Origin of the sequence: Hydrogenophaga sp. OTU3427 (genome assembly GCF_038440225.1) — a bacterium.
Lineage (GTDB): Bacteria > Pseudomonadota > Gammaproteobacteria > Burkholderiales > Burkholderiaceae_C > Hydrogenophaga.
Genome location: NZ_JASATI010000044.1, coordinates 1 through 40,482 on the forward strand (window position 1 = coordinate 1; position 40,482 = coordinate 40,482).

At 60.5% G+C, this 40,482-nt stretch carries 41 protein-coding genes and 1 pseudogene; 18 read left to right on the forward strand and 24 right to left on the reverse strand.

All coding sequences use genetic code 11. The features are described from left to right. From AAHB17_RS19745 to AAHB17_RS19760, 4 genes are all read right to left on the reverse strand, one after another. A partial coding sequence (locus AAHB17_RS19745) for a transposase (RefSeq protein WP_342132565.1) occupies positions 1 to 375 on the reverse strand: 375 nt, incomplete at its 3' end. Positions 376 to 487: 112 nt separating this feature from the next. After that, the gene (locus tag AAHB17_RS19750; RefSeq protein ID WP_342132567.1) at positions 488 to 1,450 is read right to left on the reverse strand and encodes a bile acid:sodium symporter family protein; all 963 of its coding nucleotides are present in this window, start codon (positions 1,448 to 1,450) and stop codon (positions 488 to 490) included. Between the two features lie 3 nt (positions 1,451 to 1,453). Continuing rightward, positions 1,454 to 2,644, reverse strand: a complete 1,191-nt coding sequence (locus AAHB17_RS19755) for a molybdopterin dinucleotide binding domain-containing protein (protein ID WP_342132569.1) — start codon at positions 2,642 to 2,644, stop codon at positions 1,454 to 1,456. 2 nt (positions 2,645 to 2,646) lie between these two features. Further along, positions 2,647 to 3,708 (reverse strand): porin, encoded by a 1,062-nt coding sequence (locus AAHB17_RS19760; RefSeq protein WP_342132571.1) that lies wholly within the window; start codon positions 3,706 to 3,708, stop codon positions 2,647 to 2,649. A gap of 307 nt (positions 3,709 to 4,015) precedes the next feature. Here AAHB17_RS19760 and AAHB17_RS19765 point away from each other — a divergent pair, with 307 nt between their 5' ends. The 9 genes and pseudogenes from AAHB17_RS19765 to AAHB17_RS19805 form a co-directional block, all read left to right on the forward strand. Further along, entirely contained in the window at positions 4,016 to 4,972 is a 957-nt protein-coding gene (locus AAHB17_RS19765) for a Bug family tripartite tricarboxylate transporter substrate binding protein (protein WP_342132572.1), read from the forward strand. A gap of 134 nt (positions 4,973 to 5,106) precedes the next feature. Further along, positions 5,107 to 6,078: a LysR family transcriptional regulator gene (locus AAHB17_RS19770; protein ID WP_342132573.1), complete on the forward strand. Its 972-nt coding sequence runs from the start codon at positions 5,107 to 5,109 to the stop codon at positions 6,076 to 6,078. Between the two features lie 130 nt (positions 6,079 to 6,208). Continuing rightward, positions 6,209 to 6,604 (forward strand): RidA family protein, encoded by a 396-nt coding sequence (locus AAHB17_RS19775; RefSeq protein ID WP_342132574.1) that lies wholly within the window; start codon positions 6,209 to 6,211, stop codon positions 6,602 to 6,604. After that, complete coding sequence (locus AAHB17_RS19780; protein ID WP_342132575.1) at positions 6,601 to 7,179, forward strand: cysteine dioxygenase family protein; 579 nt, start codon at positions 6,601 to 6,603, stop codon at positions 7,177 to 7,179. Before AAHB17_RS19775 ends, AAHB17_RS19780 begins: the two co-directional genes overlap by 4 nt. Further along, positions 7,176 to 8,051, forward strand: a complete 876-nt coding sequence (locus AAHB17_RS19785) for an alpha/beta fold hydrolase (protein ID WP_342132576.1) — start codon at positions 7,176 to 7,178, stop codon at positions 8,049 to 8,051. The genes AAHB17_RS19780 and AAHB17_RS19785 overlap by 4 nt, the downstream gene beginning before the upstream one ends. Continuing rightward, positions 8,048 to 9,277 carry a cystathionine beta-lyase gene (gene metC / locus AAHB17_RS19790; protein WP_342132577.1) on the forward strand — a complete coding sequence of 410 codons (1,230 nt, stop codon included), beginning with the start codon at positions 8,048 to 8,050 and terminating at the stop codon, positions 9,275 to 9,277. The genes AAHB17_RS19785 and metC overlap by 4 nt, the downstream gene beginning before the upstream one ends. 9 nt (positions 9,278 to 9,286) lie before the next feature. Further along, a complete protein-coding gene (locus AAHB17_RS19795; protein ID WP_342132578.1) occupies positions 9,287 to 9,748 on the forward strand; it encodes a tripartite tricarboxylate transporter TctB family protein in 462 nt (153 codons plus the stop codon). Positions 9,749 to 9,761: 13 nt separating this feature from the next. After that, a complete protein-coding gene (locus AAHB17_RS19800) occupies positions 9,762 to 11,267 on the forward strand; it encodes a tripartite tricarboxylate transporter permease (RefSeq protein ID WP_342132580.1) in 1,506 nt (501 codons plus the stop codon). A gap of 450 nt (positions 11,268 to 11,717) precedes the next feature. Next, positions 11,718 to 11,834: pseudogene (locus AAHB17_RS19805) on the forward strand (DDE-type integrase/transposase/recombinase); the annotation flags it as partial. Positions 11,835 to 12,349: 515 nt separating this feature from the next. On the opposite strand, the gene AAHB17_RS19810 reads toward AAHB17_RS19805, so the two are convergent. From AAHB17_RS19810 to AAHB17_RS19875, 14 genes are read right to left on the reverse strand one after another with little or no spacing between them, the layout of a single operon-like run. Next, a complete protein-coding gene (locus AAHB17_RS19810) occupies positions 12,350 to 12,991 on the reverse strand; it encodes a 3-oxoacid CoA-transferase subunit B (RefSeq protein WP_342132581.1) in 642 nt (213 codons plus the stop codon). Between the two features lie 2 nt (positions 12,992 to 12,993). After that, entirely contained in the window at positions 12,994 to 13,695 is a 702-nt protein-coding gene (locus AAHB17_RS19815) for a 3-oxoacid CoA-transferase subunit A (RefSeq protein ID WP_342132582.1), read from the reverse strand. A 36-nt stretch (positions 13,696 to 13,731) separates the two neighbouring features. Continuing rightward, entirely contained in the window at positions 13,732 to 14,805 is a 1,074-nt protein-coding gene (locus tag AAHB17_RS19820; protein WP_342132583.1) for a YeiH family protein, read from the reverse strand. Continuing rightward, a complete protein-coding gene (locus AAHB17_RS19825) occupies positions 14,802 to 16,154 on the reverse strand; it encodes an MmgE/PrpD family protein (protein ID WP_342132584.1) in 1,353 nt (450 codons plus the stop codon). Before AAHB17_RS19825 ends, AAHB17_RS19820 begins: the two co-directional genes overlap by 4 nt. After that, positions 16,141 to 16,890, reverse strand: a complete 750-nt coding sequence (locus tag AAHB17_RS19830) for an SDR family NAD(P)-dependent oxidoreductase (protein ID WP_342132585.1) — start codon at positions 16,888 to 16,890, stop codon at positions 16,141 to 16,143. Before AAHB17_RS19830 ends, AAHB17_RS19825 begins: the two co-directional genes overlap by 14 nt. Then, complete coding sequence (locus AAHB17_RS19835; RefSeq protein ID WP_342132586.1) at positions 16,887 to 17,876, reverse strand: Bug family tripartite tricarboxylate transporter substrate binding protein; 990 nt, start codon at positions 17,874 to 17,876, stop codon at positions 16,887 to 16,889. Before AAHB17_RS19835 ends, AAHB17_RS19830 begins: the two co-directional genes overlap by 4 nt. 39 nt (positions 17,877 to 17,915) lie before the next feature. Further along, positions 17,916 to 20,132, reverse strand: coding sequence for a rhodanese-like domain-containing protein (locus AAHB17_RS19840; protein WP_342132587.1), 2,217 nt, complete (start codon positions 20,130 to 20,132; stop codon positions 17,916 to 17,918). Further along, complete coding sequence (locus AAHB17_RS19845) at positions 20,129 to 20,665, reverse strand: flavin reductase family protein (protein WP_342132588.1); 537 nt, start codon at positions 20,663 to 20,665, stop codon at positions 20,129 to 20,131. The genes AAHB17_RS19840 and AAHB17_RS19845 overlap by 4 nt, the downstream gene beginning before the upstream one ends. 11 nt (positions 20,666 to 20,676) lie before the next feature. Next, the gene (locus tag AAHB17_RS19850; RefSeq protein ID WP_342132589.1) at positions 20,677 to 21,606 is read right to left on the reverse strand and encodes a fumarylacetoacetate hydrolase family protein; all 930 of its coding nucleotides are present in this window, start codon (positions 21,604 to 21,606) and stop codon (positions 20,677 to 20,679) included. Between the two features lie 6 nt (positions 21,607 to 21,612). Further along, positions 21,613 to 22,167 carry a VOC family protein gene (locus AAHB17_RS19855; RefSeq protein ID WP_342132590.1) on the reverse strand — a complete coding sequence of 185 codons (555 nt, stop codon included), beginning with the start codon at positions 22,165 to 22,167 and terminating at the stop codon, positions 21,613 to 21,615. Positions 22,168 to 22,169: 2 nt separating this feature from the next. Then, positions 22,170 to 22,619, reverse strand: a complete 450-nt coding sequence (locus AAHB17_RS19860; protein WP_342132591.1) for a hypothetical protein — start codon at positions 22,617 to 22,619, stop codon at positions 22,170 to 22,172. Beyond that, positions 22,616 to 23,809: an aromatic ring-hydroxylating oxygenase subunit alpha gene (locus tag AAHB17_RS19865; RefSeq protein ID WP_342132593.1), complete on the reverse strand. Its 1,194-nt coding sequence runs from the start codon at positions 23,807 to 23,809 to the stop codon at positions 22,616 to 22,618. Before AAHB17_RS19865 ends, AAHB17_RS19860 begins: the two co-directional genes overlap by 4 nt. Beyond that, on the reverse strand, positions 23,806 to 24,636 hold the full coding sequence (locus tag AAHB17_RS19870) for a peroxiredoxin family protein (RefSeq protein WP_342132594.1): 831 nt from the start codon (positions 24,634 to 24,636) through the stop codon (positions 23,806 to 23,808). The genes AAHB17_RS19865 and AAHB17_RS19870 overlap by 4 nt, the downstream gene beginning before the upstream one ends. After that, entirely contained in the window at positions 24,617 to 25,753 is a 1,137-nt protein-coding gene (locus tag AAHB17_RS19875; RefSeq protein WP_342132596.1) for an acyl-CoA dehydrogenase family protein, read from the reverse strand. Before AAHB17_RS19875 ends, AAHB17_RS19870 begins: the two co-directional genes overlap by 20 nt. A 149-nt stretch (positions 25,754 to 25,902) precedes the next feature. Between AAHB17_RS19875 and AAHB17_RS19880 the strand changes: the two genes are divergently transcribed. Beyond that, a complete protein-coding gene (locus tag AAHB17_RS19880) occupies positions 25,903 to 26,694 on the forward strand; it encodes an IclR family transcriptional regulator domain-containing protein (RefSeq protein WP_342132597.1) in 792 nt (263 codons plus the stop codon). Between the two features lie 344 nt (positions 26,695 to 27,038). Here the strand turns inward: AAHB17_RS19880 and AAHB17_RS19885 are convergent, their stop codons facing one another. After that, positions 27,039 to 27,878: an IclR family transcriptional regulator domain-containing protein gene (locus AAHB17_RS19885; RefSeq protein WP_342132598.1), complete on the reverse strand. Its 840-nt coding sequence runs from the start codon at positions 27,876 to 27,878 to the stop codon at positions 27,039 to 27,041. 844 nt (positions 27,879 to 28,722) lie between these two features. Here AAHB17_RS19885 and AAHB17_RS19890 point away from each other — a divergent pair. Then, on the forward strand, positions 28,723 to 29,727 hold the full coding sequence (locus AAHB17_RS19890; protein ID WP_342132599.1) for a Bug family tripartite tricarboxylate transporter substrate binding protein: 1,005 nt from the start codon (positions 28,723 to 28,725) through the stop codon (positions 29,725 to 29,727). Between the two features lies 1 nt (position 29,728). Here AAHB17_RS19890 and AAHB17_RS19895 read toward each other — a convergent pair whose 3' ends face one another. The 4 genes from AAHB17_RS19895 to AAHB17_RS24780 form a co-directional block, all read right to left on the reverse strand. Then, positions 29,729 to 29,866 carry a hypothetical protein gene (locus tag AAHB17_RS19895; protein WP_342132600.1) on the reverse strand — a complete coding sequence of 46 codons (138 nt, stop codon included), beginning with the start codon at positions 29,864 to 29,866 and terminating at the stop codon, positions 29,729 to 29,731. A gap of 276 nt (positions 29,867 to 30,142) precedes the next feature. Further along, on the reverse strand, positions 30,143 to 30,685 hold the full coding sequence (locus tag AAHB17_RS19900) for a nuclear transport factor 2 family protein (RefSeq protein WP_342132601.1): 543 nt from the start codon (positions 30,683 to 30,685) through the stop codon (positions 30,143 to 30,145). A 127-nt stretch (positions 30,686 to 30,812) separates the two neighbouring features. Further along, positions 30,813 to 31,778: a Bug family tripartite tricarboxylate transporter substrate binding protein gene (locus tag AAHB17_RS19905; protein WP_342132602.1), complete on the reverse strand. Its 966-nt coding sequence runs from the start codon at positions 31,776 to 31,778 to the stop codon at positions 30,813 to 30,815. A 568-nt stretch (positions 31,779 to 32,346) separates the two neighbouring features. Beyond that, on the reverse strand, positions 32,347 to 32,661 hold the full coding sequence (locus AAHB17_RS24780; protein WP_446719627.1) for an MmgE/PrpD family protein: 315 nt from the start codon (positions 32,659 to 32,661) through the stop codon (positions 32,347 to 32,349). A 456-nt stretch (positions 32,662 to 33,117) separates the two neighbouring features. Here AAHB17_RS24780 and AAHB17_RS19910 point away from each other — a divergent pair, with 456 nt between their 5' ends. From AAHB17_RS19910 to AAHB17_RS19935, 6 genes are all read left to right on the forward strand, one after another. After that, positions 33,118 to 34,092, forward strand: coding sequence for a Bug family tripartite tricarboxylate transporter substrate binding protein (locus AAHB17_RS19910; RefSeq protein WP_342132603.1), 975 nt, complete (start codon positions 33,118 to 33,120; stop codon positions 34,090 to 34,092). A 62-nt stretch (positions 34,093 to 34,154) separates the two neighbouring features. Beyond that, positions 34,155 to 34,601: a type II 3-dehydroquinate dehydratase gene (locus AAHB17_RS19915; RefSeq protein ID WP_342132604.1), complete on the forward strand. Its 447-nt coding sequence runs from the start codon at positions 34,155 to 34,157 to the stop codon at positions 34,599 to 34,601. Positions 34,602 to 34,613: 12 nt separating this feature from the next. Then, a complete protein-coding gene (locus AAHB17_RS19920; protein WP_342132606.1) occupies positions 34,614 to 35,060 on the forward strand; it encodes a type II 3-dehydroquinate dehydratase in 447 nt (148 codons plus the stop codon). A gap of 33 nt (positions 35,061 to 35,093) precedes the next feature. Next, positions 35,094 to 35,549: a nuclear transport factor 2 family protein gene (locus AAHB17_RS19925; RefSeq protein ID WP_342132607.1), complete on the forward strand. Its 456-nt coding sequence runs from the start codon at positions 35,094 to 35,096 to the stop codon at positions 35,547 to 35,549. An 11-nt stretch (positions 35,550 to 35,560) separates the two neighbouring features. Next, the gene (locus AAHB17_RS19930; protein ID WP_342132608.1) at positions 35,561 to 36,409 is read left to right on the forward strand and encodes a sugar phosphate isomerase/epimerase family protein; all 849 of its coding nucleotides are present in this window, start codon (positions 35,561 to 35,563) and stop codon (positions 36,407 to 36,409) included. 26 nt (positions 36,410 to 36,435) lie between these two features. Continuing rightward, positions 36,436 to 37,413 carry a Bug family tripartite tricarboxylate transporter substrate binding protein gene (locus AAHB17_RS19935; protein WP_342132609.1) on the forward strand — a complete coding sequence of 326 codons (978 nt, stop codon included), beginning with the start codon at positions 36,436 to 36,438 and terminating at the stop codon, positions 37,411 to 37,413. Between the two features lie 65 nt (positions 37,414 to 37,478). Here the strand turns inward: AAHB17_RS19935 and AAHB17_RS19940 are convergent, their stop codons facing one another. Next, positions 37,479 to 39,314 (reverse strand): tannase/feruloyl esterase family alpha/beta hydrolase, encoded by a 1,836-nt coding sequence (locus tag AAHB17_RS19940; RefSeq protein WP_342132610.1) that lies wholly within the window; start codon positions 39,312 to 39,314, stop codon positions 37,479 to 37,481. Positions 39,315 to 40,283: 969 nt separating this feature from the next. Here AAHB17_RS19940 and AAHB17_RS19945 point away from each other — a divergent pair. After that, a partial coding sequence (locus AAHB17_RS19945) for a type II toxin-antitoxin system RelE/ParE family toxin (RefSeq protein ID WP_446719628.1) occupies positions 40,284 to 40,482 on the forward strand: 199 nt, incomplete at its 3' end.

Genomic DNA, 40,482 nt, shown 5'->3' on the forward strand with positions numbered 1-40,482 from the left:
GTCTTGTTTGCCGAGAACGCTGCAATACTGACAAGCGGCGCCCACGGAGTGATTCCCTTTCTTGGGAAAGCCCGTGTCATCGATCACCCAGTAGCCGCCGGCGCTGAAATCCATGTGGGGCACCACCCACTGTGCCACGCTGCGAAGCAGCAACCGATTATCCCAATCCGCCTTGGCAACGATATGTTGCAGCACTTGATGCCGAGCACTGACGTGCTCGACATCCACCGCCGCCGCCATTGGCTCCACGCTCTTGCACTGCAAAGGCAGCATCAAACCAGTGCAATAGCACCTCAATCTCGCACGACGGTCAGCATGCCCCAGCGGCTGACTGAGGCGAGCCATATACCGATCAAAGTGGACCGAAGCATCCATCGCCACCCAATAGCAGAGATGCCGACGACTATTACACTTTATGACACAGTAAGACTAGGCAAACTTTGCGTCCAATCAGCCTCCTCGCGACGACGTGGACGTAACTCCACACTCATCCCCCACCCGGATACCGCCTAGCCAGCACCGCGCCCACCATCAGCTGGATCTGATGGAACAGCATGATTGGCAGCACCATCATACCCATCACCGACGCGCTGAACAGAACGCTGGCGATGGCGATGCCGCTGGCTAGGCCTTTGGTAGAAGCGCAAAACACGATCGCGATCTCGTCGGCCTTGTTGAAGCGCAGACGGCGCGCCAGCCAGGTGGTGCACAGCAGTGCCAGCGCCAGCAGCACCAAGCACACCAGCACGAGGCCACCCAGCGCAGTGGTCGGAATGCGTCCCCAGAGCCCGCCTACCACGGCGGCGCTGAAGGCGGTGAACACCACCAGCAGGATGGAGCCCTGGTCCACCAGCTTCAGCGTCTTTTCGTGACGGCTCGCCCAGCCACCGATCCACGGCAGCAGCAGATGTCCGACCACGAATGGCACCATGAGCTGAATGAGGATGCGGCCGATTGAATCGAAGGATGACGCGGCCGCTGCGCCCGGCACCACGATGAAACCAACCAGAAGCGGCGTGATAAACACCCCGAGCATCGTGGACGCCGAGGTGTTGCAAATGGCCGCCGGCACATTGCCGCGCGCCATCGACACGAACGTGATCGCAGACTGCACGGTGCCAGGCAGCACACACAGGTAAAGCACGCCTTTGTACAGCGCAGGGGTGACCAGGGGCAACAACACCGGCCGCAGGGCCAGGCCGAGCAATGTGTACAGCACGAACCCGCAGGCGAACACCAAAAGGTGCAGCCGCCAGTGCAACAGCCCGTCGAGGATGGCATGCCGCGACAGGCGCGCGCCATGCAGCAAGAACAGCAGCCCCACCGCCAGCGTGGTGGCCACACCAAGGACATCGGCCACCACGCCGCGCGCGGGCAAAGTGCTCGCGAGTCCCACGGCCGCAACCAGAGACAAGGTGAATTTGTCAGGAAGAAAAACCGAACGCGGCATGTATCAGACCATCGCGGGTGGGTCGAAGACGTGGATGGCAGGCACTGGGGCATCGTAGCCCTGCAGAAGAACCGCCGTGAGCTGACCGACGCACCCCTGCGCGAGGGACAGAGTCCCTTTGTCGCGTGTCACTGCGTTCGGATTGCCCTGCACACAGACGGTCCAGCCATCGCTGTCGACGTGAGGGTCGAACCAGGCACCGTTGGGCAGCTGGACCACACTGCGCAACACCGCGTCGGAGAGGGTCGCACTGGCCAGGCATGCACCGCGGCAGTTGTGCAGCAACACGGTGTCGCTCTCTGCGCTGCTGCGCGCCGTGGCATCGTCCGGGTGCACCATGCACACCTGACGGCCGCCGCGCTTGGTCGACACGCTCTGCGCACCGAAGTCGAGCTGGCTGTGCCGGCGCGATGCGGGCTGGTTGGCGAGCAGCAGCAGCGGGCAGTGCGGGGTCGGTGCATCCTCGGGTTTGGGACAGGTCGGTTGGCCAGGGCAATCGACGTAGCCGAACGCGGTGGCGTGGGCCGTGGTGATCTGGATCTTGCCGGTCGGTGTCGGCTGCGGGTGCTGGACCGGATCGTTCCGGAACGCCTGCATGATGCCGCCATCTTCCGCCTGATGTGGCAGGCGGGTCCCGCCGCATTGCCAGTACGGGTCGACGTCTGACATGGCGTGACCCATGGCACTCGCCTTCTCGCAGTTAGTGCCGTACAGATGCCGCAACCATTGCGCGCGCGCCCGACCTTCGGTGAACTCCTCGCGCGCGGCCAGGTCGGCAAAGATGTTGTAGTCGCCCCGCGCGCTGGCCAGGAAGCAGTGGATCTGGCTGCTAGCGTAGTGAAAACTTCCCGCACCGGACCAGCCGTTAGAGCCGCCGAACACAGCCACTGGGCCATGCGCCTGCTGCACGCAGCGCAGTTCGCCGGCCACCAGGTCCAGCGCTTCGTCGCACGACACGCGAACATAGGCATCGCTGCGTCGGCCTGCATCCGCATCGGGCACATCACGCAACCAGTCCGCGCGCACGTACGGGTGGCACACCCGCTCCTTGCGGTGCAAGGCTGCTGGCTGGTTTTCGATCAGTGCGTTGGGGTACGGATCGTTGCGATGCGGACGTACGTGCATATGTCCATCCACACATGCGCCCGAAAAATCACCCCAGTGCGCGCTGTGCGGCTGCCAGTCGGGTGCCACGCTCAGAAGAAGTGAGTGATACCAACCGACATGGTCGACGGGTCGTCACCCGCCGCGAGCAAGGCGTTGCCGTTGAGCGTGATGCGCGACGCGCCTTTGTTCTTGAGCGTGGCGTAACGCGCGTAGACCACGGTGCGCTTGGAGAGCGCATAGTCGTAGCCAAGTTGCAGGCCTTCGGCTTTGATGGTGGAGTTGCTCACCGAACGGCGGGCGTACTGTGCCAGCACGGCGTGCGGTCCGCTGACCACCCAGCGCACCGAAGTGCTGAAGTTCTTGCTGTCCAGGATCGCGGCGGAATCGGACCTGTTCTCGTTGTACGTGCCGTACAGCGTGACGGGGCCCAGGGTGTAGCGCGCGCTGAGGAAGTGGGACACGTTGGCCTGCGGGTTCGCCACTGGGGCCGCAGCCGTGCCGCTGTTGATCGACTGGTAGCCATAGCCCAGGTACAGCGGGCCCGACTGGTACTGCACGTTCATGCCCGTGCCGTTGCCCGACGAGTTGGTCGCCTCGCCGAACGAGTACATCGCTTCACCCCAGAAGCCGTTGATGCGCGGAGTCGTGTAGCGAATAGCGTTGTCCAGAAAGCCCGGCGTGGAAGCGGTCGCGTTGGCGCTGGTCTGGGTCAGGAACATGTTGGTGAGCAACGAGGTGCGGTTGCGCGCCAGCGGGTCGGACGACTGGCCGATGATGAAGGTCGGCGACCACATGCGTCCCATGTCGAGCGCGCCCCAGTCACCCGAGAGGCCGACGTGCAGCCAGCGGCTCCAGGCCTTGTCGGCATTGGCCGCCGTGCCGCTGTCGGCGTTGATGGCGGTCTCCATGCGAAAGTTGGCCTTGAGGCCACCACCCAGGTCTTCGGTGCCACGAAACCCGAAGCGCGACACGCTGTTCATGCCGGAGCTGAGCCGGCTGATGGTGTCGCGTCCGTTGTCTGCGCGTTCGAATGCGAGGTCCATGGCACCGTACACGATCACCGAAGACGAGTTATTTGCGGCGGCATTCCAGCTCAACAGGCAAGTACCTGCGATTCCGATCCCGGTGATCCAGCGTGAGGCAGTAGGCATTTGGTAATTCCTTGGATGAGAAGGCCCGCAGTCTAGGAATCGGGTTGCGACTTGAATAATCGAGATTCGAAATCACGCGATGCGGGTTTTGATTCACCGAAACGTCGCGAATGGATCAGTTCTTGCATGCTCCTTCGCAAGAGCGATGCCAGAACTGAAATACCTGAACGCACTTTTTGATTGGTCGAGATCACCGCCCCGACCTATTCTGGTGATCGTCCCCATCCCCTTTCTTTCAAGGAACCGATCTATGAGCCTTCTCGCACCCCAAGTTCACCGCACGGGCCGCCGCCTCATGCGCCGCGCCATGCTGTCCGCCACGCTGGCCTCCGCCGGCGCGCTGGGTGTCGTGTCCACCGCATCGGCACAGGCGTACCCCAGCGGCATCGTAAAGCTGGTCATTCCGTCGGCGCCCGGCGGATCCATCGACGCCAGCGGCAGGCTCATCGCCGATGCCCTGTCAAGGCAGCTCGGCACGCGCGTTATCGTCGACAACAAGGCTGGTGCCGGTGGTGTGATCGGCATCGACAACGCGGCCAAGTCGCCCGCCGACGGTTACACGCTAGTCATCGGCATCGCCGCCACGCTGGGCGTGCAACCCGCCGTGAAGAAAACCATGCCCTACGACACGGCGCGTGACATTGCGCCGATTGGTGTGTTCGCGCAGGGCGGCCTCGTGATGGCCGTGCCCGTGGCCAGCGCGGTTAAGACGATCCAGGACTTCAAGGTCCTGTCGGCCGGCAAGGGCGAACTCAAGTTCGGCACCGGCGGCCAGGCGACGTTCGGTCATCTCACAGGTGAGGTGATGAAGGCGGGTCTGGGCGTTCCCATGCGCCACGTGCCTTACAAGGGCTCCGGACCGGCCGTCACCGACCTCGCCGGCGGCCTGCTCGACTTCGTGATCAGCGATGCGTTTTCGGCAACGCCCTATGTGCAATCCGGCAAGATCCGCGTGATCGCCACCGCGGGCCCGACGCGCCACGTCACCTTCCCCGACGTGCCCACGCTGTCGGAATCGGGCCTGCCCTTCGAACGCGGTACCTGGGTCGGCCTGTTCGCGCCCGCGGGCGTGCCAGCCCCGGTGATGGCCAAGCTGACTTCGTCGTTCGACGCGATCACCGCCGACGCGCAGTTCAAGACAGACCTGCGCAAGCTGGGCTTCACCCCAGTTGCGGTGAAGGCCAACGAGTCGAAAGCCATGCTTCTCAAGGACATCGACGCCTGGAAGCAGGTCGCCACTGCCGCGGGCCTTCAGATGCAGTGACTGCGCGTCGCCGCTGACCGAGGGCTGGTGACGGGTGTTGCCGCCCCTTGCTGGTTCGAAAATTGCATGCCGGTGAGTCGTTCGCGACATCACCCCCAAAGGGTTGCACCACAACCCGACTCACTGAGGCTGCAATGGCACATCTATCTGCCCCGAGCGTCGAAGCGCTGCCGTTTCGACTCAAGTTCCGCCAACTCATCCTTCTGGACGCCCTCGGCGACACACAGTCGCTTCGCAAAGCCGCTGCGCAGACGCACCTCACGCAACCGGCCGCCACGCGCGCCATGGCCGAACTGGAATCGGCCTTTGGCGTACAGCTGTTCGTGCGCTCGCACGCCGGCATGGCGCCAACCATCTTCGGCGATGCACTGATCCAGCACGCGCGGCGCGTGCTGTTTGACGTGCAACAGGCCCACTCCGACATCCAGGCCTTGCGCTCGGGCTCGCACGGCCAGGTTCGAATCGGCTCGCTGCTGCCGCCCGCAGCGAGCCTGCTACCCATTGCCATCGGCGAGATGAAGCGCCAGTTCCCGCAGATACGGGCCTCGCTTGAACAACTGCCGCAGATGCCGCTGGTCGAACGGGTGCGCGAAGGCAGCCTAGACATCGCGCTGTGCCGCTTGGTCACCGACACTGACCACGCCAGGGACCTCAACCAAACCGTTTTGTTCGAAGACGAGTTCGTGCTTGTCGCTAGCCGCGATCACCGCCACGCGCACGCGCGCTCGCTCAAGCTGACCGATCTCATCGACGACCCCTGGGTGATGCCGCACAGCGGCGGCAAGCTTCACGCACACGTGCAGGCACTCTTCCTCGCACAGGTCGGGCGCATGCCCACCAACACCGTGGAGTCATCAACGCCGCTGGTGGCCAATCTGCTTCTCATCGAGCAATACGGCTTTCTCAACTTCATGCAGAAGACCATCGCGCACAGCTACGCCAAGCGTGGCCAGCTGCGCATCCTGCCCATCAGCCTGGGTAGCCCGCTCGGCCCGCACGTGATCGCCGTGCGCAACAACGCGGGCCTCGCGCCCGCGGTGGAGATCGCCTTGCGCAAGCTGCGCGAGGCCGCGGAAAAGACCGTCGAGGAAACCCTTCCCGCCTGAATCAGGGTGATTCAAAAACCGCATTGCATGAACACTGATTTCGATTAGACGAAGTACGGCGATAGACCTATTCTCGGCCGCAGTTTCACCACACTGGTGAACACAAATCCACGGTCAACGGTCCATCGCCATGTTCGATATTCACAACCCACCAGAGCTCGGTCGTCCCCTCAGTGCTTATTCGCACGCCGTCGAGGTCGCCGCAGGCTATCGCATCGTCTACCTCTCCGGCCAGACCCCCATGCTGCTCGATGGCAGCGTGCCACCAGACATCGAGACCCAGGCCGAAGTCGTCTGGCAACGCATCGCCATCGCGCTCGCCGCAGCGGGCATGGACTGCAGCCACATCTGCCGCGTCGTCACCTACTTGACCGACGCGGCCGACGCACCCGCCCACGTCGCCGTGCGGGCGCGCTATCTGGGCGATGCCCGCCCCGCTTCGACCGGCCTCGTGGTCAAGGCGCTGTTCAACCCGGCGTACCGCCTCGAGGTCGAGGTCACGGCCGCAGGGCCTGCACGGGCATGAACCACGCCCTGACCCTCGAGCGTGAACGCGCAGTGCGGGACTGTCTGGCCGCGATCGGTGCGCTGCTCGACCGCGCCCAGCTCAGCGCTTCGGCCATGGCGGCCGCGCAAGGATTGTTGCGCGGCCTCGCATCGCGCACCGAGCTCTGGTCGAGCGACGTGTTCCCGATTCCAGATGGCAAGCTGTGGCACGCGTACCGCCTCAACAGCGAGAGCGAAGCACTGGCCGCATACGCCGTACCCATGCTTCCCGGCCACGCACAGCCGCCGCACGACCACACCACCTGGGCGCTCATCGCCGGCGTGCGTGGCCGCGAACGCAACTCCTGCTACGAACGGCCCACCGCCACACCGGGCCCCCTGCAGGTGCGGTGGGAAACCACCGTCGACGCGTCCACCTCAGTAGCCCTCGGCCCGCAGGACATCCACGCCATCGAGGTCCTCGGCCCCAACGCCGCTTTCCATCTCCATGTTTATGGACGCAGCCTGTCGGACCTTCCCGACCGGCGCACTTTCGATCTCGCCACTGGCACCAGCCAGCCCTTTTCTTTTAACCCACCGGGAAACCACACATGACCCTACAGACAACGGCCACCCCCTACCGCGGAGACGGTTTCGTCCAGGCCAACGGCCTGCGCCTGCACTACGAACAATGGGGCGATGGCCCGCACACCATAATCGCGCTGCACGGCACCTCGCTGCACGGCAAGGTGTGGTACTGGCTCGCCGAGCGCCTTGGCCCACAGTACCGCCTGATCGGCCTGGACCAGCGTTCGCACGGCGACTCGCAACGCGTGGGCAGCGGCCGGTACCAAGTCGAGGACTATACCGCCGACCTCGCTGCCTTCATCGACGCGATGGGCATCGAGCGCGTCAGCATCGTCGGCTCGTCGCTCGGTTCACGCGTGGGTCTGCTGTACGCGTCACAACATCCCGAACGCGTCGAGATGCTCGCGCTGTTGGACCTGAGCTTTGAGATGCCTACCGCCGCGTCCGAACACATGGTGCATGCCCACGTCACCCGCCCGCGCGAGTTCGCCAACTTCGAGGAAGCCGTCGCCTTCTCCAAAACGTTGCCGCAGCGCCTGCGCTTCTCCGACGCGATCCACCGCCGCACGCTCGAAGGCGATCTGCGCACCCGGGAAGACGGCCGCCTCGAGTGGCGCTATGAACGCGACGCCGCCATTGAAACGCTGCGCTGCGCCGCCCGCGACATGTGGGACGCCGTGCGCGCGGTGGAAACGCCGACCGTAATCCTGCGCGGTGCCGACAGCGACGTGCTGATCGACTCGACGGTGGAACGCCTCAAGCGCGAGTACCGCGGTGTGCGCATTGTCGACGTCCCTAACGCCGGCCACTCGATCTGGGGCGACAACCCCGACTTCACCGCCACCACGATCGTCGACGCGCTGGATGAGTTCGTCGACACGAGGAACCTGCAATCGTGACGACCGCACCCTCTGCCTGGGCTACCGCCACCACGTTGACGCACGGGGGGCGCCCCACCGGGGCGGCCGTCACCGTCAACCCGGTGGTCGCTCGCACCAGCACCGTCGTGTTCGACTCAATGGCAACGCTGCAAGCCAGCCTAGATGCCCACCAGGCGGGCCAGCGCCCGCTGCTTTACGGCCGCAAGGGCACGTCCACCTCGCACGCACTGGAGGATGTGGTGGCCAGGCTAGAGGGTGCGCACGCCTGCAAGCTCTTCGGCTCCGGCCTCGCGGCGATCGCCTGCACCTTCCTTGCGTTCACCCGACCCGGTGACCACGTGCTGGTGATCGACACCTGCTACGAGCCGGTGCGCAAGCTGTGCGCGCACTACCTCGCGCAGCGCAGCGTACAGGTCGACTACTTCAGCCCCAACCTGAGTGACCTCGCCCACAAGATCCGCCCCGAGACGCGGCTAATCTGGGTCGAGACGCCGGGCTCGCTTGTCTATGAAATGTGCGACCTGCCCGCGTTGGTGCGGATTGCGCGCGCGCATGAGAACGAGGCCGGTTCGATCCGCGTCGCGGTCGACAACACCTGGGGCTCAGCCATGCTGTACCACCCGCTCGCGTTGGGCGCGGACGTTTCGGTGATCGCCGGCACCAAGTACCTGGTCGGCCATTCCGATGCCATGCTGGGCTGCGTGTCGACCAGCGAAAGCGCGTGGCCCACACTGCACGGCACCGTCGAACTGCTGGGCCACAGCATCAGCGCCGACGATGCCTACCTCGCCCTGCGCGGCATGCGCACACTAGCGGTGCGTCTGGCGCATCAGGCAGGCAGCTCGCTCGAGATAGCGAAGTGGCTGCAGCAGCAGGCGCTGGTGTATCGCGTGCACACACCGATGCTGCCCGACGACCCAGGCCACGCCCTTTGGAAACGTGACTTCGTCGGCGGCAACGGCCTACTCTCGATCGAGTTCTACGCCGGGGTTGGCATGGTCGATGCTTGCGCCTTCTGCGATGCCCTCCAGATCTTCGGGCTGGGCCACTCCTGGGGCGGCTACGAAAGCCTGGCGCTACCCGTCCACGTGGCGGGTGCGCGCAGCCTGTCCCGCTGGGAGGAACGCGGCGCGGTGGTGCGTCTGCACATCGGCCTCGAAGACACACAAGACCTGCAACAAGACCTACTTCTCGGCTTGTCGGCTCTGGCCGACCGGCTCGGGCAGGCAAGACCTGACAGCTGAAAGCAACCCATGAAACTCCAACCCTCGGGCGACCTCCTGGCCGGCCTCATGTTCGTCGTCGTCGGCGCCGGCTTCGCCATCGGTTCAACAGCCTACAGCTTCGGCCAGCCCAGCGAACCAGGACCCGCTTACTTCCCCTTTGGCCTTGGCGTGCTGCTCGCGCTGCTAGGCTGTGTGCTCGTGCTGCGCGCGCTGTTCGTTGCCTCAACCGAACGCATCGGTGGCATCGCGTGGCGTCCGCTGCTGACGATCCTGGGGTCGGTGGCGCTGTTCGGCGCGCTGCTGCCCCGGCTCGGCCTGTTCCTCGCAATGCCGCTGCTGATCGTGATCTCCAGCTCAGCCGGCCGCGAGTTCAGGTGGCGGGAAGTACTGCTCAACGCCGTGGTGCTCACAGTCGCCTGCTGGGTCATCTTCGATCTCGGTCTGAACTTGAACATCCCCGCGCTGCCCGCGTGGATTGGTCGCCCCTGAGGAACACGACATCATGGAACTCTTCTCCAACCTCGCCCTGGGCTTCCAGACGGCGATGAGCCTGCAGAACCTGCTGTACGCGTTCGGCGGTGCCGTACTCGGCACGCTGATCGGCGTGCTGCCCGGCCTGGGCCCGCTGGCGACCATCGCGATGCTGCTGCCGTCTGTGTACGCGCTGGACGCCACACCCGCGCTCATCATGCTGGCCGGCATCTACTACGGCGCGCAGTACGGCGGCTCCACCACCGCGATCCTGATCAACGTGCCGGGCGAATCGAGCTCGGTCGTCACCGCGATCGACGGCTACGCCATGGCGCGCCAGGGCCGCGCGGGCCCCGCGTTGGCCGCCGCCGGCCTCGGCTCCTTCTTCGCGGGCTGCGTCGGCACCATCATCATCGCAGCATTCGCGCCCCCGCTCACCGAACTCGCATTCAAGTTCGGCCCGGCCGAATACTTCTCGCTCATGGTGATGGGCCTGATTGGTGCGGTGGTGCTGGCCTCGGGTTCGGTCATCAAGGCCATCGGCATGATCGTGCTCGGCCTGCTGCTCGGTCAGATCAACACCGACGTGATTTCAGGCGTGCCGCGCTTCAGCTTCGGCGTGCACGAACTCACCGACGGCATCGGCTTCGTCGCTATCGCCATGGGCATCTTCGGTTTCTCCGAAATCATCTCCAACCTGAGCCGCCCCGAAGAGTCTCGCCAAGTTTTCACCAAGGACGTGAAGGGCCGGTGGCCCACGGCCGAAGACTTCCGGCAAGCCTGGCCGGCAGCGGTGCGTGGCACGGCCATGGGGTCGGTGCTAGGCGTGCTGCCCGGTGGCGGCGCACTGCTCGCGTCCTTCGCGGCCTACACCATGGAGAAGAAGCTCGCGGGTCCCAACGGCACCTTCGGCGAAGGCGACATCCGTGGCGTGGCCGGCCCCGAGTCGGCCAACAATGCTGGCGCGCAGACCAGCTTCATCCCCATGCTCACGCTGGGCATCCCGTCGAACGCGGTCATGGCCCTGATGATCGGCGCTATGACCATCAAGGGCATCCAGCCCGGCCCGCAGGTGATGACCAGTAACCCACAACTCTTCTGGGGGTTGATCGCCTCGATGTGGATCGGCAACCTGATGCTCGTCATCCTCAACCTGCCCATGATCGGCATCTGGATCAAGCTGTTGACCGTGCCGTACCGCTTCATGTTCCCCGCGATCCTCGGCTTCTGCTGCATCGGCCTCTATACACTGAACAACAGCAACCTCGACGTCTACATGGGCGTGATCTGCGGCCTGGCTGGCTACGTGTTCAACAAGCTCAAGTGCGAATGCGCGCCGCTGCTGCTCGGTTTCATCCTCGGCCCGATGATGGAAGAGAACCTACGCCGCACGCTGCTGCTCTCCGACGGGCAGTGGGGCACCTTCCTGGAGCGTCCACTAGCGGCCTCGCTGCTGGCCGCATCGCTCCTGCTCACCGTGATGGTGGCCCTGCCGGCCGTGCGGCGCCGGCGCGAGGAAGCGTTCGTGGAGGATTGAAGAAGGTGTTGAACCAACTGGGCCGCGACGTTCAGGTGTTCAATGCACTACCTGATCTCGCAACAGTTTCGCATTTGCGCGCGTGCCCTTTAAGATTGCCTCTACCACATCGGCCGGAAAGCCTCGGGGCGGATCGCCAAGACGTCCTCGGCGCTCTCGCCCCAGCAGCGTCGAGCCGCGGAGGCGTTGAAGTACCGCCGCATCACTGTGGCCACGTGCTAATGGCGGTTCTTGCCGGTCACGGCCATCGCCAGCGTGGCGTTCTTGCACGCCAGCTGGTTCTTGCCGCCACCGAGATGGGGCTGACCGAGAGCACGTCGTATAGGGGCGCCAGCGTGTATGCGCCACCCACATGCAACCGCAGGCTGAAGGGTTCTCTCGCAATAATGTACTCGGGGTCAATGGGGCATGCCCCCACTGCCTCTTCAACTGGCAAACTCAAGCTTACGCCGGGTGAACAAGCGCCAGGTCAGGCCCATGATGGGCTTCAAGTCATTTCACACCGCCCGCCGCCTGATTGCTGGCATTGAGACCATGCACATGATCCGCAAGGATCAGATGAGCTGACCTAACGGGCCAATCACACCTGTGGCGCAGCAGTTCTACAGCCTGACGCCTTGACCAGGCTGTAAATGACCTCATAAGACGAGAATTTCGGGGCTAATGAATCAGCGGGGTACTCGGGGTGGGAACGCAAAACCCGAGAACTCTGGACGGATAAGCTGAGAAATTGCTACCAGCGGTGATTTTGAGTGGGTCTGTGAGCCGACCGGAAAGCGGCGTCCCCCATCGCCAAGAGCAGGAGCATCACTGAAAAAGCGTCCTGCGACCAACCTTCTTCGAGGTCGACCGTCTGGCCACGTTCGACTGCGTGATCGCCAATCCGCCGTTCTCATTGAAAAAGTGGGGCCTCAGCGCCTTGCCGTCCATCAAAGACCTATCCCACTTCCCGGGACATCAACAGCATCGGGCAAGCGAGAATGGAAAGGCTAGCAAGTTTCACGTTTTCCACTTGGCGATAGCCCGTGACGGTACCGGTCAGGCGTCAGTGGACAAAATCAAAACAGTGAGCGCTTGAAGGATCAGCGCAAAGTCAGGCCAACCAGTTTTTCGGCATCGGACATGGACAGGCCCTCGATCAGATCGATCACTTTCACGTGATCACCGTGCGGCTCGAACGTACCGTGGTCCGTGTAGACCCGCTTCACGCAGCCAACACCAGTCAGCGGATAAGTGCACTTCTGCACGATCTTGCTCTCGCCGCTCTTTGTCAACAGGTTCATGCTGACCCACGTGGAGCGAGCACCGACTGCCAGGTCCATCGCACCGCCTACAGCCGGGATCGCGTCCTCTTCACCCGTATGCCAGTTCGCCAGGTCACCATCGATGGAAACCTGGAAAGCGCCCAGCACGGAAATATCCAGATGTCCACCCCGCATGATCGCGAAACTGTCGGCGTGATGCACAATCGACGCGCCGGGTAGCAGCGTCACTGGCTGTTTGCCTGCGTTCGTCAGGTCGTAGTCTTCCTGCCCCTTGCGCGGTGCGGGACCCATGCCGACCAGGCCGTTCTCACTGTGCAGCAGCACCTCTCGATCATTGGGCAGATGGTTTGCAACCATGGTCGGCATGCCGATGCCCAAGTTGACGAGTGAGCCTTCCGGTATGTCCTGGGCGATGCGTCTCGCCATCTCATCCCGATTGCGTAACTTGTAGTGCGTCATGTTCACTTCTCCTCTTTTATTCCGCCCGGCTGTGTGGGCACGTAGGGGATGTTCACGATGCTTTTGACGTAGATGCCAGGCGTGACGATGATCTCGGGATCCAGGGCACCCAGTTCCACAATCTCGTGCACCGAAGCGACAGTACGCTTTGCCGCAGTAGCGAACACCGGTCCGAAGTTGCGAGCGGCCAGCCGATAGGTCAGGTTGCCCCACCGATCGCCCTTTTCCGCCTTAATCAGGGCAATGTCGCCGTAGATCGGATACTCCAGCAGGTATTCGCGGCCATTGATGTTGCGTACTTCCTTGCCCTTGCCTAGCGGCGTGCCGACACCTGTGGCGGTATAGAACGCGCCAATGCCGGCGCCAGCGGCGCGGCAGCGCTCCGCGATGTTGCCTTGCGGCACCAGCTCGAGTTCGAGTTTGCCGGCGCGATAGAGCTCGTCGAACACCCAGGAATCGGCCTGCCGCGGAAAGCTGCAGATAATCTTGCGAACCGTGCCCTGCTGCAGCAGGCGAGCGAGCCCGGTGTAGCCATTGCCGGCATTGTTTGCAACGACAGTGAGGTCCTTGCCCCCCTGTTCGATCAGCCCTTCGATCAGCGCGTCCGGGATGCCCGCCGTACCGAAGCCTCCAACCAGGATGGTGGAGCCGTCCTTCACCGGGCCGATCGCCTCGGCGACGGAACTCGCAATTTTGTCAATCATGATGTCTCGATTAGTCGGCTGTCAAAGTGCGCCGCTCTACAACACACGGCCAAAAGCCAGCAAGACAGCGACGACGCTGGCGATGAAAAGGGTCTCTGCTAGGAGCATCGCGAGGGGCCGCCATCCGAGCTCGGCGAGCTCCTGCAGCCGTGTCTTGACGCCAGAGGCAGCGATTGCGATGATCAAGAGCCACTGGGACATTGACGTCGCCGCTTTGGTCGCCGAAACCGGGATGGCGCCCGTCGAACCCACCGCAACCAAGGCAATGAAAGCCACCATGAATCCGGGCAGCAGGGGTACCCGGATCCGCGACACCGACATCGATCCCCTGCGAGCGACCAATGCGATGCACAGGACGACCGGGGCCAGCAGCGCCACCCGATAAAGTTTCGTGATCACGGCGGCGTCCGCGGCCGTGGCTCCAAGGATCGATCCTGCCGCCACGACTTGTGCAACGTCGTGGATGGTGCCGCCCATGAACATTCCTGCGAGCTGCGGTGGCACGCCTGCATACTTGAGGAGCAAGGGATAGACAACCATGGCCACCGTCGAAAGGATGGTCACGCCCACGACAGTCAGCAGCGTGAACCTCTCGTTCTCGCGAGTCGCGGGGAGTACGGTCGAAACCGCCAGCGCCGCAGACGCACCACAGATGCCGACGGCTGCCCCGGAGATCAGGCCGTGATCGCGATCTTGCCCCAGTAGTCGCGCGAGGGCCACGCCCAGCAAGACGGTCGCGGCAACAGCCGCCGCCACACCCGCTGCGGTGGTTACACCGATCTGGGACATCTGGTTTAAGGTGATCCGCGCACCCAGCAAGGCCACGCCGACGCGCAGCGCTGTACGGCTGCAAAACGTTATGCCTGGACGCAGACCGTCGTGGTCCCACAGAAAGTTGATAGAGAGCCCGATCAGCAGCGCGTAAAGTAAAGAAGGGCCGCCGTGGTGTTCCGAGATGAACGTCGCTGCAAGCGCCACCAGCAGGCACACGACAACGCCCGGCCATCGCAGCGCTGCGGCAACGAACAATCGACGAGTTCTCGTGCCGCCGCTTAATGGCGGCAAGTCGATCGCCGCGTCGCTCTGTTTGGCGCCAGTTTCGAGTTTCATAGGGACCACCCCGAAATATCGCTTATCGTTTGCAGGCTAGCAGCCATCGCATCCAAACGCTCGTGAAGTTGCCCGCCTGCGTACTCGGTGTAGACCGCAGCTTCGCAGTCGAGAAACTTGCATGCTCTTTCTGCGCCCGAAAGCGGAGATGCTTTGCTTCCTGGCATGTCTCGCACCTCACGTTCGTACCGCAGTCCGGAAGTGGTGGTAACGATCACCCGTGCGGGCGCAAGCTCACCCATATTGGACGAATCGGTTCGAAGGGTGATCCTGTCCACGATCGAGGCAATAGCTGGGTCCCGAACGGCGGTAGCCTGCAGATCAGCGATGCCAAGTTTCCGCCGCAAAGCCAAAACGGCCAAGGCATATCGCAGCGAGAACTGTGCCGTTACCTGTGGGTTTTTGTCCGGGTCGAAAGGAGCGCCCACAAGCCGATCCATGAACGGGGAGATCACTGATTCGATGTGCTGGATGTCGACAGCAGCAATGTTTTCTTCGTCGAGCAGGCTGACCAGTGCGTCCATCGCTGCATGGCTGCATGCACACACCGGGTACTTTTTCAGCCCCGTCTCCAGCATGGCGTAGCGATCGCCCCAGCCGTCAACTATCTTTTCGACATCCAGAGGGAAATAGAGGGCCGATAATCCGAACCTGCCCTCGAAAACCGCTGTCGGCCCCGTTACGCCGATACGCGCCAAAGCGGCGCACTGAACGCCGTTGCGTGTGGCGAAAGCCGGCTGCATGCGCTTGGCGAGGACCTGCTCCACATTGGACTGCTGTGAGCCCGCAGCCACGCTGAGGCACAAGCCGAGGGCGGCAACAGTTTCATCGACACTCAACTTCATCAGTACCGAAGCGACGGCGGCGGCGCCGAACGTACCGAGTACCGCACCGATAGTCCAGCCCTTTTGCGACCCCGACACTGCGGCAGAAAGACGGCAGATCAGTTCGCTGCCCAAAATGAATGCGCGGAGTGTGTCTGCGCCACTTGCGTGGACCTGCTCGCCGACCGCCCAAGCGGCAGCCAACGTGATGGCGTCGGGATGGACGTTTAGATGCAGGCTGTCGTAGTCTAGGGCAGAAGCCGCCAACGCATTCAGGAAGGCGGCTTGGGGGGCAGGAATCCGGGCCGCACCACTCCACACCCCGCTTTCAGCTCGACCGCCCTGCCCGATCAAAAGCTCGGCGGCTGCCTGGACATCCGACTGCATGAACCCGGCGGCAGCCACCATGCGGGTGTCCACCAGCAGGTCTTTTGCGTGCTGCACCACCGCAGAGGGTAGACGATCAAAGCTGATGGAATGCAGCCTTTCGGCAAGGCTCCGCGAAACCGATTCAGCGACTGCCACCGTCAACCTTCAAGACCGTGCCATTGACGAAGTTGGAACGCGGCGATAGCAGGTAGCCGACCGCCTCTGCAACATCTACTGGCTGTCCGGACGGGCGATCGCCGTCTCCTTGTTTCGCAGCATCCGACGCAGCCACGATCGCCTGCATGCGAGGCGAACTGATCGGCCCCGGCGCAACAACATTAACGCGGATGCCATTGTTCGCGTACCGCATGGCGACGCCACGGGAAAGCAATTCCAGGGCAGCGTTTGCAGCGCCGCCAGGCATGTGGACTGGGCGCGGTACGCTTCCGCTGCCGCCAGAAATCGTGACGATGCGACCATAGCGCTGTTCGATCATCTCGGGCAGCACTGCACGAATCGCGCGCAGGGCCCCCATATACTTCGTCTCCATCGCCGAGGCGAAGCTCTCCTCGCTGATCTCCAGGAACTCACCGAAGGCGGATATGGAGACCGACACAACCAGCGACCCAATCGGCCCGAGCTGCTCGCGAACCGAAGAAGCTGCCGAGCGCACTGAAGATTCTTGGAGCAGGTTCACAGGCACTGCGATCGCTCGGGCTGGCAGAGACTCGGCCAACTTTTGAAGTTCACCTTCCTTGCGGCCCGACAGTGCCAACACCGCGCCGCGGCTGGACAGCAACCGGGCCATGGCATGGCCGAGCGTGCCACTAGCGCCGACCAGCCAGACAGCGCGACCGCCGAAGTCGTCGGGGAATTCCGTAGCAGTGCTCATTCCGTTTCCACCTTGGTTTGCGCGATCACCTCACGCCACTTGGCTGATTGCATCTTGCCGAGCGCGTCCAGCTCTGGCGTAGAGCCCGTCTTCACACTCCACCCCTGCTCAGCGAACTTAGCGACTATCTCGCGACTGTTCAGGACAGCATGCAGGTCCTCGCGGTACTTGTTCACCAACTCAGGAGCGAGCCCGGCTGGTGCGTATACGCCGTACCAAACGGAATAGTCAAAGCCGGTGACGCCCTGTTCGTGCAGCGACGGAATGTCCTTCATTAACGGGAACCGCTCCTTGCTGGTACAGGCGAGGATGCGAATGCGCCCGGTCTTGGCATGCACATGGGCGGTGGCGATGGGCAGGAACATCAAGGACACTTGGCCGCCAATCAAGTCCTGGATCGCATTGGCCGCGCCACGGTACGGGACGTGGGTCATCTCCACGCCCGTCTGTTGACGGAACAGCTCCGCGAATAGATGGTTCTCAGTCCCCTTGCCAGGGCTGCCGTAGCTCACGCGCCCGTTCATCTCTTTCAGCCAAGCAACCAGCTCTTGGATGTTTTTTGCTGGCACATCGTTGTTCACGACGAGGGCGAAGGTACTCCAGCCCACCTGCGTGATTGGCTGAAAGTTCTTCAGGGGGTCGAAGGGGATCTGCTTGTAGAAATGCGGCAGTAGAAACATCGTGGATGTCTGCAGCATGAGCGTTGTGCCGTCTGGGGTCGCCTTCGCCACCGCGTCGATACCGATCACGCCGCCAGCTCCGGCCTTGTTTTCCACCACCACGGGGCGCTGCCATCGAGCCTGCAGCTGCGGCTGAAGCAGACGTGCCATCGTGTCCGGTCCGGTGCCGGGTGTAGATGCGATGATGAAACGTAGCGGGCCGCCTGCCTGCGCAAACGCCTGCCGACCTGCAGTGCCTGCAAAGGCCACGCCGAGCAACTTTACGAGCGTCGTGCGGCGCGATGCGGAAAATGAAAATGTTCTCATATTAGGTCTCGGGTGCAATTGGATAAGTAGTGAATCGGGTCAGCGTGCGCTGGCGCCTGCGAGCTCCGCAGGCAATGACCCTTCCCACGCGAGAACCTTCAGAGGCAGCCTCGCGTTGGGAACCTCACGCGCGCGCAGTGCAGGTGGAAGTGCCTCGCCCGCTGCAGGGCGACCCGCCACGAACATGGCCTGAATTTGCAGCTGGTCCGGGAGCCTGAGGACGCTGCGAGCGCGCTCGGGGTCGAAGCCCAACATGCCATGAACAACCAGGTTCAGTCGTTGGCCCTGCAAAGCAATGTTTTGCCACGCTGCGCCCGTGTCAAAGGCATGGCTGCGTAACGGCTTTCCACTGCGCTGATCGGTCGGGGTCGACAAGATGAATGCCAACAATGCACCGCGATCGGCCCATGCCTTGTTGCCATCGGAAAGCACGTCGAAGAAGCTGTCCCATTCCGCCGTGCCGGCGAGCGCGTACACGAATCGCCACGGTTGGCTGTTATTGCATGACGGCGCCCAACGTGCAGCTTCGAAGAGCGCACGGACTTCGCCCGAGGCCAGCGGTTCGCCACTCATGGACCGCGGCGACCAGCGCCGCAGGAATATTTCGTCAGTATCGACCCACGTCGGCTCGAAATCGACCGCGGGGGGTACGACACTGCTGCCCAGGCGGAAGCGAGCTCCTGGCTCGCGATCTACTTGCTTGGCCAGGTCTACTTCCCAGCTCAGATAGTCCTTCATCGCGGCCTCGCCACCGCCCAGGGGCGACGATGGTATGTGCCACATGTCCTCCGGCGGATCGCACGCGTCCTCGAGCCCTCGCGCCATCGACAGTCCGGCGGCCCGCCAGGATTCGCTGCCGCCCTCCAGAAGTCGAACCGGAGCCCCATAAAGGGCGGCAAGTTCCGCCGCGGCAAAGGCCCCTGTCACCTCGTCTTCCGCCACCAAGGTGATGGAGGGCCGACGAGGCAGCCGCGGGACACTCACGCTCCAGCGAGAGCGGATCGTGAACAACGCCCCTGGAATATGGCCCTTGTAATACGTATCGCTTCGGCTGATGTCGACCACGAGCGTCGTTCCCGCCTCGATGTCGCTGCGAACTTGATCGACGGATATACGCTCCACCGCGGGCACTAAGTGCGGCGGTACGTGGCTTAAGGCTCCGCCTCGCTGGAACGCCGCAACCGCTTCTTCATGCGCCAGCACGCTCACATCGCGGAAGCCCAGTTGCACGAGCCACGAGGCGGTAACTGAAGCGCGCACCCCGTCGTCATCGATCAGGACCAGCGGGGCGTTCCTGAGTGCCACATAGTTGTCGGTCGCCTGGATCAGTTGGCCGCCAGGCGCGTTGCGCGAGCCCGCCAAATGCGTGCGTTCGAACTCCAAAGGTCCTCGCACGTCCAGCAGCATCAGAGCGCCATCACTAGCCATTCGCTCGCGTAGCGCGGCAAGGCTCGCTACCGGAATGGCGTATTGCTGCCGCACACGTTCGGCCAGGATCTGGGCCTTCCGCAGTTGTTCCGGGGGCGGGGATTCGACGAGCGCGGCCTGCCCATGTTCGAGATCGAACCCCGCAAGGTGCCAGCCCATGGTACCGTTCTTCAGTGCCACCACCCGGTTCGGAAAACCGGCCGTGATTAGCGACTGCGCCCCAATGATGCTGCGCGTGCGTCCCGCACAATTGATCACCACCAGCGTGTTCTCGTCAGGTACGCAGCCCGCGACCCCCGCCAGCAGGTCTCCGCCGGGGCAATTTCGGGCGCCGGGAAGGCTCATGCGATGGAACTCGTGGGGTGGCCGGCTGTCGAACACGGCGACAGGTGCTCCTGACTGGAGCAGCCGGTGGAGTTCCTCAGGCTCTATCATTGGTGTGTGGTAGTGGCTCTCCACCAACTCCCCGAATGCTTTGCTTGGGACGTGAATTCCGCGGAACAGACGGTAGCCCGCTTGAGCCCATGCCTGGTTCCCGCCTTCGAGCAAGCGCACGTTGCGGTAGCCCAGTTCGGAACAGCGGCGTGCCGCGCGTGTAGATATGCCATCGCCACTGTCGCTGGTCAGAACGATCAGGACCTCGCGTGCGGGAACCAGCCGATACAGACGTGCTTCAAGATCGGATAGCGGCAGCGAACTCGCGAACAGCATATGTGAGCGCGCGAAGATGCCTTCATCGCGGACATCGAACAGCGCGAACAACTTCGTGCCTTGCAGCAGAGTCACAAGGTCGGCGACAGTGACCGTATCGAATTGTTCGTTGTTCACGTTGCGGCCCACGCAGTCTTGCGGCTAGGCGCGACTTCTACTAGTTTAGACGGCGTGATGTACTTGCCGTTCAAGTACATTAACGGCGCGATCTCGTCGCCGATGGCGAGCTGGTACACACAGCCGATGAAGAGGCTGTGCGTGCCGAACTTGGGGCTGTCGGCTTTCTTGCAAAAAATGTTCGCCTGCGCCTCGCACAGATAAGGCACGTCATCCGCAGAAAGACGCCAGTCGCCGATTTCGAAACGTTCTTCCATGGATAGGGGAGACCCGAAGTTGGCAGAGTGCTGGACTTGCTCGGCACCGAGGATGTTGATGCAGAAATGAGACGCTTCCAGTAGCCTTGCGTGCATGCTGCTGGATTCGTTGACGGCAACCAGTAGTGACGGTGGATCCATGGAAACCGAAGAAACCGCCGTCACGGTGATGCCGCAGTTGCCGGCGGCCGTGCGCGCGGACACGATGCATACGGTCGAGGCAAAGCCGCGCAATGCCCGGCGATAGTCGCTGCTGATCCGGTTGATGGACGTCATGGATGCTGCCCTCAGGATGCGATGACGTGCGGAATGCGCCGTACGCGATTGGCCAGCTTGCCAATGCCCGAGACTTCTGCCTCTACCAGGTCCCCGTCCTGCAACAACGCGGGCGGCTCCATCGCAAAGCCGACGCCGCTGGGTGTGCCCGTTGCGATGATGTCGCCCGGCTCAAGTGTGAGGCCCTGCGACAATATGGAGATGATCTCCCGCACGTCGAAGATCATCATGGAGGTACTGGCATCTTGGCGCGTGACGCCGTTGACTCGAAGGCTCACGCGCAACTGCTGCGGGTCGCCGATTTCATTCGCAGGAACAATCCAGGGCCCGATTGGGCACGACCCGTCGAGGCCTTTGCCCTTGAACCACTGGTCGTGACGCTTTTGCAGCTCCCGTGCGGTCAGGTCGTTGATCACGGTATAGCCGAACACGTATTCGAGCGCACGGTCGCGCGGAATGTTTCGACCACGTTTGCCGATGATCAGTCCAAGCTCAACCTCGTAATCCAGCTTTTGCGTGACTTCGGCGTCCCATTCGTAGTCGTCATGCGGTCCGATCACTGTGGTCGGTGGCTTGGTGAAATACTGCACGTGCTCCGGCAGCTTTACTTCCTTGCCGCGCGCCTTTGCGGCCTCGGTAATGTGATCCTTATAGTTCCGTCCAACGCAAAAAACGTTCTTCCGCGGCTGGGGAATGGGTGCGCAGAGCTTGACGGCCGCCAGTGGTACATACAGCTCGGGAGAACGACGAGTGTGGTCTGCCGCACCCAATGCTCGGACAGCTTTCATCACCTGCTCGCCTCCTGCTATCACGTCGAGCATAGTTTTCATCCCACTGATGCCGTGCTGTTGCAGGGCCGTGTCTAGGCGCAGAATGGTGTCGCCTTCAATAAGCAGCCCGGGGTGGGTGCCTGTATCGGAAGAGAATGTGAGTAGTTTCATTGGATCTCAAATGTTGCGGATGCCGGATTCAATGCGTGAGGCAAGCTTGGTGCGCCAGACTTCTGCCAGTTCAAAGCTCGGGTCGCGGCGGCAAAGCGCTTCCGTCTGTTCACGGATCGCGTCGGCGGACGTGTCGAGGTTGAGTGGCTCGGAGCAGGGTTGCGCCACGTACCACGGGGAGTCAACGAACACTTCAAGGCGATTGCCTTCGGGGTCGTGGAAGTACAGCGTCCAGGCATTGCCATGGTTGATCGTGCGGAATCCGCTCGCCTGCGGCTCATTGCGCACCCATGTGTACAGCTTCTGCAACTCCTCCAGGCTCGAAGCGCGAAATGAGATCTGGTTGATCACCTTGTCTTCGCGTGCGCCGGTCCTGCCACTTGCCAGCACGACCTGGTGGTGTTCGCGCGGATTGCGGCTCATGAAGGTGAGTTCGCGGCCAGGCAGGTTACCGCGATCAGTCACGACTAGGCCTAGCACCCGCTGGTAGAAGCCGACCATCGCGTCCATGTCATAGACGTGGATGCCGACATGGCTGAAATCGAGGGATGTAGTGTTCATGGCTAGATCGGCAGAAAGATTGGCGTTTGAACCAACTTGCTGAACAGAACGACCTGGCAACGACCAATGCGCAAGCCCTTTTCCGTCGAATCCAGGTCGATCAGGTAAAAGCCACAGTAGGCTGGTACGCCCTCCATCCAGACGGTGAACGGCGCGGTAGCGCGTGTTCGACCACTGTCTGAGCGAACAGGCCCCAGCGTGTGCACCATCCGGCGGGTATCCCGCTCAAGACCCGAGACCACGCGTGCCGTCAGCCGCTTCATGTCCTCACCCACCAGCAGCACGTTGTTCGCTTGCTCGAACTCTTCCTCGCGTAGCACTGCGTAATAGCCGTGGGGTGCGAAGAGGTCCAGCCACGCTTGGCCGGCGCGCCGGTCTAGGCAGCTCACGTATTCCTCGAGCAAGGCGGTGACGGTGGGTTCGACCGTCATTTCTTTATCGAGATTGATCATGTGGTGACTCCGTCTTGCTTTCCGAGCATGAAGCTGCGCCAGCCTTTCCAAAGGGCCCGCACGGCATGGTCGTCCGCGGGACCGCCGCGTGGATCGGTATGTTCGATGCCGCGACTGATGTTGATCGCCCCCCCGCCAGCGGCCAGTAGTCCCTTCTGAACACGTGCGAACACCATGATGTCGTCGACACCGGCGCGGCCACCAGGCCCCCAGGAATAGTGAAATCTTTCACCGATGGCGCGACGCTCCTCGGCGCTCGCTGACGCTGGCGCGAGGCAGTAGTTCAGGACATTGGTACGGTCGACTGCGACCGGCTGGATTACCCGGAAGCCGGTGACATCCCAGACCGGGTTGTACAAGGCAATGAAGTTCGGAAACAGGCCCAAGTACACCCGCCGTTCGCGCTCCTTCTGGATGGTGAGGGTACGCACGTCGTCGCACTGTTCGAAGGCGCCGTGGATGTCCAGCTCCAGCGAGAAACGTGAGCCTTCCTTTTCCTGGAAGCCGGACGTCCCTTTCATGCCGAACACGGCGGCACGCTGGGCAAAGGCATAGTCGTGGAGATACTCTGCGTGGTAGTCGTCCAGCGTATTCTCCATCAGCAATTTCCAGTTGCCATCGTAGCTGTAGTGGTAGGAACCCAGTGCTACCAACGGCTCGCCGTTATAGGTGCCGACCTCCTCCAGCAACGGTGCGGCTACACCCAGATATTCTTGCAAGGCGGGTGCTGCCGGATCGAGGTTTGCAAACCACATGCCCGCGAAGCGCTCGAAGCGGGGCACGGGTGCCAAGCCGTTGTCCTGCATACGGAATGCGGACCCATACGCCTCGATCTTGGGGACGTTCACCAGCTTGCCGCAGGTGTCGTAAGACCAGTGGTGGTACGGGCAGCGCATGCGATCGCAATTGCCCTCTTTCTTGTCCATCACCATGGTCGCCTTGTGACGGCAAGAATTGAGGAACAGCCTCAACTCGCCGTCGGCTCCCCGGATGGCTATCACCGGCTGGCCGGCCAGCTCAGAAGTGCGGTAGTCGCCATTGTTCTGGAGCTCGCTGTCGTGTGCGATGAATTGCCATGCGTGTCCGAAAATCCGCTTTTGCTCTAACGCGTAGATCTGGGGATCCGTGTAGCACCTGCGATCGACGAAAGCAGGACCGGCCTGCAAGCCTTGAAGTTCGACGTCTGTCATTGGGTAGCTCCTTTGTCGGCGGCCTTCTCTGCCTCTACTCCAGGAATTGGACCCATGGCCCGCTGTTCCAGGCCAATTTGATCCATCAGGCGTTTGATGCGGGCATTCGCAGTGAGATCGAAGGGCTCTCGGAGAGGCCGGATTCTTTCGCTGTAGGTCTTCTTGATCGTGCGTTCGGTCGGCGACTTGGCGTCCCATAGCTGAACGTCAGCGAGTACCTGAGGCAGCTCCGAAGAGTCGAGCCAGGCTGACTTGTAGACCACGATGCCGGCCCTGTTGACGAGGAAGACTGGGTTGTTGAATTGCAAGTCTGCCCATGCCTTCTGGATGTCGCCCTCCAGTGAGTCGATGACCAGGGGGAACTCAAATGGCTCCTCTTGGCGCAAGCGCGCTGCGTTGCGCTTCTTCTCTTCGAGGGTCTGATGCGGAACGATCTGCGTCCCTGGATGTGCCTCGCGGGTGTACACGTAACAGATCTCCACGTGATCACGGAACTCGGCGTACAGGGAAACAAGGCTCGGGCTTGTGGTGCGTATGTTCGTGACGCAGGGCGGACAAGCGAAGCTGCCGAAGACCACCAGCACCGACTTGCGACCCTGATAAGAGGACAGTTCGAACATTTCGCCGTCGAGTGTTTCACCCCGCAGGCTTGGCGCTGGCTCGCCCAGTGGCGTGCGGGCACGGAACGATTCGATAAGGGCAGGCCACTCGGTGCTGAGTCCACCACCCAACGGGTCGCCTTGCCACGAGCGGGACCATGACAGCGGGTGCGGCGTGTTGTATTCGCTCTGCATTTCAGTCGCCCGTTCAGGAGTGAGCGAGTTCATACGGCAAGCCGAGTTCAGCTTGACCGACCATTACCGCGCCGAAATGGTGCCGCCTGTGCAGCGAGTGCACGTCCATATCGCGCATCATTCTTTCCAGTGGGAACGTGCGGAAGAATGCCGTGCTGCCCACCAGTTGGCCGGCGACTTCCTTGAAGCGCTGCAGGCAATCGACGGCCAGGTATTTGGCTTCATTGCTCTTCAGCAGCCCCTGCACGATGTCGACTTGAGCCAACTTAACCGCGTGGTAATACAGCAGGCGCGCCGCGTCGATTTTTGCGCGCAGCTCGCCCAGGTACATTTGGTAAACCTGTGTATCCACCTGGCCTCGCTGGCGCATGTAGTCGACCACCCACTGGTACATGGCCTGGATGGTTCCGAGATAGTTGGCCGTAAAGCCGAAGTTGATCTTGCCCAACCAGTTTTCCGTGAAGAAGGCGCCAGGGCGACCCAGTACGCAGTCGTCCGGCACGAAGCAATTGTTGAATTTCAGCAGCGGGCTGACGCATGCGCGCATCCCCGCCGGATTCCAGAAGACTTCGTCGATTTCAAGGCCTTCGGCTTCCTTGGGCACCACCACCGTTTCCAGCAGGCCGGTTTCTTCATTGCGAACGTGGACGGTCATCCAAGCACTCCGCGATGCGTTCGTTGCGTAGTGCTTCACGCCGGTTACTGAGAGCCCGCCGGTCACCGGTTTGGCCGTAGTGCCCCCCCTGCCGCCGCCGGGTTCGGAGCCAGCGCCGACGAGAAGACGTCCGGCGGTTCTCGTCGGCTCGAGGAAGCGCTCGACCTGTTCGTCCGAACCGAACGCTCGCACGATCTGAGCCGCATTGCTGTGAACCTGGAAACAATGGGCAGTGGAAGGATTCCCCGCAGCCAGTCTCTCGATGATTAGAAAAAACGAGAGCGGATCCTCACCGTCGAAACCGTAGCCAAGCCCGCCGTCCTTTTTGGGTAACGTCGCCAGCAGCAGGCCTTCTCGGTGCAGGTCACGGAAGTCCGCATCCGGGAACTCGCATTTAGCATCGAGTTCCGCAGCGCGTTTGGAAATCGACGAGAAAACCAAGGCATCTACTCGCTCGACGAGTTGCTCCTGCTCTTTAGTAAAAAGGCCCTTCATGTGCTCTCCAGTTAGTATTAGGTTATGTGCGCTAGGCGCACATGTGTGCGCTTGGTGAACATGGGGGTATTATCATGATCAAGTCACCAAAGTGTCAAGCCCCCTTCATGAGGAGGGTTTTTTTACAACATGAATGCAGAGCAGAACCGATGACTACGCCTGATCCAATCGAGAGTCCCAACTACGTGCGCGCGCTTGCGCGCGGCCTTTCCGTGATGGAAGCTCTCGGCGGGTCGCTACGGGGCAAGACGCTAAGTGAGGTTGCGCAGGTCTGCTCGCTGGACAGGGCCACGTCCAGGCGTTTGCTGCTGACGCTGTGCGAGTTGGGTTATGTGCGGGCAGAGGACAGTCGCTTTCACCTTGCACCACGGGCACTCAGCCTCGGCTATGCGTACCTGTCCTCTTTCCCGTTCTGGGAAGTAGCCAGGCCCATCATGACGAAGGTAGTGGATGAGTTGAGGGAAAGCTGTTCCGCCGCAACGCTGGATGGCCCTGAGGCCGTGTACGTTGCGCGGATCCGCAGCAACCACCGCGTGGTCGACGTCTTACGTACAGTCGGCAGTCGCATTCCGGCTTACTGCACCTCTCTCGGCCGCGTCCTACTGGCCGGTGAACCGCCGCAGTTGCAGCGATCGTTGCTTGAGAAGCTACCTAGAACCAAGTTCACGCCCCACACAGTGACCGACCTCGATCAGTTGATGGGGATCCTTGCGGATGTCCGCGCCGAAGGGTGGGCGCTGGTGAACGAGGAACTGGAAATTGGTTTGCGCTCCCTCGCGGTACCCGTCAAGGATTCGGCGCATCGTGTCGTCGCTGCCCTGAACATCAGCGTGTCCTCGGGACGTTCTTCTGCGGACGAAATGCGTCGCAGCTACTTGCTACCGCTACAAAAGGCGGCAGGAGAACTCGCAGCGGCGCTCATCGCGCGCGATGACAGCTGAGGCCCGAGGCGGCAAGCGATCAGTTGGGCTCCGAGTTGCGGAGTCTGGACCGGAGCGAAACCAACAAAACCTAAGATCGAGGGTCCCTGACGATCACGCGCTCCGCGAAGGTCTTCCTGCCTCTTGACCCGCTTACCGACGATTGCAAGCACTCCTCAAAAATTTCCTGACGATCTACGGCACATTGGACTTATGCCCAAGTTCGATTGTGTGAGTCTTCGTCTGTTGCAGGTCGGCGGGTTTGTCAGGCCTCTTGCGGCCATGCTGCTCAAGTCGTGGAGAGTTGCGCTGTATTGCAGCCTGTGCGACACGGGTGGAGAGCCAAATGGCCGCAGTCTCAGCTGCTATACGCTGATGTTGGACAGCTTCAGTGGAAACACAGCTGTCTGCCGGGTTCTGGACGCCTCATCGAGGTGCTGCGCAGTGGTCTTCAACGGCTCAAGGTAATTCTGAATCATGTCCTCCACGCTGATGCGGTCGGCCTGGACGCTCACGTTGAGTGCGGCAACAACCGCTCCGTGCTGGTCATGCAATGGGACCGCAAGCGAGCGCAGACCGATCTCCATTTCCTGATCGACCACTGCCCATCCCTGCTGCTTGACCTCACTGAGAATTCTTGTGAGCGTCGGAATGTCGGTCACTGTGAAGCGGGTGTGTTCAACAAACTTTGTCATTGCAAACACCTTTTTGAGCTCCGCCGAGGGAAGCGCTGAAAGCAGGATCCGGCCTAAAGAAGTGCAGTAAGCAGGGATACGACTTCCTACCGTACGGCTGACATCAACAAAGCGCTTGTTGCTGCGCACCCGAGCAACATAAACCACATGGGCTCCGTCCAGAGTTGCGGCGGAGCAGCTCTCGTTGATCTGCTGCACCAGCTGTTCCATGATGGGCGCGGCCACCTCCCAATAGGGAATCGAGGACAGATATGCATAGCCCAAAGACAGCGCCCGTGGCGCCAAAAAGTAGCGGCTACCTGTCGCACGTACATAGCGCAATTCGGTGAGTGTCATCAGTATCCGACGCGCTGTGGCGCGATCCAGATCGCACTCGTTCGCGACCTCGCTCAAGCTGCAGCCATCTACCTTCCCGCTGAGCCCTTCAATGACAGAAAGGCCTCGGGCCAGCGCCCGGATGAAGCTCTGCGGATCTCGCTTATCGCCATCGAATTTGTCCTGCTCGGTCATGCTTTTTTTCTCTGGTGAACGACATGCGCCAGAAGGCGCCTCTCTCTGTGACTACCGATGAGTCGAGTTACATCGCGACCTCATTGTATCTTTGTGCACGTAGTGCACAGATGGGTACCCGATGTACAAAGTGCCGCTTCTGGATCTCGAAACACATCGACCCTCTTGACAAGCCATTAAGACTGAAATCAAATATGTTCGCCAGCCGCACTTGTAATCATCTAGTGCACAACATGCTAAACCAAGCACGTCCTGGTGACGCCTGCTAGTCACAGGTCCGGCTCTAAAGGAAAGTCAATGAACGGCACTTTTACTAAAGCACAGCAAGAACCGATCGAGCGCTTCGACGCGCTTGCCTTCACCGGCGTATCGAAACACGCAGCCTTGGCGTTATGTATGTGCGAGGAACTGCGGAGAGCACTGGGACGCATTCTTGGAAGTGCTCGGCGATGGCAACAAGCGCTGGGCGTCGCGCGGCGCGCGTCTGGTCCTCATGCTGTCGACCCATCAGGATCCTCGCAATGGGCGTGTGCTGAAAACCCGCAGCTTCGACCGCTGGGCAGAGTGGCAGTGCGGTGGGCCTTGTTGTGCATGGCAAGGAGGGCTTTGACTTTGACAGAGCGACATCCCTGCTAGGAATTCCCGAGACGGAAGGCATTTAGGCGATATGCATCGTCGGCCGACCAGGCCGCATCGAGGAACTGCCTGAGGATCTGCAAGCCTGCGAGCTCCCCTAGCGGCATGTGATCTCCGACATCGTTTTCGAGGGCCGCCTTCCCGTCTCAGCTTCGTTTTCGCGTTCCATTTCGACCGGTTTAACGGTTTCACTATCAAGAGACACTTCATGCACACACACTCTGCATCCGCATTTGGTCGCCGCCACTTGTTGAAGGTAGGCGCAGCCGGCGCAGCCGGCGCAGTCACCAGCCTTTTGCCATCCCTAGGATCTGCGCAGGGCATTGGCGGAGGGCCGATCAAGATCCTGATTGCGTCGACACCGGGTACGGGCGGGGACACCATGGCTCGCATGATCCAACCTCTGCTGCAGGCGAAGTGGAATCAACCGTTCATCGTCGAGAACAAGCCCGGCGCAGCGGGTGTCATCGGGATCGACTCGGTTGCGAGTTCGGCGCCCGATGGGCATACGTTCATGATCCAGACATCGACCATGTTCTTGCTCCCGTACTTCTACAAGATGCAGTCGGACGTGCTCAAAAGCTTCCAGCCAATCACGCAGGTCGGGTGGAGCACGTTCGCGCTGGCAGTCAATCCCAACGTTCCGGCGAAGAACTTCGCCGAGTTTGTGCAGTGGGTGAAAGCTTCGAACGGAAAGCTTAACTATGCGTCGCCCGGCGCCGGCACCGAAAACCATGTGTTCATGGAGATGCTCAAATTGAATATGGGTCTTTCCATCGCACACATCCCCTACAAGGGCGCCGCTGGCGCCATCCAGGACGTCATCGGTGGCCAGGTCCCCATGATGTTTTTGCCGGTGCAAACCGCGATGAACTGGGCAAAGGACAACCGCATCCGCGTCCTTGGCGTAACCACGAAAGAGCGCTTTCCTCTCTTCCCTGATCTGCCCACCCTGAGCGAGCAAGGCGCAACCGACTTCAACTACACCAACTGGTATGGGATTTGGGGGCCCGCCGGGATGTCTGCCGATCTGGTCGCAAGGTATGGCACCCTGTTGCGCGACGTGCTAGAGACCGCTGAGATTAAAAGCCGTTTCGCAAGTTCGGGATGGGTGGTGAAAACTAGCACGCCGGAAGAGCTCGCGCAAATCTCACACACCCAATACGAAGCCTGGGGCCAGATCGTCAAGCGCGGCAACATCAAAGCGGAGTAAATCAGCATACATCCACCGCTGCTGTTGTCAACTTAAGGTTTTTTTGGCTGAGCGCTTTTTTGCAAAAACTTATGCGCGCGTGCTGAAGTCGCAGTTTTGGCCGCAGCAGGAGAGAGCGGGTGAACTCGATGGTGAACATGATCTTGTCTGAAAACGCTCCTCTCGAACAAGTACGATCAGTCAGGGGAATGGCGCGGTTATTCACTCGTCCCGACTGAGAGCGCTACGTAGCGATACGGCAGAAATATCTGCCGGCCGGGGACAGTTTCACGTTCGATGATCTGATCGAATTCGCTAGAACGGGAAGGGTTCCTGACTAGCGGATGTTTGATCCTGGTGTGGCCTCAATCAGTAGTGTTGAATGGCCACGGCAGACGCAAGAGCGGCCGCTCCTGCGTCCTAAATCCTTACAAAATTAGTCGCGACGCCAGCGTTCGACCACCGGATCCGTAAACGGCTCTTTGTGGTGGAGCCCGCGGAACTCTTCGGTGCTGAAAATGCGGTCAGCTGCTGGTCGCTCATGCCTCCAGTCAGCCATGCCTTGGCGAACAGCAATGCGCCATGTGCCGTTGCGCAGCTCGATGCGGTCGGAATACCTAAGCCCTGCGATGATGTCATAAGGTGTACCCGTGCCGTTGAACCTGCCGCCGGCGGGGGAATCGGGGCGAACCCGATGATGCGCGGTGCAATAGGTTTCACACAATGCGACTTCGCCCTGGAGGTTGATGAGTGAGGGGCCTGGCTGATGGTGAGTGAAATCTAGGCAATTAGCAAAGTTGTTCTTTGCAGTCTCCCGCCACTCCCGCCATGGCTTTGCTGCTACGCCCACCCCACACAGAGCGTCGTCAAAGAAAACAGCATCGAGCAGTTCCCATTGACGGCGATCAAGCGCATGTGAATAAAGACACACGAGATTGGTGACTGCATCGCGCACAGCGGCAGGAGAGTGGTCGGACATTCCGGGACCTTTCGTTTAGGGGTGAGGTTTCTGCAAGACTAGCGGCGTAGGTGAGCCGAGGCCCGTTGGCCCATCTTGGCGCATTGAGACCACGCATTGGGCACGCGTTTGAGGAGAGACAAGTGCGCTATTCGGCCCTCAAGCCAGTGAGTCTGATTCCGTTGCGCATCTGAGCGTCCTCTGCCTTTAAGAACTCTACGTAGGCTTCGGGCGTCGTTCCAATGGCCTCCAGGCTCAAGGACTCCAGCCGCTCTTTGACATCTGGCATCGCCAGCACTTGCTTCACCCGCTCGGCAATTTCGCGCAGGACGGAAGCGGGAGTGCCCTTAGGCGCGACAAGACCGAAGGACGCCTTGATGTCCACGTCGCGCACACCAATGTCCGCCATGCCCGCAACATCCGGCAGCAGGGGCGTGCGCCGCGCCGATGCCACCAGAATCGGCTTGATCGAGCCCGCTTTCAAGAAAGCACGTGCGCTTGCCAGATCATTAAACACAAGGGGAATCTGGTTTCCGACCACGGCAGCCATGGCTGGTGCACCCCCTTGAAATGGAACATAGGTCATCTTGCCCCCCACCTGCCGCATGATGAGCTCACCTGCCAGATTGCCTACCCCACCTTGGCCTGTGCCGCCGTAGAACAGCTTGTCAGGCGACGTTCTCACGAACGCTGCCCATTCCTTCGCTGTGTTGATGGGAAGCGCGCTGTTTGCCACAAGAACCATGGGAGCGGTTGCAACAAGGGAGATCGGATCTAGATCCGTGAAGAGGTTAAAGGGAGGAGTCTTGGTGTGGGCGAGTGCCAGGGTTACGCCAGCCGTAGTGAGACCGATGGTGTAGCCATCTGGCTTGGCCTGGATGACGCTGCTCATCCCAACAAAGCCGTTGCCGCCCGCCTTGTTCTGAATAACCAGCGGATGCTTCCAGATCTGACCAAGTTTGTCCGCTACCACCCTTGCCGTGATGTCACCCGACCCTCCAGCAGGGAATGGAACCACCAAAGTAATTGGCCTGGCTGGAAATTCTTGTGCGGCCGAGAGCAGAGGCAACATTGCGCTGGCGAGGGTGGCCGTCCATCGTTTCCATATTTTCATCGATGTCTCCTGTATGGGGTTCACTTGGTAGAGGGGTTCGAAGGCCATCAAGCGATAGCGCAACGCTGCTAAGGCCGTGATGTGACGCGTGCGAACATGCTCGTACGTTGCAGTTGACGGCCAGAATCTTAGAAGCAGAATGTGCGCCAGATGCTCAACTGAGCGTCTAATGAACGCATTATTCGCGTGCTTCTTGTCGTTGTCAAGGAACGGAAGGTAGTTGAGAGTGCTCTGCCTTGCCCTCCAGCAGGCCCTCACGCGTTACGGAAAGGCCCTATGCCACCAACACTTTTGTCAACTCATTGATGTTTGGCATCCCGGCCAACTGGTCGATCCCCTTTCACAACGTTGTGAGCTCGAATCGCCCTTCGAATGCTTGGCGCGGGCCGGTCATTCCTGCCTGTGCTGCGAACCCAACCATGACGCCTCCGCGTGCCGCGAGGGCAGGCTGATTGCTTGGTCAGGACCTGTTCCACATTCGCGTGCTGTGTGCCTCAAACCAGGCTCAGACAGATGGCGAGCGCGGCGCTTAGCTTCGCTGGCGAAAGACGCAGTACCAGGCCAGCGGTCATGGCCGCGCTGAAAACACTATAGACCGGTATATAGCTTCAATTCCGAGATCTCTCTGTGAGGCTCTGGCCAATCGGCAGATGAGTTCGCTACCGGCGATAAGTGCAATCAGGCACAGCGAACCCGACGCCTCCTCACGCTGTCCCACTGCCATCGCTACTGCCACCACCAACGCGTCGGGATGAACGCCGCGATCGAGACTTTCATAGTCGAGCGCGGATTCACTGAGCGCATTGAGAAATATCGCTGCGGTGGCAGGCAAGGAATCCCCCCCACCGTGCGTTCTTGACTGCCACCCTCCCCGCTGATCCATCCCCGCAGCACGGCTTCCTGCTCAAGCAAGAGGCACCGTGTCGAGCACCACGTGCTTGGCATGTTCCGTGACGAGGCAAAGAGGGTTTGGGGCCTCCTCCCGTGCATTACGTGCGCCACTCGTTCCGAAACGCGCATCTGTGAATCGTCCATCGGGCCTCCTCGCTTAAGAGAACCCTGCGTTTAGGAGCGACTAACCCCGCGGTTGCTTGACACCAAGCCACAAGCTTCTGATAATTAATCACCTGGTGCACATATGTGCGCTGTATGAACACTAAAAAAGGAAACGGCGGAGCTCAGACTTTTGGCAGGAGACCTCCAGGCAACATCAAAGTAGAGACAAAAAGTGGCCAGCAGAGCGACGTGGATTGATCCAGGTTGGAGGTGCCTAGCTGTCGGCTCCCGCGCGTCGCAGTCCAAAGGGCAAACGGTGCCCACAGTATTCACAGGAAACAGCATGATTTCGAAATGGAAGAAAGTAGCAGCAGCCTCGTTAACCGGGCTGCTGCTGGGAGTTAGCGCCGCCTGGGCTCAGACATATCCCGTCAAACCGGTGCGATTGATCGTTCCGTTTCCTCCAGGCGGCGGCGGCGATTCGGTGGGACGCTTGTTGGGAATCAAAATGTCCGAGCGACTGGGCAAGCCGGTGGTGATAGAGAATCTCGCAGGCGCGTCCGGCACCATCGGCATCGGTGCTCTGGCGCGCTCAGCGCCCGATGGCTATTCCATGGGCCTTATCACCGCGACGATGCCAGTATCTGACGCGGTCGGTGGCAACAAGTTTGACCTGGTCAAAGATCTGGACGGGGTGGTGATGTTGGCCGCCGCTCCCATGCTGATCACCATCAACAGCGCCGCGCCCGACACGAATTTGAAGGACTTCATCGCGCGCGCGAAAGCCCACCCCGGCAAGCTCAACTTCGGCAGCACTGGCATGGGGGGAATCAGTCACCTCACCGGCGAACTCTTCAAGCTGCGTACGGGCATTGACATGGTGCACGTGCCCTACGCGGGGGGTGGTCCGCTCCTCCTGGCCTTGCTGTCCGGCCAGGTTGACGTAGCGTTCTCGGATGCCCCCCCTGTGTTACCCCACTTGAAGGCAGGGAAAACACGCGTGCTCGCGGTGTCGTCGGCTACTCGCTCTCCCTCGCTATCCGCCGTCCCATCCGCACTCGAAGCCGGCGACATCAAGGATTTTGAAACGTCGGCTTGGTACGGCATCGTTGTGCCCGCGGGAACACCCAAGGACATCATCACTCGGTTGAACGCAGATTTCAACGCGGTCCTGGCACTACCTGACATCAAGGAGGCATTCAAGGTCATGGCGCTCGACATTCTGGGCGGCAAACCTGAGGCCGTCACCGAACTCACGAAGCGCGAAGTCGCCGAATGGAAGGTGGTTGTCAAAAAGGTTGCTCTGACCAAGGAGTAGTAAACCCGAGGGCATGGGCACCTGTGCCTTCCTCCACCCACGATTTACAAGAAGGAACCCCTATGGATATCTTGTTACTACAGGGCGCCAACATGAAGCGCTTGGGCCGCAGACAGCCGGTCGAAAAGTACGGTCGGTTTACAGCGGCGGAGTTGGATGCTTGCATCCAGACGCACGCAAAGAAGCTCGACCTCAATGTGGAGATTTTCTACACCGATTTCGAGGGCGAGGCGATTCAAAAAATCGACGAGGCCGCAGGCCGCGGCGTCCGTGGATTGATCATGAACCCTGCCGGATTCGTCTACTCGGGCTTCGCATTGCGTGACTGCCTGCGCGATCAAACCTTCCCCTACATCGAAATTCATCTCAGCAACGGCGGAGTACAAAACAAGACTATATCCGCAACCGCTGAGCCCTCCGTCGGGACGATCTGCGGCTTTGGCCCAGGCTCCTACCTGTTGGCGCTCAACCAGATGAAGCGTCTGCTCGCCTCTTCCACCAAGCACTGAAGGGAAAAAGACATGGACGTTCTCGTTCTCCAAGGCGCAAATCTCAGCCGCATGGGGCGGCGCCTTCCGCACAAATACGGTACTACGACTACCCAAGAACTCGATCAGATTGTGATTGAACACGCTCGCAGCGTGGGTCTGTCCGTCGAAATCTTCTACACGGAATTGGAAGGTGAGGCTATCAAGCGCATCGACCAAGCTGCGAGGGAGGGTGTCCGCGGTCTCATCATGAACCCTGGCGGATTCGTCTACTCTGGCTATGCCCTACGCGATTGCCTGCGTGATCAGAAATTTCCTTACATCGAAATCCATCTCAGCAACTCCGCCGGCAAAGGTGTCGGATCCAAGTCTATCCCCGGTGAAGCATCGCGGGCCTATGCCTGCGGCTTCGGCCCAGATACCTACAGAGTGGCACTCGAAGGCATGGCCATGCTGCTCAACGGAATCCCGTTGCAATAACGCCAGCGTATTTTTCTCTCATCAAAGATTCTTATGCAACAAAATCAATTATCTCTCTCTGACGAGGCCCAGATCCGCTGGATGCTCGAAAGATACTACTTCGCCATCGACGCGAAGGATGAAGCGATCATGTGCTCGTGCTTCGCGAAAGATGCGCTCATCGTTTATCACACTGGCGAAAAACACGAGGTACGCCTCAACGGACACGCAGAACTCATGAAGTATCTGCACTCCGGCATTGCCTGGAACGGTCCAAGCATTCATGCGCTGAGCAACAGCGTGGTGAAAGTAACAGGCGCGAACACCGCGAAGGCGAGCGCTTATGCGATCGCTCACCTCGTGGTGGAAGGCAAGGTACTGGTCCGCGGGCTTCGCTACGACGATTCCATCGTGCGCCAAGGCGAATCGTGGGTGATCAAGCACCGCGACCATCGCTCTGTATGGCAGTACGAAGCTCAGAACTTGCCATCCCATCTTCCGGGTCGATAGGACAGCCGACTATGCAATTGAGTTTTTCCACCTCTTTGCTGCCGGAGTTGCGCAGCTTCGACGACATCGCGTCAAGGATCGCCATGGCCGGATTCGATGGAATCGAATGGCGCATCCATCCGCACTACCACATCGCACCGCTGGAGATAGTCAAGAAAGCGCCCGAGTTACGTGCAGTATCCGAGGCACATGGCTTGAAGATCCCATGCCTTGCGGGCTACCTGTATTGGAACCAGCTCCACGAGATCGAGCTGATGCTCGAAGGCGCCCGCATTATGGGATGCCCGCGAGTGAGGTTGGCCGGCTTTGAATATGACGAAACGCGGACATATGCTGAGGTCTACGACGCAGCGCTTGAATCCATGGCCAAGGTCATCCCATTGCTCAAGGCCTCGGGCGTTGCGGCCGTCATCGAAACCCATTTTGGGACGATACATGCCAGTGCGCACGGAGCACATCAGCTAGTACGTCATTTTGATCCCGCACAGGTCGGGGTGATCATGGACGGATCGAACCTGTGCGTGGAAGGTCGGGAGAACTGGAAGCTCATGATCGAGGTGCTTGGGCCCTACCTGCAACATGTGCATGTGCGCAATACACGCTGGTACACAGATGAGTCCGGAGCGTGGAAATGGCATTGGGCAGCGCTTGATGGTGGATTGGTTCCTTGGAAAGAAGTCTTCTCACTGCTGAAGGCGCGTGGCTATTCCGGCTTTGCAACCAGCGAGAACATGTGGGGCGTTCCCAAACAGACGACCGGCTACATCGGCGAAGTCGGGCCCTACATGGGCGGGAGCACCCATGCCCGCAACATCGAAGAGCGACTGCTGGACATTAAGTTCATGCGCTCCATTTCCTGACTTTTGCAATCCTTAGAAAGACAACAATGGAGACTCTGAATCGTGGGTTCAAAGTAGCGCTTGGCCTCAGCGCTCTGGCACTTTGCGTGCAGGTGCATGGCGAGACGTTTCCGTCGAGGCCCGTGACGTTCATCGTTCCCTACCCGGCGGGAGCGGCGGGTGATTTTTCAGGGCGTGTTGTCGCCGAAAAGCTGTCACAGATCTGGAAGCAGCCCGTGATAGTCCAGAACAAGCCAGGCGTTGGCGGGGTACTCGGTATGGCGAGTGTTCTGCAGCTCAAGCCGGATGGCTATACCCTCGTTTTGACGACTGCCAGCGTGACGCTCACCCTCGCGCAACAAAAGGCGCCCACCTTCGATCACCTCAAGGATTTCGAACCAGTCAGTTTGCTGATCACCTCGCCCATGATGCTGGTGGCACACAAGAACATGCCCTTCAACACGCCCCGCGAGTGGGTGGAATACGCGAAAGCATATCCAGACAAGCTGTTTTACGGTGGAACGGGTGTGGGGGGACTTGGCAATCTCGCGGGCGAGCTCATCATGTTGCAGACAGGCGGCAAGATGTCCTATGTGCCATTCCAAGGCGGCGTGCAGTCGTTGGCGGCTGTCGTTGGCAACCAAACGCCTATGGCGTTCAACGACGTGGGCACTGCACGTGCGCAAATGAAGACGGGCACCATCAAGCCGCTGCTGGTAGCTCAGCCCAACAGATCGCCGCTGGTGCCCGACGTACCAAGCCTAGGCGATATGGGAATCAAGGACATCGACATTCGAGCCTCGCACGGCGTGATGGTTGCCAAAGGCACACCTCCTGAGATCGTCAGAGAGATCGCGGACCAGATCAAAGCCATCATGACCACTCCCGAGGTGCGTGAACGATTTATCGCAGCGGGTCTCGATCCCGTGGGATCAACGCCCCAGGGATTTACAGCGTTCCTCAAAGCTGAGGACGCACAGTTTCGCAGGGGCATCAAACTTACTGGCCTAGAGGCGGGCAATTAGGCCTTGACGCAACCGGTTGGCCTCCCACGGTTTGGATCACTCTCTCTGGAGTTTGCCGATCAAGATTATCTGCAAGCGTAGCTCGTTGCAGCGTTCGGATTGGCGCCAGTCAACACCGCCTTCTTAGGATGAGAACAAAGGGGCAGGCTCAAATTTCCCATACTGGCAACGAGATCTATGCGCTCAGGCGCAACGCCTTTTTCCACCCAATCGCGCAGAGCATTGAACAGCTCGTCGCGGCCTGTAGCAGGTTGTGGGAGCGGGACGGCGTCTGCTGACGTCACGGTCCCGCTCAATCCAATCGAAGCGGTGTTGTTGAACAACCCTGTATGACCCAGTCCCGGGATCAAAAACAGGCGGTTGAATGTCTGGACCCTGTCCACGCCGCCCATGTTCTGGGCCAAGCGCTCAAAGTAGTTGAGCGACCCTTGCGGCATGATGAGTTGATCCGACAGACCATGGTACGAAAGCACCTTGGCACCACGGTCTCGCAAGGCCGTGAGATCCGCCGAATCGGTGTTGATGTCCGACAACTGGGCTTGCATCGCCAGGCCACGCTCGTAAACATCCACCAAATCCGCATACTTCAACTTTTGCCATCCATCCTCTGCATTGCCGGTGGCGTTGTTGAACATGCCCTTTTGGGCAATGCGCGGGTTCTGCAGGATCAAGGCCGTCAGTTGCGACGCGATGGGAAAGGGTGCTTGATCGCCAGCCAGTGCGGTCAGGTCGGTGTTTCGTGTCGGTCCCCACCAGAGCTGTCCACCGGTCGAAGCCAGGATGCCCGTGCGGCCATTGTCACGCGCAGGATCCGGCGCGGTGCCATCGCGTGTCAGTCCGTACCAGATCTTCTTGACGACCTGCGCCTCTTTCGCGCTGAGGCAGGTCGCTTGCGTGCCGCTGCCCTGCACACGCTCGTCCCCCACCTCACCCGTACACAGCGCCATGGCATCACGCGCTGGGTTGTATGAGCAAGCCAGGGGATCGAGCAGAAACCCCCAGTTTGCTTGCTCACCACCACAGGCGCGCAAGGCCAAAGCGCTGACCGCGTGCAACTTGGCATTGGGAATGGTGCGCCCCAAATCCTGGTACATCACAACTTGCGGGTACAGCTCGGCCGTGATGAATCGCGACCAGTTGAACGCGGGCGCCCCGGCAAGAATACCGTCGTACTGATCTGGAAATTTTTGCGCCAGCTTGTAGCCTTGCCTACCTCCGGTGGAGTAGCCGTCAAAGTAGGCCTTGGCCTGCGCTTTGCCGTAATAGGCCTTGACCACGGCCTTGGTTTTCAAGGCCTGCTCAAGCATGCTTCGCTCGGCAAAGTCACGCCAGAGCACGGTGTTTACAGTGCCGTCCGGGTTCATGGCAAACGAGGCATTGCGACCCGAGACCGTACCGCCATGCCCGTGGTCAGTTCCGCTGACTGCATAGCCTTTTTGTACTGCCCCCAAAAACATGGCGTTGCCGCCGCCGCTTTGGCCCAGGCGTGTCGGGTCGGCGTAATAGCCCCCTGCCCAGCCGCCGCTGCCGAACGCGCGGATCGTCTGGTTCCACTGAGCTGGCGCCGGTAGCCAGACTTCGATACCGATGCCTACAGAGGTAGACGGCGCACTGGCAGGGCCTGGGTGGCCTGGACCGACTACCAGCTTGACCAGACACACATCGACAGCCGTCTTAACGTCGGGCGCGGGGGAATTTGCCAGCCGCACAACCTCGCCCGCTTTGAAGTTCTGAACAGCAATGACCCTGGTCTGGCTATCAATATTGAGCTTGCCAATTCCGTTCAAGTCACAGGCCTGGGCCACAGGTTCCACCTGCACCGTGGTTGGGCTGGTACAGGCAGCCATCGTGGCAAGGCCGGCGATAGCAATTAACCCGCTACGACGTGAAACACGAATCATACGAACGCTCCTTACGCCAGAAGTTAGTCATCGGACAACATGCATGATAGTGCGTCATTCGATATCAATTTACCAGTAATTACCCTTGTCTGGTTACCGAAACATGCGTCAAACTGCACCTTTTGAAACGTCTTGAGAGTGATCCAAAGTGTGGGGGCCTCAGGCGCAGACGGCGTGACCGAACTGATACATTTTTCAGCAGGCAGCCTTTCGAGCAAGCGGCACGCGAGCTCTGGACCCCATGGTCTCCGGCGGTTTGGGGCACTCTCCCTTGGATTAGCGCCCTGCGTGAGGCCATCACGCAATATCTCCGCAGTTGCCCTGCAGAGCGTTTACTGCCCACGATCGCGGCCTGATGGTGCCGGCACACTTGGTCGGCTCGGACTTGCATCGGCCCGGGAATCGGGCTAACGTAATTTCTGGTCGAGATTGGACTCTTTTGGGCCGGCAGCAACCAAGCCCACTGGCTGCATAGAACACAACTTCTCTAGCAGTTTGAGTACAACTTCTCTTGTGAGAGCGCGAGTGAACGGCTTCGGCCGTTTTTTTGGCACTAGATAGCTATAGATTACTGAAAATATCTCTACCCCATTCTCTTTTCATAATGCACATTCGGAGACTATAAAAGTCCGCTGTAGTGCACGCCACGATTTTCGCACTGCTAAGCCAAGAGTGATTCAATCCGTGGGAGCCCAATCGGTTGTAGATCGCGACCGAGATACTGGAGCCAGCGCTGTGGTGAGGTTGCGGGTCGGTTTCCGGCCAATAATATCGCCCTATTTCACCATGCGAAATAAATGGGTTATCGGTCGAATAGGGAGTGCGGACGTATTCTCGGGCTGACTCAGGCTGCAAGTGCCAGTCCATAAAAAGAATAACCGCCGGAGGTTCCGGTGCATCGCGTAGCGTTACGCAATACAATCAACCATGATCAAGTCATGGCGCCACAGCGGTCTGGAGTTGTTCTTCATGACCGGCAAGAAGAGCGGCATCCAGCCTCATCATGCATCCAAGCTACAGCGTCTTCTGGGTGTGCTGAATGTGGCGACCGTCCCAGAGACAATGAACCTACCCGGCTTTGGCTGGCATCCGTTGAGCGGGAATCTCGCGGGACACTGGGCTGTATCAGTGAATGGGAACTGGAGAGTGACGTTTTCATTCGAAGGAC

Bases quoted from the DNA above. Each gene is read 5' to 3' on its own strand.
- AAHB17_RS24780 (WP_446719627.1), bottom strand. From the start codon at position 32,661: ATGGATCAGCGGGGAGGGTGGCAGTCAAGAACGCACGGTGGGGGGGAT.
- AAHB17_RS19930 (WP_342132608.1), top strand. From the start codon at position 35,561: ATGCAATTGAGTTTTTCCACCTCTTTGCTGCCGGAGTTGCGCAGCTTC.
- AAHB17_RS19915 (WP_342132604.1), top strand. From the start codon at position 34,155: ATGGATATCTTGTTACTACAGGGCGCCAACATGAAGCGCTTGGGCCGC.
- AAHB17_RS19780 (WP_342132575.1), top strand. From the start codon at position 6,601: ATGAACCACGCCCTGACCCTCGAGCGTGAACGCGCAGTGCGGGACTGT.
- AAHB17_RS19925 (WP_342132607.1), top strand. From the start codon at position 35,094: ATGCAACAAAATCAATTATCTCTCTCTGACGAGGCCCAGATCCGCTGG.
- AAHB17_RS19760 (WP_342132571.1), bottom strand. From the start codon at position 3,708: ATGCCTACTGCCTCACGCTGGATCACCGGGATCGGAATCGCAGGTACT.
- AAHB17_RS19865 (WP_342132593.1), bottom strand. From the start codon at position 23,809: ATGACAGACGTCGAACTTCAAGGCTTGCAGGCCGGTCCTGCTTTCGTC.
- AAHB17_RS19935 (WP_342132609.1), top strand. From the start codon at position 36,436: ATGGAGACTCTGAATCGTGGGTTCAAAGTAGCGCTTGGCCTCAGCGCT.
- AAHB17_RS19810 (WP_342132581.1), bottom strand. From the start codon at position 12,991: ATGACGCACTACAAGTTACGCAATCGGGATGAGATGGCGAGACGCATC.
- AAHB17_RS19765 (WP_342132572.1), top strand. From the start codon at position 4,016: ATGCTGTCCGCCACGCTGGCCTCCGCCGGCGCGCTGGGTGTCGTGTCC.
- AAHB17_RS19845 (WP_342132588.1), bottom strand. From the start codon at position 20,665: ATGACGTCCATCAACCGGATCAGCAGCGACTATCGCCGGGCATTGCGC.
- AAHB17_RS19855 (WP_342132590.1), bottom strand. From the start codon at position 22,167: ATGAACACTACATCCCTCGATTTCAGCCATGTCGGCATCCACGTCTAT.
- AAHB17_RS19885 (WP_342132598.1), bottom strand. From the start codon at position 27,878: ATGACCGAGCAGGACAAATTCGATGGCGATAAGCGAGATCCGCAGAGC.
- AAHB17_RS19895 (WP_342132600.1), bottom strand. From the start codon at position 29,866: ATGTTCACCATCGAGTTCACCCGCTCTCTCCTGCTGCGGCCAAAACTG.
- AAHB17_RS19850 (WP_342132589.1), bottom strand. From the start codon at position 21,606: ATGAAACTACTCACATTCTCTTCCGATACAGGCACCCACCCCGGGCTG.
- AAHB17_RS19860 (WP_342132591.1), bottom strand. From the start codon at position 22,619: ATGATCAATCTCGATAAAGAAATGACGGTCGAACCCACCGTCACCGCC.
- AAHB17_RS19815 (WP_342132582.1), bottom strand. From the start codon at position 13,695: ATGATTGACAAAATTGCGAGTTCCGTCGCCGAGGCGATCGGCCCGGTG.
- AAHB17_RS19905 (WP_342132602.1), bottom strand. From the start codon at position 31,778: ATGAAAATATGGAAACGATGGACGGCCACCCTCGCCAGCGCAATGTTG.
- AAHB17_RS19910 (WP_342132603.1), top strand. From the start codon at position 33,118: ATGATTTCGAAATGGAAGAAAGTAGCAGCAGCCTCGTTAACCGGGCTG.
- AAHB17_RS19835 (WP_342132586.1), bottom strand. From the start codon at position 17,876: ATGAGAACATTTTCATTTTCCGCATCGCGCCGCACGACGCTCGTAAAG.
- AAHB17_RS19820 (WP_342132583.1), bottom strand. From the start codon at position 14,805: ATGAAACTCGAAACTGGCGCCAAACAGAGCGACGCGGCGATCGACTTG.
- AAHB17_RS19900 (WP_342132601.1), bottom strand. From the start codon at position 30,685: ATGTCCGACCACTCTCCTGCCGCTGTGCGCGATGCAGTCACCAATCTC.
- AAHB17_RS19830 (WP_342132585.1), bottom strand. From the start codon at position 16,890: ATGAGCACTGCTACGGAATTCCCCGACGACTTCGGCGGTCGCGCTGTC.
- AAHB17_RS19770 (WP_342132573.1), top strand. From the start codon at position 5,107: ATGGCACATCTATCTGCCCCGAGCGTCGAAGCGCTGCCGTTTCGACTC.
- AAHB17_RS19785 (WP_342132576.1), top strand. From the start codon at position 7,176: ATGACCCTACAGACAACGGCCACCCCCTACCGCGGAGACGGTTTCGTC.
- AAHB17_RS19795 (WP_342132578.1), top strand. From the start codon at position 9,287: ATGAAACTCCAACCCTCGGGCGACCTCCTGGCCGGCCTCATGTTCGTC.
- AAHB17_RS19775 (WP_342132574.1), top strand. From the start codon at position 6,209: ATGTTCGATATTCACAACCCACCAGAGCTCGGTCGTCCCCTCAGTGCT.
- AAHB17_RS19800 (WP_342132580.1), top strand. From the start codon at position 9,762: ATGGAACTCTTCTCCAACCTCGCCCTGGGCTTCCAGACGGCGATGAGC.
- AAHB17_RS19875 (WP_342132596.1), bottom strand. From the start codon at position 25,753: ATGAAGGGCCTTTTTACTAAAGAGCAGGAGCAACTCGTCGAGCGAGTA.
- AAHB17_RS19920 (WP_342132606.1), top strand. From the start codon at position 34,614: ATGGACGTTCTCGTTCTCCAAGGCGCAAATCTCAGCCGCATGGGGCGG.
- AAHB17_RS19940 (WP_342132610.1), bottom strand. From the start codon at position 39,314: ATGATTCGTGTTTCACGTCGTAGCGGGTTAATTGCTATCGCCGGCCTT.
- AAHB17_RS19870 (WP_342132594.1), bottom strand. From the start codon at position 24,636: ATGAACTCGCTCACTCCTGAACGGGCGACTGAAATGCAGAGCGAATAC.
- AAHB17_RS19750 (WP_342132567.1), bottom strand. From the start codon at position 1,450: ATGCCGCGTTCGGTTTTTCTTCCTGACAAATTCACCTTGTCTCTGGTT.
- AAHB17_RS19880 (WP_342132597.1), top strand. From the start codon at position 25,903: ATGACTACGCCTGATCCAATCGAGAGTCCCAACTACGTGCGCGCGCTT.
- AAHB17_RS19890 (WP_342132599.1), top strand. From the start codon at position 28,723: ATGCACACACACTCTGCATCCGCATTTGGTCGCCGCCACTTGTTGAAG.